Origin of the sequence: Microbacterium dauci (assembly GCF_030065535.1) — a bacterium.
Classification (GTDB): Bacteria; Actinomycetota; Actinomycetes; order Actinomycetales; family Microbacteriaceae; genus Microbacterium; species Microbacterium dauci.
The window spans coordinates 57,672-115,342 of sequence record NZ_JASJND010000004.1 but is presented as its reverse complement, the minus strand read 5'-3'; the positions used below and the strand labels follow the sequence as shown (position 1 = coordinate 115,342).

Genomic DNA, 57,671 nt, shown 5'->3' with positions numbered 1-57,671 from the left:
TGGTGCGGTTCTACACGAGCCCGACCGGCGGCTCGGCGCGGCGGACCACGGTGCTGGTCATCGTCATGGTCAGCGTCTTCTACGCCGTCTCGAGCGTGATCGGACTGCTCGCGCGAGTCATCGCGCCCGACCTCGCACAGCCCGGCATCGCCGACACCGTTGCCCTTGTGCTGCCGACTCGGGTGTTCCCGGGCTTCGCGGGGGAGCTCCTCACCGCCCTCGTCGTGGCGGGCGCGTTCGCCGCGTTCCTCGCGACCTCTGCCGGGCTCACGGTGTCGCTCGCCGGCGTCATCAGCCAGGACGTGTTCTCGGGGTCCGTGCGATCCTTCCGCGTCTCGGCCGTCGTCTGCACGGTCGTGCCGCTCGGGGTGGCGTTGCTGACGGTGCCGGCCGGGCTCGTGGCATCCGTCGGCCTCGTCTTCGTGTTCGCGGCGTCGAGCCTGTCGCCGGTGCTCCTGCTCGCGGTGTGGTGGCGGCGGCTCACCGCCCGCGGCGCGGTCGCCGGCATGGTCACGGGCGCGGTCGCGTGCGGCCTGGCGCTGGTGGTGCACACGGCCGTGGGTGGCATCGGGGCCGCGGCGCCGCTGCTCGCGCAGCCCGCCGCCTGGACGATCCCGCTCGCCACCGCCGTCACCGTCGTCGTCTCCATCGCCGACCGCACCGGCCCGCCGCTGCGCACCGGCCCTTACCTCGCCCGGCTCCACACCCCCGAGCGCTGAGGCTCCCGGCGGCCCTCCGCCGCCGCGTGCACAACGACTCCAAACAGGTCGGATTCCTCCGCGGATCGCCCCATCCAGCCGCGACCCGCACGGGATAGAGACGTTGTGCGCGCGCGCACGCCACCACAGCACCGCCGCGCCCGCCCGATGGGGCAGACTCGGGGGATGACCGCGCCGCTCCGGGAACTCGTGCCCGATGGGGCGACGCCGGATGCCGCCTACGCCGGCTTCGTCGAGTGGGCGACCGGCCGCGGCATCGAGCTCTACCCGGCGCAGGACGAGGCGGTCATCGAGCTCGTCTCGGGCTCGCACGTGATCCTCGCGACCCCGACCGGCACGGGCAAGTCGCTCGTCGCGATCGCGGCGCACGCGGCATCCGTCGCCCGCGGCGGCCGCACGTACTATACGGCCCCGATCAAGGCGCTCGTGAGCGAGAAGTTCTTCGCGCTCGTCGAGATCTTCGGCGCGGATGCCGTGGGGATGATCACCGGCGATTCGTCGGTGAACCCCGACGCGCCGATCATCTGCTGCACCGCCGAGATCCTCGCGAACACGGCGCTCCGCCTCGGACCCGACGCTGAGGTCGACCAGGTGGTGATGGACGAGTTCCACTACTACGGCGACCCCGACCGCGGGTGGGCGTGGCAGGTGCCGCTGCTCATGCTGCCGAAGGCGCAGTTCCTCTTGATGTCGGCCACGCTCGGCGACACGACGGCGATCTCGGCCGACCTCGAGCGCCGCACCGGCCGGCCGGTCGCGCTCGTCGCGGGCGCCGAGCGCCCGGTCCCGCTCGACTTCTCGTACGCGCGCCGCCCTGTCCACGAGGTGCTCGAGGGACTGCTCGAGAACGGTGAGGCGCCGGTCTACATCGTCCACTTCTCACAGGCCGCCGCCCTCGAGCGCGCGCAGGCGCTGTCGAGCGTGAAGGTCACGACGCGTGAGCAGCGCGATGCGATCGCCGAGGCGATCGGCGGGTTCCGCTTCACGACCGGCTTCGGCAAGACGCTGTCACGACTGGTGCGCGCCGGCATCGGGGTGCACCACGCCGGGATGCTGCCCCGCTATCGCCGGCTCGTCGAGACGCTCGCGCAGCGGGGTCTCCTCCGTGTCATCTGCGGCACCGATACGCTCGGCGTCGGCATCAACGTGCCCATCCGCACAGTGCTACTCACCGCGCTTTCGAAGTACGACGGCACGAAGATGCGGCAGGTGTCAGCACGCGAGTTCCACCAGATCGCCGGACGTGCCGGTCGCGCCGGGTTCGACACCCACGGCAGCGTCGTCGTGATGGCGCCGGAATGGGAGATCGAGAACGCCGTCGCCCTCGCCAAGGCCGGCGACGATCCCGCGAAGCGCAAGAAGATCGTCCGAAAGAAGGCGCCGACGGGCGTCGTGAACTGGGGCGAGGGCTCGTTCGAGCGGCTCGTCGAGGCCGACCCCGAGCCGCTCTCGCCGCAGCTCCAGCTCACCGCGGCGATGCTCATCAACGTCATCGGGCGCGGCGGCGACGTGTTCGCGAACGTCCGCTCGCTCGTCTTCGACAACCACGAACCCCGCGCCCGGCAGTACGAGCTCGCGCGGCGTGCGATCGCGCTGTTTCGCACGCTGGTGGTCGCCGAGATCGTGGTGACGGATGCCACCGGCATCCACCTCACCGTCGACTTGCAGCCGAACTTCGCGTTGAACCAGCCGCTGTCGCCGTTCGCGCTCGCCGCAATCGACTTGCTCTCGCCCGACGACGCCGAGACCGGCACGTCGCACTACGCGCTCGACGTCGTGAGCGTCATCGAGTCGACGCTCGACGATCCGCGGGCGATCCTCGCCCAGCAGCAGTACAAGGCGCGCGGCGAGGCCGTCGCGGCGATGAAGCGCGACGGTGTCGAGTACGACGAGCGGATGGCGCTGCTCGAAGAGGTCACGTGGCCGAAGCCGCTCGACGAGCTGCTGGCGCAGGCGTACGAGACGTTCGCGTCGAGTCAGCCGTGGGTGCGCGACTTCGAGCTGTCGCCGAAGTCGGTCGTCCGCGACATGTTCGAGCGGGCGATGACGTTCGGCGAATTCGTGTCGTTCTACGAGCTCGGCCGCAGCGAGGGGCTCGTGCTGCGCTACCTGTCCGACGCGTATCGCGCGATCCGGCAGACGGTTCCCGCCGAGGCCCGCACCGACGACCTGCTCGACCTCATCGAGTGGCTCGGCGAGCTCGTGCGCCAGGTCGACTCGAGCCTCGTCGACGAGTGGCAGGCGCTCATCAACCCCGCGGATGACCCGACCGCGCCGGTCGTTCCGCCGGCACCGCCGTCGATCCTCACGAACCGGCGCGCTTTCGTGGTGCTCGTGCGGAACGAGCTGTTCCGCCGCGTGCAGCTTGCGGCGCTGCAGGACGACGACGCCCTCGTCGCGCTCGACCCCGGCGTCGACTGGCCCGCGGCGCTCGACGCGTACTACGACGACCACGACGAGATCCTCACCGGTGGTCCCGCGCGCTCACCCGCGCTGTGCGTCATCGATGAATCGGATGCCGGTGTCTGGCGGGTCGAGCAGATCATCGACGACCCGGTGGGCGACCACGACTGGCGCATCCGGGCGGAGGTCGACCTCGCGGCCTCCGTCGACGAGGGCATCGCGGTCGTGAGGGTGTCGGAGGTCGTGCGGCTCGGCTAGCCTTCACCGCATGCCCGTCGTCACCCGGACCGCCTGATGGCGGCGCACCTCGCATTCCTCCGGGCGATCAACCTGGGACCCAAGCGCGTGTTCCCGAAGACCGACATCCATCGCGTGGTCGGCGAGGTCGGCTTCGATGAGATCGAGACGCACCTGAACACCGGCAACGTCCGCTTCGGCACGCGCATGCGCTCGCGCGCGAAGATCGAGGAGACCCTCGAGCGCGCGTTTGTTCGCGACCGCGGGTTCGAGGTACCGACCATCGTCTTCTCGGCGGCCGAGTTCGTGCAGGTCGCGGCCGATACCGCACGCCTCGACGAGGAGCATCCGGGGCTCGCGCGGCACTACGTCTACCTCCTCAAGGAGCCGCTCACCGCCGACCGCGTCGCCGAGGTCGAGGCGCGCGCCGACGAGCGTGGCCGCATGGTCGTGCTCGGCCGCACCGCGCACGCCCTGCTGCGCCCGGGGTATCAGGACGGACAGGTCGATCCGCTCGCCGCCGCGAACCTGCTCGGCGTCGCGACGAACCGCAACGCCAACGTGGTCCGCACGGTCGCCGCGAAGTGGTGCTGACCCGCGTCAGTCGCGGATGGTAGAACGGTAGAGCCCGAGGGTAGAATTGCTGCCATGGGGCTCAACATCAAGAATGAGGACGTGCACGCTGCGGTGCGCGAGCTGGCAACCAGGCTCGGTGTCAGCCAGACCTCTGCGGTGGAGCGTGCGGTGCGCGAGAAGCTCGCCGCGATGACCGACGACGCCGATTTGGCTGCGCGCGCACGCCGTCGACGCGACGCGATCACGGCCGCGCAGGAGGCGTATCGCGGGGTCGACCTCTGGGCGGTCGCCGACGAGCTCTACGACCCGGCGACGGGGCTGCCGAAGTGATCGTCGATACGTCGGCGCTGATCGCGCTGCTGCAGAACGAAGCGTGCGCTGAGGCGATCGACGTCGCAACCGAATCGGCGGCCTGGCGCGGGATATCGGCAGCGACACTCTTCGAAGCCGCCATCGTCGCCGACGGCACGTCTGACCCGGTCCGATCCGCCCGATTCGATGCGCTCATCGCAGGCCTCGACATCGAGGTGGTGCCGCTCACGGCAGCGCACGCGGCCATCGCGCGGCAGGCGTATCGCGACTACGGCCGCGGATCAGGGCACCCCGCAAAGCTCAACTTCGGCGACTGCTTCTCGTACGCGCTCGCGAAGGAGCGCGGTGAGCCGCTGCTCTACGTCGGCGACGACTTCGCGCACACCGACATCGCCTCAGCGCTCGGCTGAGTGGTGCCGTGCCGCGTCGACGTGTGAGGCTCGGGGCATGGTCCTGACGATCCGTCCCCCGTCGCCGGCGGATGCCGCGGCGCTCGCCGACCTGCACGTGCAGACGTGGCGCGAGACGTACACCCACCTGCTGCCTGAGGGGTACTTCGACGAGGCGTTCGTCCAGGGCCGCCACGAGATGTGGGGGCGGCTCGCCGGCACCGACCGCGAAGACCTGACGGTGCGGCTCGCGGAGCTCGACGGCGTGCTCGTCGGGCTCGCAATGTCGGGGCCGCCGCAGGGTGACGACCCGCCGCGGGACCGGCAGCTGTACTTCATCTACGTCGCGGCATCCGCCCACGGCACCGGCGCCGGGCAAGCCCTGCTCGACGCAGTGCTCGGCGACGGGCCTGCGCTCCTCTGGGTCGCCGACGGCAACCCTCGCGCGATCGCGTTCTACCGGCGCAACGGCTTCGCCTTCGACGGCGTGGAACAGCTCGACCCCGGCGCGCCCGCCATCACCGACCTGCGCATGGTCCGCTGACCGCGGCATCCGCTCACGGCCTCGTCCGTCCCGCGGAGATTCTTCCTTTCCGCGTACGGACGCCGAGGATTCGCGCGCGTCAACGCGGATTGCCGCGGGAGCGAGAGCCCAGGTGGGGACCACCGCGGCGGGTGTCGGCGCCCGCGGCTATCGTGGATCGGGTGAGTGACGGCGGCTGGAACGGTGACCCCTACGCCGATCTCTCGTGGGATCCCGACGACCTCGTCCCGCCCGACGATTTCGACGCGCCGCCCCCGCCAGACCCGCGGTACGACGACTACGGTGCGGCCGTCGCTCGCGCGACGCGTTCCCAGCCGGATGCCGCGCCGGCGGCGCCCGCCCGCGGCGGCCACCCCCGCGCAAGCGCACCCCGCTCCGCACCACCGCGGCCGCAGGCGGCACCGGCATCCGTCCTGAAGCTCGAGCGACGCGACCACGTCGGTGACGATCCGGTCGCGGTCCTCGCCGACGTGTTCGGCTACCCCGCGTTCCGGGGCGACCAGGCCGAGATCGTCTCGCACGTGATCGCCGGCGGCGACGCCGTCGTCCTCATGCCCACCGGCGGCGGCAAGTCGATCACCTACCAGGTGCCCGCGCTCGTGCGTCCCGGCACCGGCCTCGTCGTCAGCCCGCTCATCGCGCTGATGCACGACCAGGTCGAGGCGCTCATCGCGAACGGCATCCGAGCCGCGTACCTGAACTCGACGCAGAGCCCCGCCGAGCGTGCGGGCGTCGAGCAGGCGCTCCTCGACGGCGAGCTCGACCTCATCTACGTCGCTCCTGAGCGACTCTCGGTGCCCGCGACGACCGCGTTGCTGCAGCGCGCGCGGCTCAGCGTCATCGCGATCGACGAAGCACACTGCGTGTCGCAGTGGGGCCACGACTTCCGACCCGACTACCTCGCGCTCGGCGATCTCGGCGAGCGGTTCCCGGGCGTCCCGCGCATGGCGCTCACCGCCACCGCGACCCGCGCGACGCACACCGAGCTGACCGAGCGGCTGCACCTCGGCGACGCCAGGCACTTCGTCGCGAGCTTCGACCGTCCGAACATCCAGTACCGCATCGAACCCAAGGTCGACGTGCGGCGCCAGCTCGTGCAGTTCGTGCGCAGCCAGCCCGAGGGCTCGGCGGGCATCGTCTACGCGCTGAGCCGAAAGTCGGTCGAGCAGACCGCCGAGTACCTACGCACGCAGGGCCTCGACGCGCTGCCGTACCACGCGGGCCTCGACGCCGGCATGCGCGCACGGCACCAGTCGAGGTTCCTCCGCGAGGAGGGCGTCGTCATGGTCGCCACCATCGCGTTCGGCATGGGCATCGACAAGCCCGACGTCCGCTTCGTCGCGCACATCGACCTGCCGAAGTCCGTCGAGGGCTACTACCAAGAGACCGGTCGCGCCGGCCGCGACGGCGAGCCGGCCGTCGCGTGGATGGCGTACGGCCTCGGCGACGTCGTGCAGCAGCGGCGCCTCATCGAGCAGTCGCCCGGTGACCGCACCTACAAGATGCGCATGGGGCAGCACCTCGACGCCATGCTCGCGCTCTGCGAGACCGTCGCGTGCCGCCGCCAGAACCTGCTGAACTACTTCGGCCAGGCATCCGACGCCTGCGGCAACTGCGACACCTGCCTCACCAAGCCCGACACGTGGGACGGTCTCGTCGCGGCGCAGAAGCTCCTCTCGACGATCGTGCGGCTGCAGCGCGAGCGGAACCAGGCGTTCGGCGCGGGCCACCTCATCGACATCCTGCGCGGCGGCTCGACCGAGCGCATCCGCCAGCAGGGGCACGACAAACTCTCGACCTACGGCCTCGGCAACGACCTCTCCGAGCAGGACTGGCGCTCGGTCGTGCGGCAGCTGCTCGCCCGCGGCATCCTCGTCGCGCAGGGAGAGTACGGCGTGCTCGCGGTCGGCGAGAGCGGGGCCGCCGTGCTGCGCGGCGACGAGCCGGTGCCGTTGCGACGCGATGTGCTCGGTCGCTCGGGCGGCGGTTCTGCGCGCGCGAAGCGGCAGTCGAGTTCGGATGCCGTGCCCAAGGGCGACCGCGACCTGTTCGAGGCACTGCGGGCCTGGCGCGCCGAGCAGGCCCGGGAACAGGGCGTGCCCGCCTACATCGTCTTCGGCGACGCGACCCTGCGCGCCCTCGCCGAGCACCGTCCCGCGTCGGTGGCCGACCTCGACGGCATCACCGGCATCGGCGCCAAGAAGCGCGAGGCCTACGGCGAGGCGGTCGTCGCGGTGATCGCCGGAGCCTGAGCCCGCGCTCGCGTGGCGGCTCGCAGCGAGAGGCCACGCCGCACCGTGGCATCCGTCCGCTCCAGGTGGCACTTCGTGCCGCTTCCCAGCCCTCGAAGCGACGAGAGCTGCCACCTGAACGAGTCAGGCAGCCTGACCCTGCCCGCCCTCCCGCTCCAGGTGGCACTTCGTGCCGCTTCGCAGCCCTCGAAGCGACGAGAACTGCCACCTGAACGAGCACCCGAGAACGCAGAAGGGGCGGATGCCGCAAACCGCGACACCCGCCCCGACCGAAGAACGCCTACTTGATCGACCCGCGCATCACGCCGGAGATGACCCAGCGCTGCGAGAAGATGTAGACGAGCAGCAGCGGTGCCATCGCCATGAGGTACGACGCGAACGCGACCGTGTAGTCGGTGTTGTACTGCCCCTGGAACACGTACTGCGCGAGCGACAGCGTGCGGTCGGACGGCTCGGTGAGCACGACGAGCGGCATGATGAAGTCGTTCCACGCCCACACGCAGGTGAGGATGCCGACCGTCGCGTTCATCGGCATGAGCAGCGGGAACACGACCTGCCGGAACACCCGCCACGTCGATGCGCCGTCGATGCGCGCCGCCTCTTCGAGCTCGATCGGGATGGAGCGGATGAACGCCGTGTAGATGAAGATGTTCAGGCTCAGCCCGTACACCGTGTAGAGCAGGATCATCCCGGCGGGGTTGTCGAACCCGAGGAGCGACGTCTGCTTCACGAGCGGCAGCATGATGATCGGGAACGGGATGAACAGCGCCGCGAGCAGGTAGTAGAACACGCCCTTGAAGAACGGTCGGTGCAGGTTGCGCGCCAGCGCCCACGCGACGAGCGAGCTCGTCAGCAGCGTGAACACGACCGAGCCGACCGTGATCAGCGCGGTGTTCATGAGCGCCTGCGGGAACGACGTGCGCTCCCACGCGACCGCGAAATTCTCCCAGTTGATCGGCCAGGGCAGCTCGAATCCGGTGCCGGATGCCAGCTGCGCGGGCGTCTTCAGGGCGACGGCGACCGCGAGGTACAGCGGCACGACGATCGTCAGCGAGCACACCGCGATGAGCGCGGTGGCCCACCAGTTGGTGCGACGGGTGTCGGACGGGTCGCCGCCGCGGAAGCGGCGCTTGGGGATGACGACCGCCGTGGTCGCGGGGCCCGCCTCGACGGGCGTGGTGACGGAGCTGGACATCAGAAGTCGGCCTCTCTGCGCTGAAGGACCCGGAATTGGAGGAGCGAGACGATGGTGATGACGATGAAGAAGAGCACCGCATTGGCGGTCTGGTAGGCGAACTCGCCGCCCGAGAAGCCGCCGCGGAAGATGAGCATCGTCACCGATTCGGTCGACGTGCCCGGTCCGCCGTTGGTGAGGGCGATGATCGGGTCGAAGACCTGCAGGAAGCCCTTCAGGCTCAGCACGACGTTGATCGTGAAAAAGGCGCTGATGAGCGGGAACGTGATGGAACGGAACTGGCGCGCGGGGCCGGCGCCGTCGATGGATGCCGCCTCGTAGATGTCGCCCGGGATCGTCTGGAGCCCCGCGAGGTAGATGATGATCGAGAACGCGCAGGCCTGCCAGACCGCGAGCACCACGACGGCCGTCCACGCCCAGTCGGGGTTCGTGAGGATGTTGTCCGCGAACAGCGGGATGCCGCTGAGGATCTTGGGCAGCGAGTTCGAGAACAGGAACTGGAACACGTAGCCGACGACGAGCACCGCGAGGATGTACGGCACGAAGTAGACGCCGCGCCAGAAGTTCCTGGCCCGGATCTTCGCGTTGAGGCCGAGCGCGATCGCGAGCGAGAACGCGTTGGTCAGGATCGTCGCGACGATTGCGAACAGGAACGAGAACCCGTACGCCTGCAGGATGCGGTCGTCGCGGAAGATGTTCGCGTAGTTGGCGAACCCGACGAAGTCCCAGTTCCCGTAGCCGGCGTAGTTCGTGAAGCTGTAGAACACGCCGATGAGCACGGGCAGGGTGTGGAACGCGGCGAATGCGAGGACGGCCGGCCAGACGAACCAGTAGTAGGCGCGCGGGGCGAGCTTGGAGCGCTTGCGCGGGGTCGGTGCGGCATCCGCCTGGGTCCGCGTCGTAGAGGTGGTGACGATGGCCATCTCAGTCCTCCTGGTCCGGCGTGATGGTGCGGGCGGCGACCTTGCGCCACTCGTTGTCGAGGGTGCGCAGCGCCCGATCGGTGTCACCGTCGTAGAGGAACTGCTGCACGGTGCCGACGAGCGGGATCGCGCCCGGCACCTGGTGGTCGATGAAGCCGGTGATCTGACCGGCGTCGAAGTACGGCGCGATCGACTGGAGTGCCGGGTCGTCGCTGAGTTCGGCGTCGGTCACCGAGGGCACCATGTTCTGGGATGCCGCGAACTCCTCGATGACGTCGGTCTGGAAGAGGTACTCGATGAAGCGGAGTGCCTCTTCTTTGTGCGGGGTGTTCCGCGCCATCGTGACGGTCACGTCGACACCGGAGACGAGCATGCGGTCGGCCGGGTTCTCGGGCACCGGGTAGGGGAAGATCGCCGCGTCGATGTCGGGGTTGACCGCCTTCACCGGGCTGAGCGCCCAGATGCCCTGCAGCATCATGGCGGCACCGCCGTTCGCGAACAGCGACGTGCTGTCGTCGTACGAGGCGCCGCGGTAGCCCTCCTGCGAGTACTCGAAGAGCTGCGCCTGCATCTCCATCGCCGAGGGGAAGTCCTTCTCGAACGACACGGGCGAGTCGGCGCCGACGGTGTCGCCCTCTTCGCGCATCGCGTCGAAGAAGCCGTCCTGCGAGGTGTACGCGCCGATGCCGTTCCACGACGGCATGGCGGTCCAGTTCTCGGCGAGCGACGTCGAGAACGGGGTGATTCCCCGCTCCGTCAGCGTCTCGCACAGCGCGATGAGCTCATCCCACGTCTCGGGGACCTCGAGCCCTTCGGCTTCGAAGATCTCGCGGTTGTAGATGATGCCGTTGGCGTTGTTGACGTAGCCGAGGCTGTTCACTTCGCCGGGCGCGGTGCCGAGGTCGGCGAGGATTTCCTGCACGCCCGGGTTGATGGTGTCGAGCACCGGCTCGTCGCTGAAGTCGTAGAAGACGCCGGCCTCGGCGAGCTTGCCGAAGTTGCCGTTGGCGTTCAGCGTGATGACGTCGGGGGTGCGGTCCTTGACGAGCAGGGTCCGGATGAGGGTCTCCGAGTCGGCGACCTGGTTCTGCACCACGTCGATGTCGGGGTTCTCGGCTTCGAAGGCGGCGATGATCTCGTTGAAGTCCTCGAGCGCCTCCCCTTTGAATTGGAAGAAGTCGAGCTTCGTCCGGGTGTCGCCGGCGGCGCACGCACCCATGCCGAGCGTGAGCCCGACCAGGAGTGCGCCCGCGACGGCGGTGCGGGTGGTTCTGGATCTCATGGTGCGTGCGCCTCCTTGCGCGGATGCCGCGTGGTTACGCAGCGGTGATCTCGATGACGACCGCCTGCTGCGGCTGCTGGACGGGGGGACGGATGCCGGCGACGGCGAGCTGCCGGCCGGTGAGGACGGTCTCGTGGTGGGCCCACTCGAGCGGCGACTGCGCGGGGTCCTGCACGATGCCGCCCGGCGTGACGAGGCGGACGCGGTACGTGCGGTCGGCGTCGAGCCCCGGGAGTCGCACACGGCCGGCCGGCGACGAGATGAGCGTCTGCGTCTGCGCGATGGTGAAGAACGCGGATGCCGCGTCCGCCGCGACCACGCCGCGGACGTCGAGGCCGGGGTCGGCCACGTTCGCGTTCACGAGGCGGCCGGTCGCGACCAGGGGGCGCACGCGCTTGGCGAGCGCGACCCAGGCGCCGACGGTGGCGGCATCCTCGTCGGACAGGGTCGTGACGTCCCACTCGATACCGAAGTGACCGAAGAGGGCGACTGCGCCGCTCATCGCGAGCGAGACGGTGCGCTTGGTCGAGTGCACGTGCGGGGTGGTGAGGTGCATGCCCATCATCTCGGGCGGCACGACGAGCGCGGTGTTGCGCTGGTTCTCGAGCCGCTCGACGGGGTCGAGGCAGTCGCTCGTCCAGATGCGGTCGGTGCGGTCGAGGATGCCGAGGTCGACGCGGGCGCCGCCCGAGGCGCAGCTCTCGATCTCGAGGCCGGGGTGGGTCGCCTTCAGCTCGTCGAGCAACCGGTAGACGGCGCGGGTCTGCGCATGCACCTGCGCCGCACCGCCGGGGCCGGCGGCAGCGTCGACGAGGTCGCGGTTGTGATCCCACTTGATGTACGAGATCGGGTATTCGGCGAGGATCGCCGAGATGACCCCGAGGATGTAGTCATACGCACCGGGGTGTGCGAGGTTCAGCACCTGCTGCTGGCGGGCGGACGGCGGCAGCTCGTCGCGGCCGCGGAGGATCCACTCCGGGTGCGAGCGGGCGAGGTCGCTGTCGGGGTTGACCATCTCGGGCTCGAACCAGAGGCCGAACTCCATGCCCTTGGCGACGACGTGGTCGGCGATGGGGTGGAGTCCGTCGGGCCAGACGGTGTCGTCGACGTACCAGTCGCCGAGGCCGGCGTGGTCGTCGCGACGGTGGCGGAACCAGCCGTCGTCGAGCACGTAGCGCTCGACGCCGATCTCGGCGGCGGCGTCGGCGAGGGCGACGAGCTTGGGCAGGCGGTGGTCGAAGTAGACCGCCTCCCACGTGTTGAGCGTGATCGGGCGGGGCCGCGAGGGGTGCTGCGGACGCGCGCGCCACTCCTCATGGAAGCGGGATGCCAGCTCGTCGAGGCCGTCGCCCCACGAGCCGAGCAGCTCGGGCGAGGCGACCTCCTCACCGGGAGCGAGGCGGATCTCGCCGGGCAGGTACAGCTCGCCGCCGCCGAGGAACGACTCGCCCGTGGGCACGCGCTCCGCGAAGGTGCGCTGGTTGCCGCTCCACGCGAGGTGCACGCCGTGCACCTGACCGCGCTCGTGGCCGAAGCCCGGCACGCCGGCGGCGAGGAGGAGCGTGGCATCCGCTCCGGGGCGACCGCGGCGGCTCTCGCGCAGGTGCGTGCCGAAGGTCAGGTCGCGGCGCTGGCCGGAGCGCTCACGCAGGTGGCGGCCGGTGGTGTCGAGGATCTCGGTCGCCTCCCAGGGCAGGGGCAGCGAGGGCTGCAGCGTCTGCACCGTGTAGGTCGAGTCGCCCATGTTGCGGACCGTGATCCGACTGCGGACGAGGCCACTCGCGCCGATCGACAGGCGGATGCGGGCGGTGAGCGCCGACTGGTCGTCGACGAGGGCGAGGTCGATTGCCTCATCGGTGACGGAGGCGTTCCGGAGGGTGAAGAGCGGGCTGGCGTACGCGCCGTCGCGGTGGCCTTCGAAGGTCGGGGTGCCGAGCCAACCGGATGCCGCGGTGGTCAGCACGCCCAGGCGGGCGGTGACGTCGAGGCCGCCGGAGACGCGCTGCGGGCGGGCCGCGGTGGCGAGGGACTCGAGCGTCTCGGCGGTCGCATCGCCGAGGTCTGCGCCCCAGTGGACGATGACCGGCGTCGGCTGGGCCTCGAGGTCGACGACGAGGCTCGTGCCGCCGCGGCGCAGGTGCGCGATGCGGGCGGACGCGGTGGACGTGGGGACGACATTGTCGTGGTCGAGCATGGGATTAGTTCTACTAGGGAAATATTCAGACGTCAAGACTCGCGTTAGCGCAGGGATTCGTCGGGATTACAGCATCCATTCGTGCCAATATGGAACCAACGCCGCGCGAGGAGGTGCGAATGAGCCGGAGCGAAACCGCGCTCGCGCGCGCCGTCCTCATCCACGGGCCGCTCTCGCGCCGCGACCTCACGACGCGCCTCGGGCTCTCGCCCGCGAGTCTGACCCGCCTCGCGAAGCCGCTGCTCGAAGCGGGGCTGCTCATCGAACTCGACGAGGTCGCCGACGGCACGGTCGGTCGCCCGTCCCGTCCACTCGACATCGCGCCGGGGCTCGGCGCCTTCGCGGGCGTGAAGATCACCGGCGACGCGGTGATCGCGGTTGGCACCGACATTCGCGCCGAACCGATCACCGGCGGCGAGTGGCCCATCGACGACCGTTCGCCCGAGGCCGTCCTCGCCCTCGTCGCGCGCGCGGTGCGCGAGCTCGCGCTGCCCGATCTCGTGGCGCTCGGGGTGAGCCTCGGCGGTGTCGTCCACGACGGTGTCGCGCTGCATGCGCCCTTCCTCGAGTGGGCCGACGTGGACGTCGCGGGGGTCCTGGCGGCGGAGCTCGGCGTCCCGGTGAGCGTCGAGAACGACGTCGTCGCGCTCGCCGAAGCCGAGCGATGGTTCGGCGCCGGCCGCGGGCTCGACGGGTTCGCGACGATCACGATCGGCGCGGGCGTCGGCTACGGGCTGGTCGTCGACGGAGAGGTCGTCCGGACGTCGGATGCCACGATCGGTACCGGCGGCCACATCCCGCTCGACCCGTTCGGCCCCGTCTGCCAGGACGGGCATCGCGGGTGTGCGCAGGCGATGCTGTCGTCGGGTTCGATCGCCGCACAGGTGTCCGCCGCGCTCGGCCGCCCCGTCGACTACGACGAGACGCTCGAGCTGGCTGCCGCCGGTGATCCCGCCGTGCACGCGATCGTCGGCAGTGCGGGCGACGCGTTGGGCCGGCTGATCGCGCTCGCCACGAACCTCAGCCTGCAGTCGTCGGTGGTGCTCGCAGGTGAGGGGATCAACCTGTTCAGCGTCGTCCAGGACCGGGTTCGGGCCGCGGCATCCGCAGGTCGGGACCCGCGGGCCGAACCGGTCGACATCCACGTCGACGACTCGGGGTTCCGCGCGTGGGCCAGGGGAGCGGCCGCCGTCGCGATCCAGTCCACGATGGACCGCATGCGGGGCGAGTGACCCTCACGCCGTGACGGTGCGCACCCGCTCCACGCGGAAGACGTGCGGCAGTGCGCTGAGGTCGCGGTCGCCGTCCGACCGCGGGAACTCGAACACGTCCAGCATGAGCTGTACGGGGTAGTCGATCGTCTGCGCGACGGTCTTGACCCAGGCGCCGTCGACGAAGAAGCGCAGGCGTTCCGGGGTCCACTCGACCGCGTAGTCGTGCGGCACGGTGAGGTCCCCGTCGATCCAGATCTTCTCGAAGTCGGTTCGCAGTCGCGGGTCATTCTGCGCCTTCACGCCGATCCCGACCCACCCGCCGTTTGCCTCGACCTCCGAGCCGAAGATCTCCGCGATGCAGATCTCCCCGCAGTCGTCGGGTCGATCCTCGAACCCGATCGGCCAGAACGCGACCATCGCATCCGGATGCCGGATCGCCGAGAATCGCGCCTCGATGACGCCGTGCGTCGCAAGCCACAACCGCTGCTCGGGTTGCGACTCGCGGACGACGAGGTCGGGGCGGAACCGGTGCTGTCCATCGCCGGAGCCGAGCGGGCCGGATCGCTGCCCGGTCTGCAGGTGAGAGACCCGGAGGTCACCGTCCCACTCGGGTGCCCATGGCGGGGTGTCGGCGTCGATGCGCAGTCGCAGCCCGTCACCGACCTCGAACCGCGCGGCCGCGGCATCCTTCGACGACCAGTGCGGGGTGTAGAACGGCGACCACCGCTGCAGGTCCAACGAGTCGTCGGTGAACCGCTCCTCGACATCGACGGCCCGCCCGGTCGTGTCGAGCGGCGACATGTCGAGGTGCCAGATGTTGAAGTGGAGCATCCCGCCCCGCCAGGGCTCGGTGCCTTCGCCGCGCAGCTCGAATCCGGCGCGGGCGCAGAGGGCGTTGGATGCCACGTTGTCCACGCCCGGATACGCCGTCAGCAGCGTCCGGTCGCCGCGACGGCGCACCTGGTCGATGATCAGGCGGAGTGCCGCGCCCGCGACACCGAGCCCCTGGAGCTCGGGGACGACACTCCACCCGGCTTCGTACGCGGGCGTGCCCTCTTCGTCGGTCTCCCAGAACCCGATGCCGCCCGCGGCGATGCCGTCGACCTCGATCCGGAACATCGCCCCGCCCCGCGTTGCGACCCGCATGTAGCGCTGCTGCCGGTCCTCGAGCTGCGCCGGCGTCTCGGGGCCCCCGAGGTGCGCCGTCATCTCGGGCGTGTTCATGCGCTCCAGCAGCGGCAGGTTGTCCTCGCCCCATGGTTCGATCGTGGTCGTCATCGCGCCTCTCGCGTCGTCGTCGGCCGTTGCGCCTCAGCATCCTCCTCCCCACCGACACCCGCGCGCGCCGCAGCCCCCGCCCGCCGCGCGGCATCCATCCCTCGACGTGGTACAACACGCCGGTACACCGTTCACCCAGCGACAACTGCTGCCACCCGAACGCGCCCCCGAGCGGATGCCGCGCCCCTGCCGCCGGCGGCCGGTGTAGGCCTGGCACAACACGCCAGGGCGCCGGGCGTCCGCGCACTTGTCCAGGGTACACAACAGGGTTTACGACCCGTTGGAGGACTCCTACCGTTGAGGGTGAACTTCCCTGTCTCGCGCTCTCGGAAAGGCCAGTGATGACCGACACCGTCGTCCGCCCCAGCACTCCTGCCACCAACCGCCGCACGCCCGCCGGTGGCGCCCCGACCGCAGCCCGCACGGCTGCCGAAGCAGGTGAGCCGCGTATCGATATCGACACCGTCGGGTCGATGTTGCTCGGCACGTGGGCCGACACCCGTCGCGAGGTCCGCGAGCTCATCAAAGACCCGGCCTACTGGCGCATCGACGGCCAGACGGTCGCCGAGCACCGCGACCGCGTGATGGGTCAGGTACGCCTCCTCGCGCAGAACAATGGCTCGTCTCGCGCGCTCCCCGAGGAATACGGCGGCCTGAACGACAACGGAGCCAACCTCGCCGGCTTCGAGGAGCTCGTCCTCGCCGACCCGAGCATGCAGATCAAGTCGGGCGTGCAGTGGGGCCTGTTCGGTTCGGCGGTGCTCCAGCTCGGCACCGAGGAACACCACAAGCGGTGGGTCGCCGACATCCGGGATGCCAAGCTCCCCGGCGCCTTCGCGATGACCGAGATCGGCCACGGCTCCGACGTGGCTGCGATCGGCACAACGGCGACGTACGACCCCGCCACCGAGGAGTTCGTCATCAACACGCCGTTCCGCGCGGCGTGGAAGGACTACCTCGGGAACGCCGCCGTCCACGGTCAGGCGGCGACCGTCTTCGCGCAGCTCATCACGAACGGTGTGAACCACGGCGTGCACTGCTTCTTCGTCCCGATCCGCACCGCTGACGGCGAGCTGCTGCCGGGCGTGCAGAGCGAAGACGACGGTGTCAAGGGTGGCCTGAACGGCATCGACAACGGCCGGCTCGCGTTCGACCACGTCCGCGTCCCCCGCACGAACCTGCTCAACCGGTACGGCGACGTCGCCGCGGACGGCACGTACTCCAGCCCGATCGAGAGCACCGGCCGCCGGTTCTTCACGATGCTCGGCGCACTCGTGCAGGGTCGCGTCTCCCTCGACGGTGCGGCGACGATCGCCTCGGCGCTCGGCCTGCACATCGCGATCACGTACGGCAATCAGCGCCGCCAGTTCGATTCCGGTGCCGGCACCGACGAGGTCGTGCTGCTCGACTACGGCAAGCACCAGCGTCGCCTGCTGCCGCTGCTCGCGCAGACCTACGCACAGTTCTTCTCGCACGACGAGCTGCTGCGCACGTTCGACGGCGTCTTCAGCGGTCGTACCGACACCCCCGAGGAGCGCGAGAACCTCGAGACGCTCGCCGCGGCGCTGAAGCCGCTCAGCACCTGGAACGCGCTCGCCACCCTGCAGGAAGCGCGCGAGGCGTGCGGCGGCTCCGGCTTCATGGCGGAGAACCGCCTCGTCGGCCTCCGCAGCGACCTCGACGTCTACGTCACCTTCGAGGGCGACAACAACGTCCTCCTGCAGCTCGTCGGCAAGCGGCTGTTGTCCGACTTCGCCCGCCAGTTCAAGGGGGCGGATGCCGCGACGCTCGCGAAGTACGCGGTGGGGCAGACGGCGGGCAAGGTGTTCCACGGCGCGGGGCTCCGCAGCCTCGGCCAGCGGGTCGCCGACTTCGGTTCGACCGCGCGATCGGTCGAACTCGGGCTGCGCGCCGAACACCAGCACGAGCTGCTGTCGGACCGCGTCGAGCAGATGGTCAGCGACGTCGCGGGGGCGCTCCGCCCGGCATCCAAGCTTCCGAAGGACCAGGCCGCCGCGCTGTTCAACCGGCACCAGGCCGAGCTCATCGAAGCGGCACGCGCGCACGGCGAGCTGCTGCAGTGGGAGGCGTTCTCGGACGCGGTGAAGGCGACCGAGAACGACGACACCCGCCAGGTGCTCACCTGGTTGCGCGACCTCTTCGGACTGCACCTCATCGAGCGCCACCTCGCGTGGCACCTCATCAACGGTCGGCTCTCGACGCAGCGCGCGGCCGCCGTCACGAAGTACATCGACCGGCTGTGCGCGCGGCTGCGCCCCCACGCACAGGATCTCGTCGACGCGTTCGGCTTCGAGCCCGAGCACGTGCGTGCGCCGATCGCGTCGGGGCTCGAACAGCAGCGCCAGGATGAGGCACGCGCGTACTACGCCGACCTCGAGGCCCGCGGCGAAGCGCCCGTGCCCGAGAAGTCGTTGAAGCCGAAGAAGCGCTGACCCGAGGGGTCGTGTCCGAGGCCGTCGGTAGCCTGAGCGGGTGAGTCTCCGCATCGGCCCCGACGGCCTCGCTCGTTGTGCCTGGGTGGGTGATGACGCCGAGTACCGGCGCTACCACGATGAGGAGTGGGGGCGTCCGCTGCACGGCGACCGGGCGCTCTTCGAGAAGATGTCGCTCGAGGGATTCCAGGCGGGGCTCTCGTGGATCACGATCCTCCGCAAGCGCCCGCGGTTCCGCGAGGTCTTCGCCGGGTTCCAGCCCGAGGTCGTGGCCGCCTACGGCGACGACGACATCGAACGCCTGATGGCGGATGCCGGCATCATCCGCAACCGCGCGAAGATCCTCGCGACGATCGGCAACGCCGCGCTCGTGCGCGACATGGCCCCGGGCGAGCTCGACGCCTTCATGTGGTCGTTCGCGCCCGAGCCCCGACCACGGCCGGCCTCGCTCGAAGAGGTTCCGGCGACGACCGCGGCATCCGATGCGATGTCGAAGGCACTCCGCAAGGCCGGCTTCCGATTCGTGGGCTCGACGACGATGTACGCCCTCATGCAGTCGAGCGGCATGGTCGACGATCACGTCGACGGATGCCACCGCGCTCACCCGCCGGCAGAGGCGTGACTCCCGGCGGCCCGGGCGATCGGGCAGACTGAGCCAGCGACGAGCACGGGCGAGAGCGACAGCACCGGCAAGAGCGCCAACGCGGGCGAGAGCGGAGGGTGGCCATGAGCGGCTACGAGGTCACCGAGATCGGTGCGATGGACCAGTGGCGCGATCACTTCGGCGGGTTCGCGCCGGCGCGCTCGCGCGACGGACGGCGCGTCGTGGATCACGAACTCGCGATGCAGTACATCGGCGTCACGGCGAACGCGCTCGAACCCGGAGAGCAGGCCGGATACTGGCACACCCACGCGAAGGTCGAGGAGCTCTACATCTTCCTCGAGGGCCGCGGACAGATGGGGCTCGACGACGACCTCGTCGACGTCGGACCGGGGTCCGCAGTGCGGGTCGGTCAGGGCGTCTGGCGCACCTGGCGCGCGCACCCCGAGAGCCCCGGTCAGCTCCGCTGGCTGTGCATCCGCGCCGGCGGCGAGCAGCTGACCCATGTCCCCGATGACGCCACCCGTGACGAACCCGAGCCGCGGCCGATGCCGTGGGACGAGCGAGAGGCCTGACCGATGGCATCCGAGACCCCGATCGCCGACGCGCACGACGTCATCCGCGTCATCGGCGCCCGCGAGAACAACCTCAAGAACGTCGACGTCGAGATCCCGAAGCGACGACTGACGGTCTTCACCGGGGTGAGCGGCTCGGGTAAGTCGTCGCTGGTGTTCGGCACCATCGCGACCGAGTCGCAGCGCCTCATCAATGAGACGTATCCGACGTTCGTGCAGCAGTTCATGGGCCAGCTGAACCGGCCCGAGGTCGACGGGCTCGAGAACATCAGCCCCGCGATCATCGTCGACCAGGAGCGCATGGGCGCGAACGCCCGGTCGACGGTCGGCACCGTGACCGACGTGCACGCGATGCTGCGGCTGCTGTTCAGCCGTATCGGGCAGCCGCACGTCGGGTCGCCGCAGGCGTTCTCGTTCAACGTGCCCTCGGTATCGGGCTCCGGCGCGGTGACGTTGAAGGTCGGCGACAAGCAGGGCACCCGCGAGCACCGGACGTTCGAGATCACCGGCGGCATGTGCCCGACCTGTGAAGGGCTCGGTGAAGCCAGCGACGTCGACCTCGACGAGCTGTTCGACCGCAGCAAGTCGCTGTCGCAGGGCGCCCTGACGGTGCCCGGGTACAACGTCGACGGCTGGATGGTGCGCATCTTCACCGAGTCGGGCTTCCTGGATGCCGACAAGCCGATCGCCGACTACTCGGAGCAGGAGCTCGCCGACTTCCTCTACAAGGAGCCGACGAAGGTCAAGCTCCAGAACATCAACATGACCTACGAGGGGCTCGTCCCGAAGATCACGAAGTCGTTCCTGCAGAAGGACCGCGACGCCCTCCAGCCGCACATCCGGGCGTTCGTCGACCGCGCCGTGAAGTTCCTGCCGTGCCCCGAGTGCGAGGGCACGCGACTCAACGAGGGCGCGCGGTCGTCGAAGATCGGCGGCGTCAACATCGCCGATGCGGCCGCAATGCAGATCACCGACCTCGCCGCGTGGCTCGACACCGTCGACGACCCGGCCGTCGGGCCGCTCATGACGGGGCTGAAGAAGACGGTGGCATCGTTCATCGAGATCGGTCTCGGCTACCTCTCGATCGACCGCTCCTCGGGAACGTTGTCGGGCGGCGAGGCGCAGCGCACCAAGATGATCCGCCACCTCGGCTCCGCACTCACCGACGTGACCTACGTCTTCGACGAGCCGACTGCGGGGCTCCACCCGCACGACATCCAACGGATGAACGAGCTGCTCTTGCGCCTGCGCGACAAAGGCAACACGGTGCTCGTCGTCGAGCACAAGCCCGAGGTCATCGCGATCGCCGACCACGTCGTCGATCTCGGCCCCCGAGCCGGCAGGCACGGCGGCGAGATCATGTTCGAGGGCGATGTCGCGAGCCTTCGCGCCTCCGACACGCTCACGGGTCGTCACCTCGACCACCGGGCGACCCTCAAGTCGACGACTCGCACGGCCACGGGCGCGCTCGAGATCCGCGGCGCGACGCAGCACAACCTCGAAGGCGTCGACGTCGACATTCCGCTCGGTGTCCTGACCGTCGTGACCGGTGTCGCAGGCTCCGGCAAGTCCTCGCTCATCCACGGCAACGTGCCCGACTTCGACGACGTCGTGGTCGTCGACCAGACCGCGATCAAGGGTTCGCGTCGATCGAGCCCCGCCACCTACACCGGCATCCTCGACACGATCCGCACCGCGTTCGCGAAGGCGAACGGCGTGAAGGCGTCGCTGTTCAGCGCGAACTCCGAGGGCGCGTGCGTCGCGTGCAAGGGGCTCGGTGTCATCATCACGAACCTCGGGTTCACGCAGAGCGTCGAAACCCGCTGCGAGGTGTGCGACGGCTCCGGCTTCAGCGACGCCGTCCTCGAGTACCTGCTCGACGGCAAGAACATCGCCGAGGTGCTCGCGATGTCGGTCGACGAGGCGCACGAGTTCACGACCGGAACCGCCAAGACCACCCTCGGCCGGATGAAGGACGTCGGCCTCGGCTACATCACGCTCGGCCAGGCGCTCAACACCCTCTCGGGTGGCGAACGGCAGCGACTCAAGCTCGCGATCGCGATGGCGAAGAAGGGCGCGATCTACGTCCTCGACGAGCCGTCCACGGGGCTGCACCTCGCCGACGTCGACAACCTGCTCGCGCTGCTGGACCGACTCGTGGATGCCGGCAACTCGGTCATCGTCATCGAGCATCATCAGGCGGTGATGGCCCACGCGGACTGGATCATCGACCTCGGTCCCGGCGCGGGTCGCGACGGTGGGCGCGTCGTCTTCGAGGGGCCGCCGGCCGACCTCGTCGCCTCGGCGGACACCCTGACCGGAGAGCATCTGGCGCGGTACGTCGGCGCCTGAGGCGCGGCATCCGTCGCACTCGGCGCCCCCTGCCACACTGCGCGGCGAAGCATATATGGGGAGTTCTCCCCACGTCACGCGTTCGTCGGAAACAGGACCCTCGCTTACCCTGGTTGCGTCACATCCATCTTGCGAGCGCCTGATTCAGCGATCAGGTCCCGACGCCACGCATACATCGTTCGCCCGGGGGAGGCCGAGCTCCAATGAAGTCCTTCGCGTGGCTTCGTGCGCGCCCGCGCACGCTCGCATCGATCGGCGCGGTCTCCGCCGCAGCCGTCACCATCGGCATCCTCGCCATCACCTACGACGGTGAGCCGACCACGGAGGTCGAGCTCAACGACGGCGGTGTCTGGCTGACCAAGCAGACGAGCCTGCTCGTCGGGCACTTCAACAACGAGTCCCGGCTGCTCGACGGCGGTCTGCGCACACTCTCTGCCGAGTACGACATCCAGCAGGCCGGTAACCGCATCCTCGTGACCGACCAGACCGAGGCGACGGTCACCGCGATCGATCCCGGTCGCGTGGCGCTCACTGACAGCGCCGACCTCGGCCCCGGCGCGGCCGTCGCGCTCGGCGGTCCGACGGTCTCGGTCGTCGACGAGACCGGTGCGCTGCGCGTCGCGCCGTTCACTTCCATCGCGGCGATCGGCCGCGAGGCGGGCGACCCGATCGCGGAGCTCGGCCGCGGCGCCGTCACGACCGTCAGCACGTCGGGCACGGCCTACGCCTTCTCGCCCGAGACCGGCATGCTCACCGCGTACGGTGCGGGTGGCGACGGGGCTATGGTCCAGACCGGCGAGCGGCAGCTCGAAGGCATCGAGCCCGAGCACACCGTCTCGATCTCGGCGGTCGGCGACGTCAGCGTCGTGCTCGACCACGGCACCTGGACGCTGTACTCCAGCGACGGCCTGCGGACCGAGGTCCCGGCCGAGAGCGTGTTGCAGCAGCCCTCGAACGCGACCGACGCCGTGACGCTCGCGACGCCCGACGAGCTCGTCCGCGTGCCGCTCGGCGGCGGCGAGCCTGTGACGGTGGGCGCAGGTGCAGAAGGCGCCCCGAGCCAGCCGGTGTACGTGGCCGGGTGCGCGTACGGCGCCTGGTCGGGGTCGGGTGCGTTCGTGCGCGACTGTGCCGGCGACGCCTCGGACGCGGTCGAGACCATCGACGGTGTCGATGCCGCGAGCGATCTACGCTTCCGCGTGAACCGCGACGTCGTGGTCCTGAACGACGTGTTCGGCGGCGCGGCCTGGATGGCCAGCGATGCGCTGCAGCGGGTCGACAACTGGGAGGACATCACGCCTCCCGAAGGCGAGGGTGAAGAAGAGGAGGAGACGACCGAGGAGACCATCCAGTCGACCCTCCCCGAGCGCACCGAGCAGAACACCGACCCGATCGCGAAGAACGACCGCTACGGCGTGCGTCCGGGCCGCACCACGGTGCTCCCGGTGCTCGAGAACGATCTCGACGCGGACGGTGACGTCCTCGTCGCGACCGTCGAGAACGAACCGTCGTTCGGCGAGATCACGCCGATCTACAACGGCACGGCGCTCCAGATCAAGCTCGATGAGGATGCCTCGGGCACGACGTCCTTCACGTACTCGATCGACGACGGTCGGAAGGGGACCGATGAGGCGCGTGTCGATCTCACCGTCTTCCCGATGGATGTCAACACGCCGCCGGTGCAGAAGCGCACGACGGCGATCACCGTCGAAACCGGCGGTGTGGTCTCGTACAACGTCCTGAGCGACTGGGTCGACCCGGAAGGCGACGACATCTTCCTGCAGGAGGTCGCGCCCGACGGCGGCGACGAAGCGGAGTTCACCTCGGACGGCCAAATCACCTACCGGGCGATCGGCGGCACGCAGGGGCGCAAGGACGTACCGGTCGTCGTCTCAGACGGGAGCGAGCGCGGCTCGGGTGTCGCCCGGTACGACATCCGCCCGCTCGGCACCACCTTGCCGGTCACCAACGCCGATCACGTGGTCACGCGCGCCGATCGCCCGGTGACCGTGTATCCACTCGCCAATGACACGAGCACGGGCAGCGAGCAGCTGCGGTTGACCCGCGTTGACGACGTCGACGGCGCTCGGCTCACGCGAGACTACGCTGACGCATCCTTCACCTTCGAGTCCGGCGAGACCGGCACGTACTACGCGACGTATCTCGCGTCGTCCGGCCCGAACTCGGCCCCGGGCATCGTCCGGATCGACGTGCTCCCGGAGGAAGAGTCCGACCTCCCGCCGATAGCCGTCCGCGATGTCGCCCTGCTGCCGTCGGGCGACGACGTCCTCGTCAACGTCCTCGGCAACGACACCGACCCGGCGGGCGGCATCCTGGTGGTGCAGTCCGTCTCCGTCGAGCCCGGCAGCGGGATCGCGGCAGCGGTGCTCGGCAACGAGACCATCCGCATCAGCGACCAGGGCTCGCTCGAGCAGCAGGTGCGCTTGACCTACACGGTTTCGAACGGCGCGCAGTCGGCGCAGGGCGAGATCATCGTCATCCCGGTCCCGGCGCCCGCGAAGCTGCGGCCACCGATCGCCGTCGACGATGAGGTCGTCGTCCGCGTGAACGACATCGTCACCATCCCCGTGATGGACAACGACTACCACCCGAACGGCGACGACATCCACATCTCGCCCGAGCTCATCCCGCCGCTGGTCGATGAGGCGGACGGTGACCTCTTCGTGTCGGAGGACGCGCTGCGTTTCCGTGCGGGGAGCGAACCGAAAACGGTCACGGCGACCTACGAGGTGGTGGACTCCACCGGTCAGCGCGACGCCGGCTACGTCACGATCCGCATCCTGCCGCTCGACGACGAGTCGAACGCGGCGCCGCGTCCTCGCGACGTGACGTCTCGGACCCTGGCCGGATCGAAGGTCACGATCCCGATCCCGCTCGACGGGATCGACGCCGACGGCGACTCGGTGGAACTCGTCGGCGTGGCATCCGCTCCGACCAAGGGCCGCATCGCCACCGTCGGTGTCGACAGCCTCATCTACGAGGCGTTCGACGACGCGGCGGGCGTCGACCGGTTCGAGTATCGGGTCCGTGACAATCTCGGCCGTGAGGCGACCGCTCGCATCGAGGTGGGCATCGCCCCTGCCGAGACGACGAACCAGGCGCCGTATGCCGTGCGCGACACGATCACGGTGCGGCCGGGCCGCAACGTGGCGGTCGACGTGCTCGCGAACGACTCCGACCCCGACGGCGACGCATTCGGCTTCGCCGAGAACGCGGTCGAGATCCCCGATGTGCCGGGACTGGATGCCGAGGTTTCGGGTGAGCAGCTCGTGATCACGGCGCCCGACGATCCGATGCAGACGAGCGTGGTGTACACGATCGCCGACGCCCGAGGGCTCGAGGCGAAGACGTCGGTGCAGATCACGGTCGACCCCGATGTGCCGCTCATGCGGCCGATCGCCCGTGACGACCGCGTGCTCCCCGAAGACATCGCCGAGGACGGCACCGTCTCGGTGGACGTGCTCGCGAACGACGATGACCCCGACGGCACGCGCTCGGCACTCGAGGTGACGCTCGGCGAGGGCGGCGAGAACGCGTCGGTGACGTCGGACGGCTCGGTGCGACTCGCCGTCACGGACGAGCGGCAGGTCATCACCTACGCGATCCGCGACGAGGACGACCTGGTCGCGGCGGCGTTCATCCACGTGCCCGCGCTGAACGACGTGCCGCCGAGCCTGCTCTCGACGACGCCCGTCGAGGTCGGCAGCGGCGAGACCGTCGAGCTGCCCCTCTCCGAGTACGTGCAGGCCTCGGGTGGCGAGCAGGTCGTCATCACCGAGGCGGCGAAGGTCGTGGCAGCGCACAGCAACGGCGCGAACCTGGTGAAGGACCAGCAGACCCTCGTCTACACGTCGGCCGACCGCTACTTCGGTGCCGACGCGATCACGTTCGAGGTCACTGACGGCACCGGACCCGACGACCCCGACGGTCGCAAGGCTACGCTGACGATCCCGATCACGGTGCTCCCGCCCGAGAACCAGCAGCCGACGATGACCGGCGCCTCGATGCAGGTGGCACCGGGTGAGGATGCCGCCGTCCTCGGCCTCGCCGAACTGGCGAGCGACCCCGACCCCGACGACACGCTGTCGTTCTCGCTCGCGTCCGACGCGCCTTCGGGTGTGCAGGCGTCGGTCAGCGATGGCCGGTTGAGTGTCTCGGCCGACGCGAACGTCGCGAAGGGGACGAGCTTCTCGCTGGCGATCAGCGTCACCGACAACGAGACCGAACCGGTCGAGGCGAACATCGCGGTGACGATCACCGCGTCGACCCGCGAGTTGCCGTCGGTGAACGACGACCTCGTCGAGCAGGCCGACCAGGGTGAGACCATCTCGGTTCCCGTGCTCCGAAACGACGTCAACCCGTTCCCCGAGACACCGTTGACGATCGTGGGCGCCGAACTCGAGACGGGTGTCGCCGACGTGCAGGTCGATGGTGACAGCCTCAGCATCACGCCCGCCGCCGACTTCGTCGGGACCGTCGTCGCCCGGTACACCGTGCAGGACAAGACCGAGGACGTCGACCGTCACGTCGACGGACGTGTCCGGGTGATCGTGCAGGGTCGACCGGATGCGCCGGGAAAGCCCACGGTGACCGCCGTCGAGAGCCGGACCGTCGTCCTGAGCTGGACGCCGCCGATCGACAACGGTCGACCGATCGAGTACTACACGGTGACCTCGACCGCCGGCGGCTACGAGCGGCAGTGCCCCTCGACGACGTGCACGCTCGACGGGCTCACGAACAACGTCGAGTACAACTTCGTGGTGACGGCGACGAACAACGTCGGCGAGTCCGACCCGTCGGTGCCGTCCGAGACCGCACGTCCCGACCAGCGTCCCGACCAGCCGGCGCCGCCGACCCTGCAGTTCGGCGACCGCAGCATCGACGTGGCATGGGCGACGCCCCGGACCGAAGGATCCCCGGTCGAGAGCTTCACGCTGGAGATCTCTCCTGCGCCGCCGTCCGGCGTGACGCAGAAGACCGGCGTGACCGGCAACTCGCTGAAGTGGGACGGCCTGCAGAACGGCACGGCCTACCAGGTGCGGGTTCGGGCGCACAACCGCGCCCCGGAGCCGTCCGACTTCTCGCAGTGGTCACAGCCGATGATCCCGGCGGCGCCGCCCGCGGCATCCGGTGCGCCGACCGTCGCCCGGCTCGAGCCGGTCGGCAACCAGGCTCAGATGCGCGTGAGCTGGAACGAGCCGGCGAACAACGGTGACCCCATCGCGGGATACGAATTGAACGTCATCCGCGGCGGCAGCGTCGTCAACGTGATCGCGGTGCCTGCCGGGCAGACGAGTCAGGCCGTCGTGGTGGACACCTCCGAGTCGAACTACACCTACTCGGTCCGTGCCCGGAACAAGGCGGGCTGGGGCGAGACGAGTCCGCAATCGGCACCGAGACGCGCCTTCACGCCGCCGGGTGCACCGACGGGTGTCGCCGCGACCGAGGGCGACAACCGAGTCACAGTGAACTGGACCCCGGGTGCGTCGAACGGCGCCACTGCGGGCGAGATCCGATACGAGTACAGCGTCAACAACGGTGGCTGGCGGTCGGACTGGGTGTCCGGCGGCGGCAGTAACTCGGGCGTGGTCGGCAACGGCACGGTCAACAACAACGGCACGTACTCGATCCGCGTGCGTGCGGTCGCGACCGCCGACGGCACGACGTACGAGGGCGCCGCGTCTGCGGCATCCAACCAGGTACGCCCGTACGGACAGATCGGCAAACCGTCCGCGAGTGCATCGCGTGGTGGAGACGGGCGCACGCTCGTCATGAGCTGGTCGTCCCCGGCGCCGAACGGGCGGGCGGTCACCACCGAGATCCGGACCGGAGACGGTCGTGGATGGCGCACCGTCGCGGCGTCGGGCACCGAGCGTTACGACCTCGGCTACAGCACGACGCGCACGATCGACGTCCGAACGAGTGCTCAGGGCAGCAACACCACCACCGCGTCGGCGACTGCGACCACGGTCGATGCGCCGCCGCCGCCGCAGCCGAAGGTCTGGGTGACCAAGGGTTCACCGCAAGGCGGATGCGTCAACGGGTGCTACAACTTCCGGGTGAACACGGAGAACTTCCCCGGCGGTTCGTACCGGCTCGATTGCATCAGCAGCGCGTACGGCGCCTTCAACAACTACAAAGGCCCATACCAGATCCCCTCGAACGGCAGCGTCGAGATCCAGTGCTACCAGGGCTCCGACGGCGTCGACGTCTGGGTCGACATCTACGGCTGGGGCGACAAGGTCGACACGGAGAAGCGGTTCTGGGCGCGCCCCTGACCATCGGAACAGCGGAACGAAGAAGGAATGAACGAATGAGCATGACCCCCGAACAGGCGGCCTGGTTCCGCGACACGTTCACGCGCCTCGTCGACAACGTCGACCAGGCCCTGATGGGCAAGCGCGACGTCGTCGGCCTCGTGCTGGCCGCGATGCTCGCCGAAGGCCACGTGCTCCTCGAGGACGCGCCCGGCACCGGCAAGACGAGCCTCGCCAAGGCGCTCGCCGCCAGCGTGCAGGGCACGTCGACGCGCATCCAGTTCACGCCCGACCTGCTGCCCTCCGACGTGACCGGTGTCACGATCTACGACCAGCAGAACCACAAGTTCGAGTTCCACCGCGGCCCGGTGTTCGCCTCGATCGTGCTGGCGGACGAGATCAACCGTGCTTCGCCGAAGACGCAGTCGGCGCTCCTCGAGGTCATGGAGGAGTCTCGGGTCACCGTCGACGGGACGCCGCACGAGGTCGGTCGTCCGTTCCTCGTCATCGCGACGCAGAACCCGATCGAGCAGGCGGGCACGTACAAGCTGCCCGAGGCGCAGCTCGACCGCTTCATGATCAAGACCTCGATCGGCTATCCCTCGCTCGCCGTCGCCGAGCGCATCCTGGCGGGGAACGTCGAGCGCAACCCGTCGGCGAACCTGCAGCCCATCATCACGACGAAGGCCGTCGCCGACATGGCCGACCTCGCGGCATCCGTCCACGTCGACCCCGCCGTCGCGCGCTACGCCGCACAGCTGGTCGAGGCGACGCGCGAGTCGGCGTCGACGAAGCTCGGCGTCTCGGTGCGTGGAGCGATCTCGATGATGCGCATCGCGCGCGTCGTCGCGGCGTCACAGGGCCGTCACTACGTGATCCCCGACGACGTGAAGTCGCTCGCCGCCGCCGTGTGGACCCACCGCCTCGTCCTCGACCCCGAGGCGGAGTTTTCGGGCACGACGGCCGACTCGGTGATCGAGCGCGCGCTCGCCGACGTCGAAGCACCCCTCGCGCGGGCGACCGCCTGATGACGATGACGCCGGAGACCGTGACCGAGACGCAGGATGCGACTCGGATCTCCGGCGCGCCGACCGCGGTCGAGGCCGAGGACGACAGCGCGCCGCAGCTCGCGCCCCGCGAAGCGACCCGATGGGAGCGCGTGCGCGAGACGGCGATCGCGTGGAGCGGTGTCGCGTGGGCGCGGACGTCCGTCGTCCTCGCGGCGATCCGCCCCGTCGGCTGGATCGTCATCGCGATCGCGATCGTGCTGTGGGTCGTCACGTTCACCCTCGGGTGGGAGGAGGCGTTCGTCGCGGCATCCGTGGCGACGGTCGTCGCACTGCTGTGCGTCGTCTTCCTCTTCGGGCGCACCGCCTACGACGTCGAGCTCGACCTCACGCGTACGCGGGTCGTGGTGGGGGAGCGGGCCGTCGGCGCGCTGACCCTCGCCAACCGCACGTCGCGGTCGCTCCTGCCGTCCGAGGTCGTCCTGCCGGTCGGCTCCGGTCGCGGCGTCTTCCAAGTGCCCCGTCTCGGACCGAACACCGAGCACGAGGAGCTCTTCGCGATCCCGACCACCGCGCGCGGCGTGCTCGCCGTCGGCCCGGTGAGCGTCCTGCGCGGCGACCCGCTCGGCCTCTTCGAGCGCACCAACGACCGCCGCCAGGCTGTGGACTTGTTCGTGCACCCGAAGACGAAGTCGCTCGACGGGCTCTCGCTCGGGCAGATGCGCGACCTCGAGGGCCTTCCCGATCAGCACCTCGCCCGCGACGACGTCTCGTTCCACGCGCTCCGCGAGTACCAGCCGGGCGATGACCTGCGCCACGTGCACTGGAAGTCGACGGCACGGGTCGGCGACCTGATGGTGCGCGAGTACGAGCAGACCCGCCGTTCGCATTTCGTCGTCGCGCTGTCGACGCATCCCGGCGAATACCGCGAGCCCGACGAGTTCGAGACGGCCATCTCGGTCGCAGGATCCATCGGTCTCCGCGCGCTCCGCGACTCGCGCACGCTCGACGTCCGCACGTCGGCGGGCAAGATCCGCGCCGAGAGCGGTCGCCGCTACCTCGACTCGCTCGCCGCGCTCGAGCCCAGCAAACCGCGAGACGGCGGCATCGTCGCCTTGGCCGGTGTGCTCGCTGCCCACTCGCCGGATGCCGCGGTCGCCGTCCTCATCTGCGGGTCGACCGTCGACGCCGCTGAGCTGCGTCTCGCCTGCTCCCGCATCCCGTTCGGCGTCCGCACGATCGCGGTGATCACGGACGGGCGCGTCGAGTCTCCGACGCTCCGCCGCGTCGCGGACGCCGATGTCGTCACGCTCGGCGATCTGGAGCAGCTCCCGAGCGCGATCCGGAAGGTGCTGGCATGAGTCGTCCGCTTCTCGACCTCCGTCGCGCCGTCTTCCGCGCGAAGCCGGCAGACCTGCGACGCAGTGTCGCGGACGTCGCCGCGATCATCCTACTCGTGACCGTCGGCATCGTCGGGTTCGCCGCGACCTTCGAGGGCGCGCAGTATCTCGTCGCCGCGATCGGCGCCCTCGCGCTCGGCCTCGCGCTCGCGTTCGTCGGGCTCCGTTGGCGGTGGGGCATCCTGTCGCTCACCGGCGCGACGATCGCCCTCTACTTCCTCTTCGGTGGGGCGTTCGCGCTGCCGCACACCGCGCTGCTCGGCGTGATCCCGACGCTCGACACCTGGCAGCAGCTCGCGATCGGGGTCGTCACGTCGTGGAAGGACCTGCTGACGACGGTGCCACCGGTGGCGGCCGACGGCGGGCACCTCATCGTCCCGTTCCTCATGACGCTCGTCGCGACGGTGATCGCCGGATCACTCGCGCTGCGGGCGAAGCACGCAGCGTGGGCCTTGCTGCCGCTCGCCGTGTACCTCGCGCTCGAGATCCTGCTGAGCACGGCGCAGCCCGCCGCACCCATCGTGCAGGGCATCCTCTTCGCGGTCGTGGCAGTGGTGTGGCTCGCGCTGCGGGCGCTGTGGAGCCCCGACCGTGCTGCGGTCGAGGCGGCCGCGGGCCCCGGCGAGAGCGCTTCTCGTGCTGCGCGCACCCGCCGACTCGTCTCGGGTGGCATCGTGCTCGCGCTCGCGGCCGGCGTCGGGGTCGCGGCATCCGCCACGGCATCGCCCCCCGTGCAGCGGTACATCCTGCGCGACTTCGTCATCCCGCCGTTCGACATCCACGACTACGCGAGCCCGCTGCAGGCCTGGCGCAAATACATCCGCGACTTCGAGACGGACGAGCTGTTCACGGTGTCGGGGTTCCCCGAGGACGGACGAGTGCGCCTCGCGACCATGGACGCGTACGACGGCATCGTCTTCAACGTCGCCGACGACGGCGCCGGTTCGTCGAGCGCGTTCACCTCGGTGCGCTCGAACATGTCGCCGGAGGCCGAGGGCGACCGCACCACCGTGCGGTTCGAGATCGCGGATCTCGAGGGCGTGTGGCTCCCCTCGGTCGGCGCCGCGAAGGAGTTCATCTTCGACGGCGATCGGGCCAGCGACCTGCGTCGTGGCGCGCACTTCAACGACGCGACCGGGACCGCCGTATCGACTGCGGAACTGCAGCCCGGCGACGCGTACACGATCGACACCGTCATCCCGTCGATTCCCGAGGACGAGGTCATCGGGGACGCGCCCTTCGCCCCACTCAAGATGCCCAAGCAGGAGGGCATCCCGCAGTCGTTGAGTGAGCTTGCCTCGGATGCCACGGAGGATGCCGAGACGCCCCTCGAGCGCGCACGCGCGCTCGAGGGTTGGCTGCAGACCGACGGCTACTTCAGCCACGGACTCGCCGACGACGTCTACTCGCCCTCCGGGCACGGCGCCGCGCGCATCACGCAGCTGCTCGGCGGCGAGCAAATGGTCGGCGACGACGAGCAGTACGCGGTCGCGATGGCGCTCATGGCCACCCAACTCGGCATGCCCGCCCGCGTCGTCATGGGGTGGTACCCCGACGAAGAGGAGCGCTCCGGCAGCGTCTTCACGGCGAGCGGCGCCGACCTGCACGCGTGGGTCGAGATCGCGTTCACCGGGTACGGCTGGGTGCCGTTCGACCCGACGCCCGACGAGGACAACGAGCCGAGCGAGCAGAACACGCAGCCGCGAGCCAACCCGAAGCCGCAGGTGCTGCAGCCGCCGCCGCCCGCACAGGAGCCGGCCGAGTTGCCGCCGGCGCTCGCCGAGGACCGCGGACAGGACGACGACGAGGAGCCCGGTGAGAACTGGCTCCTGCCGATCCTGCTGTGGAGCGGCCTGGGTCTGGGCACGCTCGCGCTGCTGCTGTCGCCGCTCATCGTGATCGGCGCGATCAAAGCGGCGCGACGGACGAAGCGTCGCACCGCTGACCGCACCGCCGACCGCATCTCGGGCGGCTGGGACGAGCTCGTCGACCGCGCCACCGACTATCGCGTCGCGGTGCCCGCCGGTGCGACCAGAGCCGAGAGTGCCGTCGTGGTCGGCGCTGCCTTCGAGGGGGAGCGTGTCGGCACGCTCGCCCGCCGCGCGGACGCAGACGTGTACGGACCGGGGGACCCCTCGCCCGAGGACGTCGAAGCGTTCTGGCGCGAGGTCGACGAGATCGTCGGCGGCATCGCCGGGGGCGCGTCGTTCTGGAAGCGGCTGGGTGCACGATTGAGCCTGCGCTCCCTGCGTCGGGCCCGGTCGCGGAAGGCGGCGTCCTGATGGCCGCGCCGGCCGCACTGCGCCACCGTGTGCTGGCAGCGGCGATCGACGCGGGCATCGCGGCCGCCGTGGTCGCCGTGGCATCCGGTCTCGTCGTGGCAGTGTCGGTGATCTTCTCGGGAGCCGTCGCGTTCGCCGCGGCGGTCGCGGTCGCCGGCCTCGCCGGTCTCGCCTGGTTCCTCGTGCAGACGTGGATGCAGGGGAATCAGGGTTCCATCGGCATGCGACTGATGGGGATCCGTCTCGCGCATGCCGGCGACGGCTGGGACCTCGGCTTCGGTCGCGCCCTCGGGCGGAATGTGGTGTGGTCCCTGGGTTGCAGCATCATCGTCGGCTGGTTCTCGCCACTGTTCGATCGCTCGCCCCAGCGTCGCGGATGGCACGACCTCGCCAGCGGTGCCGTGATGACGGATGCCGTGCCCACTCGGCCCGCGCGCGATGAGGTTTCCGCGCGGTCGGCGGGCCCGGCCCGGCCGTCCTCGCCCACGATCCCGGTCGCCGATGCGGCGTCGATCGCCTCGATCCGCGACGCCCTGCAGGGCGCGCGAGTCGTTCCGGATCACGGAGCAGCGAAGCCCCCTGCGCCCGTCGCATCCCCGGCCACCGACCTGCCGGTGCCGGTCGTCGTCGCGGCATCCGTCGCTCCGGTTGCGCAGGCCGCGGCGCCGGCCGTCCCGGCTGAGTCCGCGGCCGCAGCGCAGCCCGCGGCCGCAGCGCCCCTGGCCCCTGCTGCAGCGCCCCTCGCCCCTGCTGCAGCGCCCCTGGCCCCTGCGGCAGCGCCCGTTGCGCCGCCGGCCTCCTGGGCGCCTCCCGCCCGCACGCCGAATCGCGCCCCTCGGACGCTGCCCGTCGACGTCATCGAGACGGTCCCGGGCGCGCCCGGGCGGAGCGGCATCCGCCCGACCGATCCTGCGACGCCACTGCCGACCACACTCGCGATGCTGGTGTGGGACGACGGCACGCGCCACACGGTGTACGACGCGACCCTGTTCGGGCGCAGCCCCGCAGGCGAGGCGGGCAAGCGGCTGACGCCGGTGCGCGACGACACTCTCTCGATCTCCAAAACGCACTTCGAGATCGGTGCCGACGAGCAGAGCGCCTGGATCGTCGACCGCCATTCGCTCAACGGCGTCGTCATCACCCGCGCCGGGGTGCCGCAGCGCATCGTGCCCGGTGAACCCGCCCGACTGTGGCCCGGTGACGTCCTCGATATCGGCGACCGCAGGGTGACCGTGGAGGGTGCCCGATGACGGATCGCGTGATCGAAGTTGCAGTTGGCGCCGCCACCCACCCGGGTCTGCGGCGCCGTGTGAATGAGGACTCCCACCTCGCCGAGTACCCGCTGTTCCTCGTCGCCGACGGGATGGGTGGGCACGATGCCGGAGCGGCTGCGAGCGGTGCCGTGGTGGCGGAGTTCGCGCTGCTCGCCGGCGCACCGACCGCGGGGATCGAGACGATGCGTGCTGCCCTCGACCGTGCCCGTGTCGCCGTCGACCGCATCAGCCACAACGGGCGAGCAGCGGGCACGACGCTCACCGGCGTCGCGGTGACCGAGGTCGCCGGCTCCGGCTACTGGCTCACCGTGAACGTCGGCGACTCGCGGACCTACCGCTACGCCGAGGGGTTGCTCGAGCAGATCAGCGTCGACCACTCCGTCGTGCAGGAGCTCATCGACGCGGGAGTGCTCGACGACGAGTCCGCGGGCACGGATAGTCGCCGGAACGAGATCACGCGCGCGATCGGCGGTGGCAGCGGCGGCGAGGCGGACTTCTGGCTGGTTCCCGCTGAGCCGGGCGACCGCATTCTCGTCTGCTCGGACGGGCTCTCGGGAGAAGTGCCCGCCGAGCGGATCGCGCAGGTGCTCGCCGATGAGCCATCCCCGCAGGATGCCGCGACACGACTCGTCCACGAGGCGATGCTCCACGGCGGCCGCGACAACATCACGGCCGTCGTGGTCGACGCGGTGCGCGTGGCAGGGCACGATGATGATGCGTACGAGACCACCCCGGCCGGCGGCGTCTCGGACGCCGATGGCGACACACGGCCGCGCGCAGCGGCAGGAGGGGACGCGTGATGCGTGCAGTGCGATACCGACCGGACGGAGGCAGCGACGCCTGGCGCGCCGCGGTGACCGGCACCGCGTTGGCGGTGTTGCCTCCCGAGGTCACCCCGCACGCGGTCGAAGCAGTGTGGCGTCGCCTCGACGGCGGCGGCATCGGCGCGGTCCTGGAGTCCCTGACCGGTGCGTTCGGCACCTCGCTCACCGCGATCCCGCCGTTCGGGCTCGCGGTCGCCGAGGGTGACGGCATCCGGGTCGCCGTCCGCGGCCCGGTGGAACTCCTCGCCCACACCCCCGCCGGGCCAGAGTCGATCTCGGGCGCCGGGGTGTCGACGTGGACGGAGCGGTTCCTGCCCGGTGCGACCCGTGTGACGGTGGAGCTGCGCGAGGGTGGCGAGGCCGACACCCTGCCGATCGACTCGGGCGTCGTCCCCGCGGCGAGCGTCGTGCTCGACCTCGAGGGTGGCAGCGGTCCAGCATCGGGTCCCGTGCCGGTCCCGGCGAAGGCCGCGCCGAAGGCGGCACCGACACCCGTGCCGGAGCCGCCCGCCGTCGACGACGCCTCGGTGGACGAGACGCCCGCGGCATCCGCCGTCGACGACGCACCCGCGAACCACGCCGACGAAGCGGTGAACGGCGAGACCGTCGTCTCGGCGTCGGCGCGCGGCGCACAGGCCGAGGAACCCGCACCGGTCGACGACCCGGCACCCATCGAGGAGACCGTCTCGGGCATGGTGACCGAGGTGCCCGGTGCGACGATCGCCCCGAGCGTGGCAGCGGATGATGATCCCGTGCTCGGTGAGACGATCGCGAGCCCGCGCACCGCCAAGGCCGAGCTCCCGGCGATCCCGCCGGTGCCGGCGATGCCGCCGTTCGTCCCGCCCGCACCGCCGGTCCCGGGAACGCTCGGCGACCACGATGGCGCGACGATCTCGGTCGCTGAGGCTCGCGCGCTGCGCGGCGAGTCGGCGCCGACCTACGACTCGACCGACAACGTTCCGGATCGCAGTCCGTCGCAGGGGCGCATCCGCCTCGCCGACGGCCGCACCTTCGAGCTGGAGCGGACCGTCATCATCGGGCGTCGACCGCGCTCGACCCGACCCGCCGAGGCCGAGCTGCCGACCCTGATCGCCGTCGACGGGCCGCAGCACGACATCTCGCGGAACCACGTCGAGCTGCGGGCCGAGGGTGAGCACGTGCTCGCCGTCGACCTCGCGAGCACGAACGGCACCGTGCTGCTGCGCGGCGGTCACGATCCCGTGCGTCTGCACCCGAACGAGCCGACGATGGTGGTCAACGCCGACGTGCTCGATCTCGGCGACGGCGTCACCCTGACCTTCGAGGACCTTCCGTGAGCTCGAAGCGCGCCCCCGCGCCCCCGCCGCAGCTGCCCGGCTTCACCTACCAGCAGGTGCTCGGCTCCGGCGGCTTCGCCGACGTCTACCTCTACGAGCAGGCGCTCCCTCGTCGTCGGGTCGCGGTCAAGGTGCTGCTGTCAGACAAGATGAGCGGCGGCGCGGTCGAGCAGTTCCAGGCCGAGGCGAACGTCATGGCCATGTTGTCGACCCACCCGGCGATCGTCACGATCTACCAGGCCGGCGTCTCAGAGGACGGTCGCTCGTACCTCGTGATGGAGTACTGCTCCAAGCCGAACCTGCAGGTGCGCGCACGGACGGCGCAGATCTCCGTGGCTGAAGCGCTCCGTGTCGGCATCCAGGTGGCCGCTGCGGTCGAGACCGCCCACCGGGCCGGCATCCTGCATCGCGATATCAAACCCGCCAACATTCTCGTGACGGAATACAACCGTCCCGCCCTCACCGACTTCGGCATCGCGACGACCGCCGAGGCGTCCGACCCGTCCACCGGGATGTCGATTCCGTGGTCGCCGCCCGAGTCGTTCGCGGATGTCCCCGAGTTCACCGTGCAGTCCGACGTGTGGGCGCTCGGCGCGACAGTCTTCAACCTGCTCACCGGGCGGTCGCCGTTCGAGGTGCCCGGCGGACGCAACGGCGGTGCTGAGCTCATCCGCCGCATCGAGACCGAGCGCCTCGCGCCGCTCGACCGCGCCGACGCACCGGCATCGCTCCACGCCGTCCTCGAGCGCGCGATGGCCAAGCGCGCGGGCGACCGCTACGACTCGGCGGTCGCGTTCGCGCGTGCGCTGCAGAAGGTCCAGATCGAGCTCGCGCACTCGGTCACCCCCATCGACATCCTCGACGACGCTCCTCCCATCGAGGAGGAGGAAGAGGATGGCGAGCTCACCCGCGTCCGCGGCATCGTCAGCATCGATCCGCAGACGTCACCCGCCGCCGGCCCGACGTGGGAGCGGAACAGCATCTCGGCTGGGTTCGCGCCGCAGACCGAGGTCTTCGCCCCCGGGGCGACCGGATCCGCGCCCGAGGCGACGGGCGGGACGGATGCCACGATGCTCCGGCCGCCCACCTCGATCCCCCCGGTGTCGGCCGTCGAGGACGGCACGATCGTCCGGGAGAGGAGCACCCCTCCGCCGACGTCGTTCCCGACCGGTACCACAGGGGGCACCGCCCAGCCGACGGTGTCCACAGCGCCGACGGTGCAGCCGGTCGCCGCGCCACCGGCGCCGCCGGCAGGACCGAAGTCCCGCCGGGGACTCTGGATCGGTCTGGCTGCCGCCGCCGTCGCGATCGCTGTCGTCGGTGTCGTGGTGCTCGCGAGCCTGCTTGCCCCGCCTGAGCCCGAGACCGCACCCTCGCCGCCCGCGACACAGGACGTGAAGCCGCAGGATCCCGCCACCGGCTTCGTCCCCGCTCCGGCGGACGGGACCTGGCGTATCAGCGGCGACGACGCCGTGTTCGCGTGGAACAACCCCGACCCGCAGACCGGCGACAGCTACGTCTGGTCGCGCATCCGGCTCGACGGGACCGGCGGTGACGCGCGGAACATCCCCGACCCGACCGTCACCGTTCCTCTGGACGGCGACACGCAGGCGTGCATCGATGTCTCGGTGCGGCGCGCCGACGGCGCCGTCAGTCGGGCGACGCGCATCTGCGCGACGAGCTGACGCTCACCCGCGATCGAGCACCTTCACGATCACCGAGCGGCGGCGGAGCTCTGCGACCGTGCGGGTCTCCTCGTGCGCATCGCGACCGAGGGCCTTCACGTCGGTGACCACGACGACGTCACCGGCGCCGAGGCGACCGAACAGGCGGGCGAGGCGTTCCTCCCAGGTCTCTCCGGTTTCAGGCGCCGGATGCCGGAACCCCTCGATCGGCACGCCGAAGCGGGCGAGTGCTTCGCGCTGCGACACGATGCTCGGCATGTCGGCGCGCGAGACGACCAGTCCGACGAGGCGCGCACCTTTCGGCAGGGCGAGCCACCACTCCGGGGTCGGCTGGAGTGCGGCGACCGCATCGGGCACAGCAGCGGGGTCGTCCGGGATCGCGATCGTCCGCGACTCCGCGTAATCGCCCGGGGCGTGCTCGGCCGGTGCTGCGTCCACGTCTGGTCTCCTTCGCGCTTCCTCCCATTGTGGCCGACGCGGCCGCACCACATCGACCGGTCACCGAGGGCGTGGCATCCGCTCACCACGACGGCGCGACCCCGCGCAAGGACCTGCCGACACGGGGCGCGCGGGAGTACCTTCACGACATGACCTTCAATCCAGACGCCGATGTCACCGGATCGAGTGCGCGCCGCAGCGGTCGCGGTCGCGGCCCTGTCATCGCGGGCGGGGCAGGGGTGCTCGGCATCGCCGTCGTGCTCATCAGTGTGTTCACCGGTGTCGACCTCACCGGCCTGCTCGGCGGCGCCGGTGGTGCGCCGCAGGACGAGGGGACGGTCGTCGAGGGATGCCTCACCGGGAAGGATGCGAACGAGGACGACGCCTGCCGGCTCGATGCCGGCGAAGAGGTCGTCAACTCGTTCTGGGAGTCCACCCTCGAGGGCTATCGACCGCCGAAGCTCGTCGTCGTGGACGGGTCGACCCAGACCGCGTGCGGCACGGCGTCGAACGCGACCGGGCCGTTCTACTGCCCGCCCGAGGAGACGGTCTACATCGACCCGGCGTTCTGGTCGATCATCCGGCAGCAGTTGGGCGCCGATGCCGGCGACCTCGCCCAGCTGTACGTCCTCGCGCACGAGTACGGGCATCACGTGCAGCAGCTCCTCGACGTCTTCGACGAGTACCCGCGCGACGGCACCGGCGAGGACAGTAACGCGGTGCGCACCGAACTGCAGGCCGACTGCTTCGCCGGGGCGTGGGTCGCGGACCTTCCCGATCAGAAGGATGCGAACGGCGTGCCGTACATGCTCGAGCCGACGCAGGCGCAGATCGATGACGCGCTCGAGGCCGCGGCTGCGGTCGGAGACGATCACATCCAGGAGCAGTCCGGCCAGGTGAACCCCGAGAGCTGGACCCACGGGTCGAGTGAACAGCGGCAACGGTGGTTCATGGCCGGCTACGAGGGCGGCGTCGAGGCCTGCGATACGTTTGCCGTGTCCGGAAGGGATCTATGAAACCGCAGAGCCGACTCGACGGCATCGTCTACCCCAAGATCAAGCCGTACGAGACCGGGAAGCTGCTCGTCGGCGACGGCAACCGCGTGTACTGGGAGCAGTCCGGCAACCCCGAGGGCAAGCCGGTCGTCTTCCTCCACGGTGGCCCGGGCGCCGGCACGTCGCCCTGGCATCGGCGGTTCTTCGACCCGGAGCGCTACCGGATCATCCTCATGGACCAGCGCGGCTGCGGCCGCAGTACCCCGCACGCCGGCGACGCCGACGCGGACCTGCGGCACAACACCACGTGGCACCTCGTCGCCGACCTCGAACTGCTGCGGCGGAATCTCGGCATCGAGCAGTGGCAGGTCTTCGGTGGGTCGTGGGGGAGCGCGCTCGCGCTCGCATACGCCGAGTCGCACCCGGACGCGGTGTCGGAGCTCGTGCTCCGCGGTGTCTTCACCCTGCGGCGCCACGAACTCGAGTGGTTCTACGAGGGCGGCGCCGCGGCGCTGTTCCCCGATCAGTGGGAGGACTTCATCGCGCCGGTGCCGGTGCTCGAACGCTCGCGCATGATCGAGGCGTACCACCGGCTGCTGACCGATCCCGATCCCGCTGTGCACGTGCCCGCCGCGGTGGCATGGACCACGTGGGAGGCCTCGACGCTCACGCTGCATCCCGATCCCAAGCTCGTCGCGTCGATGACCGACGACGCGAAGGCCACCGCGTTCGCCCGCATCGAGAACCACTACTTCATGCACAAGGGCTGGTTCACCGAGGGGCAGCTGATCGAGCGAGTGGATGCCATCCGGCACATCCCCACGGTGATCGTGCAGGGCCGCTACGACGTGTGCACGCCGATGATGACCGCGTGGGACCTGCACCGGGCGTGGCCCGAGGCCGAGTTCGTCGTCGTCGACGACGCCGGGCACTCCGCGAGCGAGCCGGGCATCGCCGAGGCGCTGCGCGCCGCGACCGACCGCTTCGCCGGCTGACCCCGCGGCATCCGCCCGGCCGCCTCACAGCCCCCACTGCTACGCTGGTGACGTTGCGGCATCCTCCCCGTTGTCCCTCGCGTCGTAGAACGCATCTTCCGCTGCCGATCTCAGATCGTCGCCGGCGACTCCTTCTCACGGCGAACCCGTCTGCGCATCCGCACTCGGGCCACCGATCCGGGCCATTCTGCCCGAGTTAGTTCCTCATGACTGAACCCACGTTCGGCACGCTCGGCGTGCCCGCTCCGCTCGTCGCCGCACTCGCCGCCGACGGCAAGACCACCCCGTTCCCGATCCAGGTCGACACCCTGCCCGACACGCTCGCCGGGCGCGACGTGCTCGGCCGCGGCCGCACCGGCTCGGGCAAGACCCTCGCCTTCTCGATCCCGATGGTCGCGCGCCTCGGCCAGGGGCTCGCCGGTGGCGTCCGTCGCCGCGGCCGCATCCTCGGTCTCGTCCTCGCGCCGACGCGCGAGCTCGCGACCCAGATCGACCGCACGCTCGCGCCGCTCGCCGCGGCGTACGGCATGACGACCACCACGATCTTCGGCGGCGTCAACCAGAAGCGTCAGGTCGAGGCGCTGCGCGCCGGCGTCGACATCGTCGTGGCGTGCCCCGGCCGCCTCGAGGACCTCATGCAGCAGAAGCTCGTGAACCTCGACGCCGTCGAGATCACCGTCATCGACGAGGCCGACCACATGGCCGACCTCGGCTTCCTGCCCGGCGTCACCCGCATCCTGAGCGCGACGCCCCAGGACACGCAGCGACTCCTCTTCAGCGCGACGCTGGACAACGGCGTCGACAAGCTGGTGAAGCGCTTCCTGCAGAACGAGGTGCTCCACTCGGTCGACGAGGCGCACTCGCCCGTCGCTGCGATGACGCACCGCGTGTTCCACGTCGAGGGGTCCGATGCCAAGAAGGTGCTCGTCCGCACCCTCGCGTCGGGCATGGGCCGTCGCATCCTCTTCACCCGTACCAAGCACGCGGCGAAGAAGCTCGCCCGTCAGCTCACGTCGGACGGCATCCCCTCGGTCGACCTGCACGGCAACCTGTCGCAGCCGCAGCGTGACCGCAACCTCGCCGCGTTCTCGTCGGGTGATGCGAAGGTGCTCGTCGCGACGGACGTCGCCGCCCGTGGTGTGCACGTCGACAATGTCGAGCTCGTCGTCCACGTCGACCCGCCGCTCGAGCACAAGGCGTACCTCCACCGCTCCGGCCGCACCGCGCGCGCCGGGGCCGAGGGCACCGTCGTCACCATCGTCATGCCCGAGCAGCGTCGCGATGTCGACAGCCTGCTCCGCAAGGCCGCCATCTCGGTCACGCCCGAGTCGGTGAGCGCGAGCTCCGACACCGTCACCGAGCTCGTCGGCCCGGTCGCCCCGAAGGTCGCGCCGCAGCCCGTCACGCAGCAGCAGCGCGGTGGCGGTGGCCAGAGCCAGGGCGCGAACGCGCAGCGCAAGCGCGCAGCGCGCGAGGCCCGCGAGGGCGCGGCATCCGCCGGTCAGGGCCGCGGCGGACGCGGTCAGGGCTCCGGCCGCGGAGAGGGCCAGGGCTCCGGTCGTGGCCAGGGTGTCGGTCGTGGCCAGGGTGACGGCGGTCGTGGTCAGGCGCAGGGTGCCGGTCGTGGTCAGGCGCAGGGTGGCCGCGGCCAGCGCCAGCGTGCGCACGGTGCGTCGCACGGCCAGGGCGCCGCGCACGGACACGGCGCCGCTGCAGGTCACTCGGGCACGAAGTCGGGCGCCCCGGCATCCGGCGGCGCTCGCCGCACCGGCCGCCGCGCGTCGACCGGCCTCACCGTCGGCTCGGTCGTCCGTCAGAACGGCGGCAACCGCCGCGGCGGTCGCTGACCTTCCGCTTCTTCGAGAGCCGCGTCATTCACTGGGCGCGGCTCTCGTCGTTCGCGGCGGTGGTGCGATCGCGCCGACCATAACTCCGGCAATTCCACACCCGAGTGCCGATGACACCGGTTACATTGCCGCCGAGGGTCGAATCTTCCGGAGTTATGGCCCGGCGGATGCCGCCGGCCGGGCGGATGCCGCTGGCCGGACGGATGCCACTGGCCGGGCGGATGCCACTGGCCGGGCGGATGCCGCTGGCCGGCCCGCTCCCGGCTACGCACCGAAGGCGCGGACCAGCGTCACGGCGAGGCGACCCCAATGCCGGTCGATGCGGAAGCGGGTGAAGCCCTCCGACACGGCAGCGCCGGTGCGCGAGGTGACGAACCACGGCGGTTTCGGCAGCACCGAGAACCGTCCACGGCCCGGCACCGCGGCGCCGAGAGACCGCGGGAAGGGGCGGAACGGCCCGCGCACGACGGTGCGCTCGACGTTGTCGAGCAGCAGTGCGTTGTGCACGACCCCCACGCCCGACGACCCGTCGCCCGACGAGCCGTCGCCGGACGAGCCGTCACCATCGGGGAACGCGCCCCAGGTCGCGGTCGGGGTGAGGAACCCGAACGCGGTCCACGCGTTGACGGCGATCGTCCCGTACTCGAGTCGCGCGAGTGCCTCCTCGAACCCGGCGCCGAGCGCGCGCTGCGTCGCGGGGTCGATGAGTACGTTCGCGCCGAGCGTGCCGCTCAGGTGTTCGTTCGCGTGGGTGACGGCGGCGTCGACGAAGTCCTGCCCCGTACCGGGAAGGTCGACCACGCCGAGCACCGGCGCGAAGTACTCCGTCGACTCGACGGGGCCGCCACCGCGGACGATCGCGCGGGTGCCGTCGGTCGACCAGGCGGCATCCGGGTAGGCGTCGCGCGCCGCGGCGAGGCGGTCGGCGCTGCCGGGGTACCAGACCGGGCGCGCCGGGGTGCGGCCGATCGCGGCGCGCAGCTCGCGCTCGAACGCCTCGCGCTGCGGCCAGTCGCGGCTGAGCAGCACGACCTGTCCGGCGATGCAGTTGTGGCCGCTGTTGTGCAGCCGCATCGTCGCGACGTGCTCGGCCTGGTACCGCAGGTCGGCGGCCGACCACCGCCCCGGCACCACGATGATCGGCGAGACGCCGCCGAGCTCTGCGGTGATGGGCACGTCGAGCCCGGCGCCGACGATCGCGCGGAACGTTGCGATCGACCCGGTGACGTGAACGTGGTCGATCGATGGATGCCGCGTCAGATACGCCCCGACCTCCCCGTCGCCGCGCACGATCCGGACGGCGCCCGCGGTGACGAGCGGGGCGAGTGCCCGCTCGTACACCGGCACGAGGGCGTCCTGCGTCGGGTTGACCTTGAGCAGCGCGACGCGCCCGCAGGCGACGACTTCGTACAGCACGTCGAGGAACGGGATCGCGGTCACGTTGCCTGCGCCGAGGACGAGCCCGATCCCCGCGGGTGCACCGTGGCGCGAGGCGAGGCCCGCGGCATCCGTCGCCTGATCGGGGGTGACGCCCGGCTGCAGCCAGACCTCGGTCGTGTACCCCGACAGCAAGAGCGCGTCGATCGCGCTGAGCGGTGAAGTGTGGGCGACCGCACGCCCGCCGGGAGCCGTGCCGAAGCGGATGTCGCGCAGCGGGCTCTCGCCGCGCGCGATGGTGTCGAGGCTGTGGGCGTACGCGTCGAGGGCGACGAGCGCCGCGTACGGCCCCGCGAGCCATTCCTCCCCGCGGAGCGGATGCCGCGGCCCGAGGCCTTTGCGCGCGGCAGCGACCGTCGCCCATTCGTCCGCCACGACGGCGACCGCGGCGCGCACGGTCCGCAGCAGTGACGCGCGGGACGCCGCGTCGCGGGCTGCCCATGCATCGGGGCGGAGCTTCGCGAGCTCGTCGTCGAGTGTCGCGGCGTCCAGGGTCATGGACGGTGTCGGGTCAGATCAGCGAGAGTTCGCGGAGCTTCGCGGCGACGTCGTCGTTGCTGGGCTCGACGTGGTGCGTGGCATCCGGGTACACGACGACCGGGATGTTCGTGCGACCCGAGATCTCACGGGCGACGTCGGCTGCGGCCGGGTCGGCTTCGAGGTCGACGTAGCGGTACTCGATGCCGAGTCCGTCGAGCTGCGCCTTGGTGCGGCGGCAGTCGCGGCACCAGTCGGCGCCGAACATCGTGATCTGGTCGGTCGGGGTCGTCATGGCTCCAGCGTACGCCCGGGTGAGGCGGCTGCGGCCGGTTCGGTGTGGGTCGCGCCCGCGCGCACGCGCTTGGGTGCGTAGACGACGAGCGCGTGGAACATGAAGCGCAGGATGAACGCCGCGATGAGCGTCAGCGCCGCCGCGAGGACGGCGGGGATGTGCGCGCCCTCGACGAGGATCGACAGCACCGGGATGCGGACGATCGCCTCGAGTCCGTTGAAGGTGAACGACTTCGCGAACCTGGCCCACATCCGCCCCGACTCGGAGCGCATGTCGGCGAAGACGAGGTACTCGAGCAGGAAGAAGTTCGTGATGATCGTGATGACGCTCGCGGCGACCGCGGCCGGCACGTAGTCGACGCCGAGGCGGATGAGCCCCCACATGATGACGAGGTTCGCGATCGCGCCGAACCCGCCGACGAGGGCGAACGCCGACATGCGCCCGAACCGCAGCATTGCGAGCTGCGTGAGGAATCGGACGCCCTGCGTGAACGTCGCCTTCGACTCGCCCGCGTAGCGCTGCGCGAAGTCGAAGGGGATCTCCGCGGTGCGCAGCTGCCGGCGGGCGAGGATCTCGAGCAGGATCTTGAAGCCGCGGGGTCGCAGTTCGTCGAGGTCGACTTCGTCGGTGTCGATGAGGAAGAACCCCGTCATGGGGTCGGAGCAGCCGCTGAGTTTGCGAGGGAACATCGCCTTGGTGAGGCCGGTCGACGCGCGCGAGACTGCGGTGCGGGTCGCGTCGGCGAGGCCTTTCGAGGTGCCTCCCGACGCGTAGCGCGACGCGATGACGACGTCGACGTCGCCATGCTCGGCGCGCTCGATGAGTCGGGGGATGTCTTCGGGCGGGTGCTGCAGATCGCCGTCCATCACGAGGCACCACCGCGACGTCGCGGCGCGGAAGCCTTCCACGACGGCGCCGCCGAGCCCTGCGGTCGCGGTCTCGCGGTGGATGAGGCGGACGGGGAACGCCGCGGATGCCGCGGCGGCGGCGATCACGGCGGGGGTGTCGTCGGTCGAGTCGTCGACGAAGACCACTTCGAAGACGCGGCCGTCGAGGGCTGCGCCGACCCGCCGGAGGAGCTCGTCGACGTTCGGACCTTCGTTGAAGGTCGGGACGATGATCGACAGATCCATGGGTGGGCTCGCGGGGTCGACGGGCACGGGTCGCCTCAGCCTACCTGCGCACCCTTTCCGTGGCCTGGGCTGTGCACGACGCGGCACCGAGGGTTCACCCGCCGCTCACGCGGGGGCACCGGCGGACGCCGTCTGGTAGACATCTGGCATGGGGTTCCGGACAGCGGGGGCGGTGTTGCTCGCTGCGACCATCGGCGTGACGCTGCTCGTCGGGTGCGCATCGCCGGCCGCCGAGCCCGCTGCCGCCGAGACCCCCGTCGCGAGCGCCACCCGCACACCGACGCCGTCCCCGACGCCCACGCCGACCCAGGACCCTTCGCCGGTGTTGAGCGAGCAGACCGTGGCCGGCATCGGCTCCGATGACCGGGTCGACCTCGACGAGGCGCCGACGGGGACGCAGTCCGTCATGGTCGACTTCACCTGCGCGGAGGGCGACGCGTTCTCGGTCGAGTACGGCGATTCGATGATGCTCGGGCAGGCGCCGCTGCAGGGTGAGTGCGGTGCGCCGCAGCAGCTCTGGGTGCCGCTGCTGCCGCAGTCGCAGCCGTTCCTCTGGGTGACGGTCGCGGACGGTGTCGAGTGGGAGGCATCCGTCGTCGCGTCCTCCAACCCGTTCGCGCAGGATGCCGCACTCGTGGACGAGTGCGCGGGCTTCGCGGACGTGTTCAGCCAGCTGCAGAACGCCGACGACGGCTACGGGTTCTACGCCGCGTTCGGCTCGTCGGAGTGGTACGAGCGAGTGGATGCCGCCACCGGCGACCTCGCCGCGCTCGTGGCATCCGCTGCATCGGAACTCGAACCCTCGCTGCGCGCCGTGCTCGCCACGCTCGAGGAACGCGACCGGGTGCCCGGCGCCGCGCTCGAGGACGTGTGGGACGAGTTCCGCACGATCACGACGGCGTGCGATCGGAACCAGAGCCCGGTCGAGATCACGGCCGAGTTCGGCGGCTGACGCGGGGTCTCGCCACCGCTACGCTGGCCGCACACACGAGGGGGATGCCATAGCCGTGCAACAGTCCACGATCGTCACCGGAGTCCGCACCGCGCTCGGCATCGCCGGCGTGCTGGCGCTCATCATCGGCATCATGATCCTCGTCTGGCCCGAGAAGACCGCGATGGTCGTGGCGGGGATCATCGCGATCTACGCGATCGTCGCAGGCGCCGTGAACGTGTTGATGGCGACGCTGTCGAAGACGGCGGGCGGCTGGTGGCGGATCGGGCACCTCGTGCTCGGCGCCCTGTTTATCCTGGTCGGCATCGTCGCGCTGTCGAACCTGAGCCTCGCAGCGCAGACTCTCGCGACGTTCCTGGGTGCGCTCGTCGGCATCATGTGGATCATCGAGGGCGTCGTCGCGCTGACCGCGATCGGCGGTGGCCGGTCGCGTTGGTGGACGATCGCCTACGCGGCGCTCAGCATCGTCGCCGGCGTGCTCATCCTCTTCGCCCCGGTGTGGGGTGCGCTCGTGCTGTGGTGGGTGATGGGCATTTCGCTCGTCGTGCTCGGCGTCCTGCAGATCGTGCGGGCGTGGCGCCTGCGCAGCGCCCGCTGAGCGCGTTCACCAGCCGTGGGTGTTGAGCCACTCACGACGTCGGGCCCGCTCGGCGGGTGACTCCGCGGCATCCGAGGTGTCGTGCGCGTCGAGACGGCCGTCGGTGAGCGGGATGAAACGCTGACAGACGGGGCACAGTGCCCGGCCGTGCGGGTACCCGTCGGCGTCGGTCGCCGCGGGGACCGCGGGATCACCGGATGCCGCGCATCGAGGGTGGTCCGCCGCGAGATCGCTCCACATGATCGTGCGGTGCCGATGCAGCCCCGGGTGCCCGAGCGGACGCGTGCAGCGCCGTCCGCCGTTGCGGCTGCGGCAGAACTGCACGGGCTGGTCGGGCATGCGACGAGGCTACGGGGGAAAAGCAAAACCCCCGCCATGTAGAAGCTAGGCGAGGGTTTCTGGAACCGTTGTAACGACGGTTCTTGTGGCTCCGACGGGCGTCGATCCCGTGACCTCACGATTTTCAGTCGTGCGCTCTACCAACTGAGCTACAGAGCCGCATGGCTATCGAAGAGCCATGCCCTAAACGAAAGCCCCTCCGAGAAGGGGCTGTCGCTCGGAGCGACCCTGACGGGACTTGAACCCGCGACCTCCGCCGTGACAGGGCGGCACGCTAACCAACTGCGCTACAGGGCCATGCGTATTGAGTTGTGTGGAGTGACCCCAACGGGATTCGAACCCGTGCTACCGCCGTGAAAGGGCGGCGTCCTAGGCCGCTAAACGATGGGGCCGAGCGACCCCGAGGGGATCACGCTTACCGAGGGTCAAGCATATGCGATCCCTGGCGAATGTGCGAATCGAGGGCGCGTCCGCCGCGGCATCCGATCTCTGATGGGAAAAGATGGCGGCGCGTCGGCGCTCGCGTCCGTGCCGTTGACGCAGTGACCCTGTGACGAATGTGACCAGTGTTGCTACTGTGATCAGCGGATCTCACGAGGGGAATCGCGCCGTGGCCGGAGACGAATCGACCGACGTCGATTGCGGCTGCGCGCCCACGGCCGGCGAACTCCGGACGATGCGCCGCGGGATCTCCCGCCGGAACGCCATCGGACTCGGCGTCCTCGGGGTCGCTGTCGCCGGTGCCGGCTTCGGCATCGCGATCCCCGCGTTCGCTGCGACGTATCCATCGTGGGACGACGTCGAGAAGGCCCGCGCGAACCAGTCCGCGAAGGGCGTTGAGATCGCCCGCATCGAAGGGCTGATCAACTCCCTCGAGGCCGACGTGCAGGCGAAGCAGGCTGAAGCCGAACGGCTCGGCGCCGAGTACCAGCTCGCCCTCATCGCCTACGAAGACGCCGTCGCCCGCGCGGAGGCGCTCCAGGCGCAGGCCGACGCCGAGAAGGCGCGCGCCGATGAGACCGCCGCGAAGCTCGGCGTCCTCGCCGCGCAGCAGTATCGCACCGGCAAGAGCGACGCGACCCTCGAGCTGTTCTTCTCGGACTCCGCCGCCGGCGCTGACGACCTGCTCGGTCGCCTCGGCACGATGGACCGCCTCGTGGCCGCGAACCGCGACGTCTACGCTGACGCTGTCGGCGCGCGCGACAACGCGAAGAGCCTCAGCGACCAGGCCGCAGTCGCCCGCGACGAGCGCGACAAGCGCAAGACCGAAGCCGAGCAGAAGCTCATCGCCGCGCAGGCCGCCGCGCAGGCCGCCGAGGCCGCCCTCGCCGCGCAGAACGAGCACCGGGACGTGCTGCAGGCGCAGCTCGCCGCGCTCCGTGACACGACGGCCACGACGATCGCGGGATACAAAGCCGGCGTCGAGGCTCGGCGGAAGGCGCGTGAAGAGGCTCGCCGGAAGGCGCGCGAAGAGGCTGCTCGGAAAGCCCGCGAAGAAGAGGCACGGCGGATCGCCGAAGAGAAGAAGCGTCGAGAAGAAGAAGCCGCCAACAACGGTGGTTCCTCCGGTGGATCTTCGGGCGGCTCCTCTGGAGGCAGCGGCGGTGAAGTCCAGCCGTCCGGCTGGGTCCGTCCTGCGCACGGCTGGATCAGCTCGTGGTTCGGCGTCCGCGGCAGCGTCTGCGGCAACGGCATCTGCACCACCTCCGGCCACCGCGGCATCGACTTCGCGAGCTCGTGCGGCTCGCCGATCTACGCCGCGGCATCCGGCACCGTCATCTTCGCCGGGTACAGCGGCGACTGGGGCAACTACATCCAGGTCCGGCACAGCGACGGCACCGTCACCGGGTACGCGCACATCATGCCCGGCGGATACAACGTGGGCTACGGCGCCCGCGTCCGCGCCGGCCAGGTCATCGCCTACATCGGCTCCACCGGCGCATCGACCGGCTGCCACCTGCACTTCGAGGTCTACCGCGGCGGCGTGCGCATCGACCCGGCGCCCTTCCTCCGGGCTCGCGGCGTCAGCGTCTGAGTTCCTGAAACGTCGAAGGTCGGATGCCGCGTGGCATCCGACCTTCGTCGTTGATTCGCGTCAGAGCGTGCTGGGCGCTTCGCCCTCACCCTGCGTACGGGTCTCGCCCTCGTGTTCCTCGAAGCGGGTGAACGCCTCGGAGACGAGACGCTCGGCCTCGGCGGCATCCGCCCACTCGTCGACCTTGACCCACTTGCCGGGCTCGAGGTCCTTGTAGTGCTCGAAGAAGTGGTTGATCTCGTTCTTGGTCCAGTCGCTGATGTCGGCGACGTCCTGGATGTGGCCCCAACGGGGGTCCTTCGCGAGCACCGCGACGACTTTGTCGTCGCCGCCGGCCTCGTCGGTCATCTTCAGCACGCCGACGGGGCGGACCTTCGCGATGATGCCGGGGGCGAGGTCCTGGTCGAGCAGCACGAGCACGTCGAGCGGGTCGCCGTCTTCGCCGAGGGTGTTCTCGAAGAAGCCGTAGTTCGCCGGGTAGCCCATCGGCGTGTAGAGGATGCGGTCGAGGAAGACGCGTCCGGTGCCGTGGTCGACCTCGTACTTGATCTTGCTGCCGCGCGGGATCTCGATGACGGCGTCGTACGCGCCCATGCTGTTGCTCCTTATTGAAGGGTCGGATGCCGCGGACCAGCCTACTGTGGCCGCGCGACGCCCACCGGTGCAGGTCGATACGGTGGGCGGGTGCCCTCGTTGAACCCTGCCGTCGCCGAGCTCCGCCGCGCCGTCCGCGCCGCGGTGGCCGACTTCCCGGCCGGCAGCACCGTCGTGGTCGCCCTGTCGGGCGGTGCTGACTCGCTCGCCCTCGCCGCAGCGGTCGCGTTCGAGGCGCCGAAGGCGGGGCTCTGCGCCGCATCGGTGACGGTCGACCACGGACTCCAGCCAGCATCGGACACCGTTGCAGCGGATGCCGCGCGCGCCGCCGCCGGCCTCGGCCTCGACGCCCTCATCGTCCGCGCCGAGGTGCGCCCGGGCGCCGACGGTCCCGAAGCCGCGGCCCGCGAGGCGCGCTACCGCGTGCTCCGCGATGCCGCGCAGGACGCCGGTGCCGCGGCGATCCTGACGGCGCACACGCTCGACGACCAGGCCGAGACCGTGCTCCTGGGTCTCGCCCGCGGCTCGGGCGCGACGAGCCTGCAGGGGATGGCGCCCGTGTCCGACCTCGACGGCGTGCCCCTGCTGCGCCCCTTCCTCGCGGTGCGGCGCACGACGACCGAGGCCGCCTGCGACGCGCAGGGCCTCACGCCGTGGCGCGACCCCCACAACGTCGACCCGGCGTACGCCCGCGTCCGGGTTCGCAGCAGCGTGCTCCCCGTCCTCGAGGCGGAGCTCGGCCCCGGCATCGCCGAGGCCCTCGCCCGCACCGCGGAGCAGCTGCGCGAGGACGCGGACGCCTTCGCCGAGATGATCGACGAGACGATCGAGGACATCGTGGAACCCGCCGAGGCGGGCATCGCGGTCTCGGTGGCCGCCCTCGCCGCGAACCCGCCCGCGCTCCGGCACCGCCTCATCCGCCACGTCGTGGCGAGTGAATTCCACGTTTCGCTCACCCGAACTCAGACGCTCGAGGTCGCGCGGCTGGTCACCGACTGGTCGGGCCAGGGGCCGATCGACCTGCCCGCGTGCCGCGCGCGCCGAGTCGGGCGGATGATCGAGTTCACGGCATCCGAGTCGGGTCTTTAGACTTCTGCAATGCGCGCAGCCGAGATCGCCGACCAGCTGACCGAAGTCCTCGTCACCGAGGAGGAGATCCGCGCGAAGCTCGACGAGCTGGCGCGCCGCGTCGAAGCCGACTACGAGGGCAAGGAACTGCTGCTCGTCGGTGTGCTGAAGGGCGCCGTCATGGTGATGGCCGACTTCGCCCGCGCGCTCAAGCGCGACGTCGAGATGGACTGGATGGCCGTCTCGTCCTACGGCGCCGGCACGAAGTCCAGCGGCGTGGTGCAGATCCGGAAGGACCTCGACACCGACATCTCGGGCAAGCACGTGCTCATCGTCGAAGACATCATCGACTCGGGCCTGACCCTCAGTTGGCTGCTCGAGAACTTCGCGTTGCGCGGCGCTGCGTCGATCGAGGTGCTCGCCCTGCTGCGCAAGCCCGAAGCCGCGAAGGTCGAGATCGACTCGCGCTACGTGGGCTTCGACATCCCGGTCGAGTTCGTCGTCGGCTACGGCCTCGACTTCGCCGAGAAGTACCGGAACCTCCGCGACGTCGCCGTGCTCGCGCCGCACGTCTACTCCTGACCGGCGCTTCGGCCCGCCGCATCCCAGGCCACGAGCGGGTTCGCGGCCCGTACGCCGAGGGCGAATACCCAGACGCGCCATAGCGTCACCGGGGTAGCCTGATCGGACCATGAACGTCAAGAAGCTCTCGCGCAACCCGCTCATCTACGTGTTGCTGGTCGCCGTGCTGCTCATCGTCGGTATGTCGCTCATCTCGAGCCTCACCGGAGCGAAGCAGATCACGACGCAACAGGGCCTTGAGCTCCTCGACGGTGACACCGTGTCGAAGGTCACCGTGACCGACGACAACCAGCGGGTCGACCTCGAGTTGAGCACGGCGTTCGAAGGCGCGAACACCGTGCAGTTCTACTACCTGACGCAGCGTGCCGACGAGATCGTCGCCGCGGTGGATGCCGCAGCCCCGAAAGACGGCTTCAACGACGTCGTGCCGCAGCCCAGCATCTGGGGCGGCGTGCTCTCGCTGATCATCCCGCTGCTGCTGCTCGGCCTCCTGTTCTGGTGGCTCATGTCGAGCGCGCAGGGCGGCGGCAGCAAGGTCATGCAGTTCGGCAAGTCGCGGGCGAAGCTCGTGACGAAGGAGACCCCGACGGTCACCTTCGTCGACGTGGCCGGCTCGGACGAGGCCATCGAAGAGATGCAGGAGATCAAGGACTTCCTGAAGGACCCGGCGAAGTTCCAGGCCGTCGGCGCCCGCATCCCGAAGGGCGTGCTGCTGTACGGCCCTCCCGGAACCGGAAAGACCCTGCTCGCCCGTGCCGTCGCCGGCGAGGCGGGCGTGCCCTTCTACTCGATCTCGGGTTCGGACTTCGTGGAGATGTTCGTCGGCGTCGGCGCGAGCCGCGTGCGCGACCTCTTCAAGGAGGCGAAGGAGAACTCGCCCGCGATCATCTTCATCGACGAGATCGACGCCGTCGGTCGCCACCGCGGCGCCGGCATGGGCGGCGGGCACGACGAGCGCGAGCAGACGCTCAACCAGATGCTCGTCGAGATGGACGGCTTCGACCCGAAGGTCTCGGTCCTCGTCATCGCAGCGACCAACCGCCCCGACATCCTCGACCCGGCGCTGCTGCGCCCGGGCCGTTTCGACCGGCAGATCGGCGTCGACGCTCCCGACCTGAAGGGTCGCCAGAAGATCCTCGAGGTCCACGGCCGCGGCAAGCCGCTGTCCCCCTCGGTCGACCTCGCGGTCATCGCCCGCAAGACCCCCGGCTTCACCGGTGCCGACCTCGCCAACGTCCTGAACGAGGCAGCGCTCCTCACGGCACGCTCGAACGCGCAGCTCATCGACATGCGCGCCCTCGACGAGGCGATCGACCGCGTCATCGCCGGTCCGCAGCGTCGCACCCGCGTGATGAAGGACAAGGAGAAGCTCATCACCGCGTACCACGAGGGCGGTCACGCCCTCGCCGCCGCGGCGATGAACCACACCGACCCGGTCACGAAGGTCACGATCCTGCCCCGCGGCAAGGCGCTCGGCTACACGATGGTGCTGCCGCTCGACGACAAGTATTCGGTCACCCGCAACGAGCTGCAGGACCAGCTCGCCTACGCGATGGGCGGCCGCGTCGCCGAGGAGATCGTCTTCCACGACCCGACCACCGGTGCGTCGAACGACATCGAGAAGGCCACCGGCATCGCCCGCAAGATGGTCACCGAGTACGGCATGACCACCGACGTGGGTCCCGTGAAGCTCGGCTCGTCGTCGGGTGAGGTCTTCATGGGCCGCGACATGGGCCATGGCCGCGACTTCAGCGAGCGCATCGCCGAGCGCGTCGACTCCCAGGTGCGCGGGCTCATCGAGCAGGCGCACAACGAGGCCTACGAGGTCATCAACGCGAACCGCGACATCCTCGACGCGCTGGCGCTCGCGCTGCTCGAGAAGGAGACGCTCGACCACCTCGAGCTCGCCGAGATCTTCAAGGACGTGCAGAAGCTGCCGCCGCGCCCGCAGTGGCTCTCGAGCAGCGAGCGCCCCGTGTCGACGCTGCCGCCCGTCGAGGTGCCGCGCCGCGAAGAGGCGCCGGTCGCCGCGAACGCGGCCGCCGAGCAGCCCGCGGCCGAGACGGCGCCCGCGCGACAGCCCGGTCAGGCCGGGCAGACGCGTCCCGCAACCGCGTAAGGACTGAGTCATGGCGGTCGATCACGAGCGCGTATCGGTGCTGGTGCGCGAATTGCTCGTGGCCATCGGGGAAGACCCCGATCGGCCGGGGCTCCGGGCAACCCCCGAACGCGTCGCAGAGGCGTACGCCGAGTTCTTCGCCGGTGTCGGTGAGGATGCCGCGGCCCCGCTCGCGCACACCATCTCGGTGTCGCGCGGACCGGCGCCCGACACCCTCCCTTCGGGTGCGGTGATGCTCCGCGACATCCGGTTCCGCTCGGTGTGCGAGCACCACCTCCTGCCGTTCGCCGGTCGTGCGCACATCGCGTACCTCCCGGGCGAGCAGGTTGTCGGGCTCGGCGCGCTCCCTCGCGTCATCGACATCCTCGCCGCCCGCCCTCAGGTGCAGGAGCGCCTCGGCGAGCAGATCGCCGACACGCTCGCGGGCTCGCTCGACACCCGCGGCGTGCTCGTCGTGCTCGACGCAGTGCACGAGTGCGTGACGATGCGCGGTGGTCGGCAGAGCGCGGCATCCACCGTCACGATCGCCGCGCGCGGCGAGTTCACCGAACCGGCCGCGCGCGCCGAGGTGATCGCCCTCCTCACCGGCGGTGCCGCGTGACCCTCGTGATGGGGATCGTCAACGTCACGCCCGACTCGTTCAGCGACGGCGGGCGCTACGCCGACCACGACGCGGCGGTGGCGCACGGACTGCGACTGCTGGCGGACGGCGCCGACCTGCTCGACGTGGGCGGCGAGTCGACCCGCCCCGGCGCGGAGCGCGTCGACGCCGCTGAGGAGCAGCGCCGCGTGCTCCCCGTCATCGAACGCCTCGCCGGCGCGGGGGCGACCGTCAGCATCGACACGATGCACGCGTCGACGGCGGTCGCGGCCGTCGCCGCCGGTGCGCGGATCGTCAACGACGTGTCGGGCGGCCTCGCCGACCCCGACATGCTCGCCGCGGTCGCAGGCCTCGACGCCGACGTGGTCCTGCAGCACTGGCGTGGACACTCCGCGGACATGTACGTCACCGCGCAGTACGACGACATCGTCGCCGAGGTCACCGGTGAGCTCGGCCACCGTGTCGAGGCGGCCCGGCAGGCCGGCATCCCGAGCGAACGGATCGTCGTCGACCCCGGCTTCGGCTTCGGCAAGACGCCCGAGCAGAACTGGGAAGTGGTGCGGGGTCTCGCTGCGCTCACGAACGGCCGCCGTGTGCTTGTCGGTACCAGTCGCAAGCGGATGTTGGCGGTCGCGGCATCCCGTGCCGGTATCGAGCTCGACGACGAGGCGGACAACGACCTCGCGACCGCGGTGACGAGCGTGCTCGCCGCGCAGACGGGAGTCTGGGCCGTCCGCGTACACGACGTCGCGGCGACACGACTCGCGCTCGCGGTGCAGGGCGCATGGGAGGGCCCACGATGAGCGACGAGATCACGCTGACCGGCATCCGGGCGTTCGGCTACCACGGGGTCTACGCGCACGAGCGGCGCGAGGGACAGGAATTCATTGCCGACGTCGTTCTCTCGCTGTCGACCCGTGCGGCGGCGGTGAGCGACGACGTGCTCGACACCGTCCACTACGGCGAGCTCGCCGAACAGGTGGCCGCGATCCTCGCCGGCGAACCGGCCAACCTGCTCGAGACGGTCGCCGAGCGCATCGCGCACGCGGCGCTCGCCTGGCCGATCGTGGATGCCGTCGCGGTGACCCTCCACAAGCCGAGCGCACCGATCGAGGTGCCGTTCGGCGACGTCTCGGTGACGATCCGGCGGACGCGGGAGCCGGCGTGAGCCGCCGCCTCACCGAAACGCTGGACGCCGAGCACCGGGCGCCCGGACCGTCGACGCGCGCCGTGATCGCGCTCGGCGCCAACCTCGGCGACCGTGCCGCGACGATGACCGCGGCGCTCGCCGACCTGGAGCGGATGCCGCTCACCGACCTCGTCGCCGCCGCCGAGCCCATCGAGTCGGTCGCGCTCACGCTCGACGGCCCCGACGACGAGGCGCCGCGCTACCTCAACACCGTCGCGATCGTCGACACGCGCCTCGCCCCGAGCGTGCTGCTCGGCTTCCTCCACGCGATCGAGGCGCGGCACGGACGGGAACGACGTGAGCGCTGGGGGAGTCGCACCCTCGACCTCGACCTCATCGCCTACGGCGACGTGCGCAGCGACGACTCCGCGCTGACGCTGCCGCACCCGCGCGCCGCCGAGCGCGACTTCGTGCTCGACCCGTGGTTCACGATCGACCCCGATGCCGTGCTGCCGGGTGTCGGCGCCGTCGCCGAGCTGCGCGCCCGTCTCCACGAGGGGGATGCGGACGAGGAAGGGACGCAGTGAAGCGCACCAGCCCGCTCACCCTCATCGTGTCTGCCGTGATCGCCGGTGGCGTCGGATTCCTCGTCGACCAGCTGCTCACGAGCGCCGGCGCACCGACGTTCACCCCCTCGGTGCTGCTCCCCGTCTTCCTCGTTCTCCTGGGTGTCGCTGTCGTCGCCGTCGCCATCCCGATTCGCCGCGCGATCACCGGTGCGTCCGGCCGCGTCGACCCGTTCCGCGCGCTCCGCATCGCGATGCTCGCGAAGGCGTCGAGCATCGTCGGTGCGCTCGTCACCGGCTTCGCGGGCGGCCTGCTCGTCTTCGCACTGACCCGACCGGTCACTCCGTCGTTAGGCTCGACGGGTGCGGTGATCGCCGCACTCGTGAGCGGCGTCGTCCTCGTGGCGGCCGCCCTGGTCGCGGAACACCTCTGCACGATCCGGAAGGACGACGATGACGAGCAACCCGGACCCGATGAGCCCGGACTCGGCCTCTCCCACCTCGACTGACGCCTCGCAGGCCGTCGCCGACGAGCCCCGGGCCGTCGCCGACAAGCCGCAGAGCGACACGTTCCCGCAGCTCGTGGAGCCGCGGCATCCGAATCGCCTGTCGATCGGCGACAGCGCCTGGCACCAGATCTCGCCGAAGTACGTGTTGAGCCAGGTGCTCGGCTACCTCTTCTGGCTCGCGGTCGTCGCAGCGGCGACGCTCGTGCTCGTCCTCGTGATGGAGCAGGACTGGGCGTGGATTCCCGGCGGCATCGCCTTCGTGGTCTTCCTCCTGCCGATGCTGTTCGTGCCGCGGCAGGCCCGATCTATCGGTTACCAGCTCCGCGAGGACGACCTCGTCTTCCGCCGCGGCATCCTGTGGCAGCGGATGGTCGCGGTTCCGTACGGTCGCCTGCAGCTCGTCGACATCACCCACGGCCCGCTCGACCGCGGTCTCGGCATCGCGCAGCTCAAGCTCGTCACCGCCGCGGCGGCGACCGGGGTCACCATCCCGGGGCTGCCCCAAGCGGACGCCGAGTGGTTGCGCGACGCGCTCATCGAGGTGGCGGAGACCCGGCGGACCGGCCTGTGAGCGATCCGCAGGGCATCGAGCCGAGCACCGCAGCCCCGCCGCAGGATGTCGTCAAGTCCGGCCTCGTCGACGGCGAGTGGCACCGGATGCACCCGCTGTCACCGCTGCTGCGCGGTGGACTGACGCTGCTCGTCATCCTCGGCATCCTCGTCGCGAACCTGCGCGACCGGCTGATCGGAATCTTCCTGCCGCAGGGCTCGGGGTATGACGATGGCAACCCGGTCGACTTCGTCATCGAGAACAACGTCGCCCTCCCGGCGATCGGGATCACGCTGGGTCTGCTCATCGTCATCATCGCGCTGTTCTGGGTGTCGTGGCGGTTCCACACCTTCCGGATCACCGACGACGACGTCGAGGTGCGCAGCGGCGTCCTGTTCCGCACGCACCGCCGCGCGCCGCTCGACCGCGTGCAGGGCGTGAACCTGACCCGTCCCGCGCTCGCGCGGCTCGTCGGGCTCGCGAAGCTCGAGGTCGTCGGCGCCGGCCTCGATTCGAACGTGAAGCTCGAGTACCTCTCCACGTCGAACGCCGAGACCATCCGCGGCGACATCCTCCGCCTCGCCTCGGGGCGTCGCACGGGTGAGCGTCAGCAGGCCGCGGCATCCGCTCCGCAGGGCACCGTCGGGCGCATCTCGGCAGGGCTCGGCGAGATCGTCGACGGCGTGGACGACACCGATTCGGCGCCCGAGTCGATCGTGCGCGTGCCGCTGTCGCGACTGATCCTCGCGAACCTGCTTTCGGGTTCCACGCTCGTCTTCCTCGCGCTGATCGCTGCGGTGATCGTCGGGCTGGTCCTGCAGCCGCAGTGGCTCTTCGCCGCGCTCGG

47 protein-coding genes and 3 tRNA genes (2 of these 50 cut by a window edge) are annotated in these 57,671 nt (G+C 70.4%); 36 read left to right on the top strand and 14 right to left on the bottom strand.

Translation table 11 applies throughout. The features are described 5' to 3' along the window. The 7 genes from QNI14_RS05500 to recQ form a co-directional block, all read left to right on the top strand. Positions 1–719, top strand: the 3' end of a protein-coding gene (locus QNI14_RS05500; protein ID WP_283715404.1) for a sodium/solute symporter. It extends 736 nt beyond the left edge of the window; 719 of the gene's 1,455 nt are visible here — the last part of the coding sequence; the start codon falls outside the window, past its left edge; it ends in the stop codon at positions 717–719. 165 nt (positions 720–884) lie between these two features. After that, the gene (locus tag QNI14_RS05495) at positions 885–3,380 is read left to right on the top strand and encodes a DEAD/DEAH box helicase (protein WP_283715403.1); all 2,496 of its coding nucleotides are present in this window, start codon (positions 885–887) and stop codon (positions 3,378–3,380) included. A 36-nt stretch (positions 3,381–3,416) separates the two neighbouring features. Beyond that, positions 3,417–3,953, top strand: coding sequence for a DUF1697 domain-containing protein (locus QNI14_RS05490; RefSeq protein WP_283715401.1), 537 nt, complete (start codon positions 3,417–3,419; stop codon positions 3,951–3,953). 54 nt (positions 3,954–4,007) lie between these two features. Then, complete coding sequence (locus QNI14_RS05485) at positions 4,008–4,265, top strand: type II toxin-antitoxin system VapB family antitoxin (RefSeq protein ID WP_283715399.1); 258 nt, start codon at positions 4,008–4,010, stop codon at positions 4,263–4,265. Beyond that, positions 4,262–4,657 (top strand): type II toxin-antitoxin system VapC family toxin, encoded by a 396-nt coding sequence (locus QNI14_RS05480; protein WP_283715397.1) that lies wholly within the window; start codon positions 4,262–4,264, stop codon positions 4,655–4,657. Before QNI14_RS05485 ends, QNI14_RS05480 begins: the two co-directional genes overlap by 4 nt. A gap of 37 nt (positions 4,658–4,694) precedes the next feature. Beyond that, positions 4,695–5,180 carry a GNAT family N-acetyltransferase gene (locus QNI14_RS05475; RefSeq protein ID WP_283715396.1) on the top strand — a complete coding sequence of 162 codons (486 nt, stop codon included), beginning with the start codon at positions 4,695–4,697 and terminating at the stop codon, positions 5,178–5,180. 161 nt (positions 5,181–5,341) lie between these two features. After that, positions 5,342–7,432 (top strand): DNA helicase RecQ, encoded by a 2,091-nt coding sequence (gene recQ, locus QNI14_RS05470; protein WP_283715395.1) that lies wholly within the window; start codon positions 5,342–5,344, stop codon positions 7,430–7,432. 280 nt (positions 7,433–7,712) lie between these two features. On the opposite strand, the gene QNI14_RS05465 is transcribed toward recQ, so the two are convergent. Genes QNI14_RS05465 through QNI14_RS05450 form a run of 4 tightly spaced genes read right to left on the bottom strand, consistent with a single transcriptional unit; the run spans position 7,713 to position 13,026 of the window. Then, a complete protein-coding gene (locus QNI14_RS05465; protein WP_283715393.1) occupies positions 7,713–8,627 on the bottom strand; it encodes a carbohydrate ABC transporter permease in 915 nt (304 codons plus the stop codon). Further along, a complete protein-coding gene (locus QNI14_RS05460) occupies positions 8,627–9,550 on the bottom strand; it encodes a carbohydrate ABC transporter permease (RefSeq protein WP_283715392.1) in 924 nt (307 codons plus the stop codon). Before QNI14_RS05460 ends, QNI14_RS05465 begins: the two co-directional genes overlap by 1 nt. A 1-nt stretch (position 9,551) precedes the next feature. Next, on the bottom strand, positions 9,552–10,832 hold the full coding sequence (locus QNI14_RS05455; RefSeq protein ID WP_283715391.1) for an ABC transporter substrate-binding protein: 1,281 nt from the start codon (positions 10,830–10,832) through the stop codon (positions 9,552–9,554). A gap of 34 nt (positions 10,833–10,866) precedes the next feature. After that, on the bottom strand, positions 10,867–13,026 hold the full coding sequence (locus tag QNI14_RS05450) for an alpha-galactosidase (RefSeq protein ID WP_283715390.1): 2,160 nt from the start codon (positions 13,024–13,026) through the stop codon (positions 10,867–10,869). Between the two features lie 119 nt (positions 13,027–13,145). Between QNI14_RS05450 and QNI14_RS05445 the strand changes: the two genes are divergently transcribed. Continuing rightward, on the top strand, positions 13,146–14,258 hold the full coding sequence (locus tag QNI14_RS05445; protein WP_283715389.1) for an ROK family transcriptional regulator: 1,113 nt from the start codon (positions 13,146–13,148) through the stop codon (positions 14,256–14,258). A gap of 3 nt (positions 14,259–14,261) precedes the next feature. On the opposite strand, the gene QNI14_RS05440 is transcribed toward QNI14_RS05445, so the two are convergent. After that, the gene (locus tag QNI14_RS05440) at positions 14,262–15,518 is read right to left on the bottom strand and encodes a GNAT family N-acetyltransferase (protein ID WP_283715388.1); all 1,257 of its coding nucleotides are present in this window, start codon (positions 15,516–15,518) and stop codon (positions 14,262–14,264) included. Positions 15,519–15,859: 341 nt separating this feature from the next. Between QNI14_RS05440 and QNI14_RS05435 the strand changes: the two genes are divergently transcribed. From QNI14_RS05435 to QNI14_RS05380, 12 genes are all read left to right on the top strand, one after another. Beyond that, entirely contained in the window at positions 15,860–17,971 is a 2,112-nt protein-coding gene (locus QNI14_RS05435; protein ID WP_283715387.1) for an acyl-CoA dehydrogenase family protein, read from the top strand. Between the two features lie 40 nt (positions 17,972–18,011). Beyond that, positions 18,012–18,593, top strand: a complete 582-nt coding sequence (locus QNI14_RS05430; RefSeq protein WP_283715386.1) for a DNA-3-methyladenine glycosylase I — start codon at positions 18,012–18,014, stop codon at positions 18,591–18,593. Between the two features lie 104 nt (positions 18,594–18,697). Further along, entirely contained in the window at positions 18,698–19,147 is a 450-nt protein-coding gene (locus QNI14_RS05425) for a cupin domain-containing protein (RefSeq protein ID WP_283715385.1), read from the top strand. Between the two features lie 3 nt (positions 19,148–19,150). Beyond that, positions 19,151–21,499, top strand: coding sequence for an excinuclease ABC subunit UvrA (locus QNI14_RS05420; RefSeq protein ID WP_283715384.1), 2,349 nt, complete (start codon positions 19,151–19,153; stop codon positions 21,497–21,499). Between the two features lie 203 nt (positions 21,500–21,702). Continuing rightward, positions 21,703–27,798, top strand: a complete 6,096-nt coding sequence (locus QNI14_RS05415) for an Ig-like domain-containing protein (protein ID WP_283715383.1) — start codon at positions 21,703–21,705, stop codon at positions 27,796–27,798. Between the two features lie 35 nt (positions 27,799–27,833). Next, positions 27,834–28,805 (top strand): AAA family ATPase, encoded by a 972-nt coding sequence (locus tag QNI14_RS05410; protein ID WP_283715382.1) that lies wholly within the window; start codon positions 27,834–27,836, stop codon positions 28,803–28,805. Continuing rightward, on the top strand, positions 28,805–30,145 hold the full coding sequence (locus QNI14_RS05405; RefSeq protein WP_283715381.1) for a DUF58 domain-containing protein: 1,341 nt from the start codon (positions 28,805–28,807) through the stop codon (positions 30,143–30,145). The genes QNI14_RS05410 and QNI14_RS05405 overlap by 1 nt, the downstream gene beginning before the upstream one ends. Then, positions 30,142–32,466, top strand: a complete 2,325-nt coding sequence (locus QNI14_RS05400; RefSeq protein WP_283715380.1) for a transglutaminase TgpA family protein — start codon at positions 30,142–30,144, stop codon at positions 32,464–32,466. The genes QNI14_RS05405 and QNI14_RS05400 overlap by 4 nt, the downstream gene beginning before the upstream one ends. Beyond that, the gene (locus QNI14_RS05395) at positions 32,466–33,716 is read left to right on the top strand and encodes an RDD family protein (protein ID WP_283715379.1); all 1,251 of its coding nucleotides are present in this window, start codon (positions 32,466–32,468) and stop codon (positions 33,714–33,716) included. The genes QNI14_RS05400 and QNI14_RS05395 overlap by 1 nt, the downstream gene beginning before the upstream one ends. Continuing rightward, complete coding sequence (locus tag QNI14_RS05390) at positions 33,713–34,540, top strand: PP2C family protein-serine/threonine phosphatase (protein WP_283715378.1); 828 nt, start codon at positions 33,713–33,715, stop codon at positions 34,538–34,540. Before QNI14_RS05395 ends, QNI14_RS05390 begins: the two co-directional genes overlap by 4 nt. Beyond that, positions 34,540–35,880 carry an FHA domain-containing protein gene (locus QNI14_RS05385; RefSeq protein WP_283715377.1) on the top strand — a complete coding sequence of 447 codons (1,341 nt, stop codon included), beginning with the start codon at positions 34,540–34,542 and terminating at the stop codon, positions 35,878–35,880. Before QNI14_RS05390 ends, QNI14_RS05385 begins: the two co-directional genes overlap by 1 nt. Then, the gene (locus QNI14_RS05380) at positions 35,877–37,565 is read left to right on the top strand and encodes a serine/threonine-protein kinase (RefSeq protein ID WP_283715376.1); all 1,689 of its coding nucleotides are present in this window, start codon (positions 35,877–35,879) and stop codon (positions 37,563–37,565) included. Before QNI14_RS05385 ends, QNI14_RS05380 begins: the two co-directional genes overlap by 4 nt. A gap of 3 nt (positions 37,566–37,568) precedes the next feature. On the opposite strand, the gene QNI14_RS05375 is transcribed toward QNI14_RS05380, so the two are convergent. Further along, on the bottom strand, positions 37,569–38,003 hold the full coding sequence (locus QNI14_RS05375; RefSeq protein WP_283715375.1) for a recombinase family protein: 435 nt from the start codon (positions 38,001–38,003) through the stop codon (positions 37,569–37,571). A gap of 149 nt (positions 38,004–38,152) precedes the next feature. On the opposite strand from QNI14_RS05375, the gene ypfJ reads away from it, so the two are divergent. From ypfJ to QNI14_RS05360, 3 genes are all read left to right on the top strand, one after another. Beyond that, complete coding sequence (gene ypfJ / locus QNI14_RS05370) at positions 38,153–39,019, top strand: KPN_02809 family neutral zinc metallopeptidase (RefSeq protein ID WP_283715374.1); 867 nt, start codon at positions 38,153–38,155, stop codon at positions 39,017–39,019. Then, the gene (gene pip / locus QNI14_RS05365) at positions 39,016–39,993 is read left to right on the top strand and encodes a prolyl aminopeptidase (protein ID WP_283715373.1); all 978 of its coding nucleotides are present in this window, start codon (positions 39,016–39,018) and stop codon (positions 39,991–39,993) included. The genes ypfJ and pip overlap by 4 nt, the downstream gene beginning before the upstream one ends. A gap of 206 nt (positions 39,994–40,199) precedes the next feature. Beyond that, complete coding sequence (locus QNI14_RS05360) at positions 40,200–41,840, top strand: DEAD/DEAH box helicase (protein WP_283715372.1); 1,641 nt, start codon at positions 40,200–40,202, stop codon at positions 41,838–41,840. A 264-nt stretch (positions 41,841–42,104) separates the two neighbouring features. Here the strand turns inward: QNI14_RS05360 and QNI14_RS05355 are convergent, their stop codons facing one another. From QNI14_RS05355 to QNI14_RS05345, 3 genes are read right to left on the bottom strand one after another with little or no spacing between them, the layout of a single operon-like run. Beyond that, positions 42,105–43,775 (bottom strand): aldehyde dehydrogenase family protein, encoded by a 1,671-nt coding sequence (locus QNI14_RS05355; RefSeq protein ID WP_283715371.1) that lies wholly within the window; start codon positions 43,773–43,775, stop codon positions 42,105–42,107. Between the two features lie 13 nt (positions 43,776–43,788). Further along, positions 43,789–44,049, bottom strand: a complete 261-nt coding sequence (locus QNI14_RS05350) for a glutaredoxin family protein (protein ID WP_283715370.1) — start codon at positions 44,047–44,049, stop codon at positions 43,789–43,791. After that, entirely contained in the window at positions 44,046–45,182 is a 1,137-nt protein-coding gene (locus QNI14_RS05345) for a glycosyltransferase (protein ID WP_283715824.1), read from the bottom strand. The genes QNI14_RS05350 and QNI14_RS05345 overlap by 4 nt, the downstream gene beginning before the upstream one ends. Before the next feature lie 148 nt (positions 45,183–45,330). Here QNI14_RS05345 and QNI14_RS05340 point away from each other — a divergent pair, with 148 nt between their 5' ends. After that, a complete protein-coding gene (locus tag QNI14_RS05340; protein ID WP_283715369.1) occupies positions 45,331–46,134 on the top strand; it encodes a hypothetical protein in 804 nt (267 codons plus the stop codon). A 55-nt stretch (positions 46,135–46,189) separates the two neighbouring features. After that, on the top strand, positions 46,190–46,732 hold the full coding sequence (locus QNI14_RS05335) for an HdeD family acid-resistance protein (RefSeq protein ID WP_283715368.1): 543 nt from the start codon (positions 46,190–46,192) through the stop codon (positions 46,730–46,732). Positions 46,733–46,738: 6 nt separating this feature from the next. On the opposite strand, the gene QNI14_RS05330 is transcribed toward QNI14_RS05335, so the two are convergent. The 4 genes from QNI14_RS05330 to QNI14_RS05315 all read right to left on the bottom strand — a co-directional run bounded on the left by QNI14_RS05330 (position 46,739) and on the right by QNI14_RS05315 (position 47,463). Next, positions 46,739–47,071, bottom strand: coding sequence for a hypothetical protein (locus QNI14_RS05330; RefSeq protein WP_283715367.1), 333 nt, complete (start codon positions 47,069–47,071; stop codon positions 46,739–46,741). Positions 47,072–47,157: 86 nt separating this feature from the next. Beyond that, positions 47,158–47,230 (bottom strand) — tRNA-Phe (locus QNI14_RS05325). Positions 47,231–47,294: 64 nt separating this feature from the next. After that, positions 47,295–47,368 (bottom strand) — tRNA-Asp (locus tag QNI14_RS05320). A 22-nt stretch (positions 47,369–47,390) separates the two neighbouring features. Continuing rightward, a tRNA-Glu gene (locus QNI14_RS05315) sits at positions 47,391–47,463 on the bottom strand. A 218-nt stretch (positions 47,464–47,681) separates the two neighbouring features. Here QNI14_RS05315 and QNI14_RS05310 point away from each other — a divergent pair. Then, a complete protein-coding gene (locus QNI14_RS05310; RefSeq protein WP_430539241.1) occupies positions 47,682–49,106 on the top strand; it encodes a peptidoglycan DD-metalloendopeptidase family protein in 1,425 nt (474 codons plus the stop codon). A gap of 60 nt (positions 49,107–49,166) precedes the next feature. On the opposite strand, the gene ppa is transcribed toward QNI14_RS05310, so the two are convergent. Further along, positions 49,167–49,700, bottom strand: coding sequence for an inorganic diphosphatase (gene ppa, locus QNI14_RS05305; protein WP_283715366.1), 534 nt, complete (start codon positions 49,698–49,700; stop codon positions 49,167–49,169). 90 nt (positions 49,701–49,790) lie between these two features. On the opposite strand from ppa, the gene tilS reads away from it, so the two are divergent. From tilS to QNI14_RS05255, 10 genes are all read left to right on the top strand, one after another. Continuing rightward, complete coding sequence (gene tilS, locus QNI14_RS05300) at positions 49,791–50,789, top strand: tRNA lysidine(34) synthetase TilS (RefSeq protein ID WP_283715365.1); 999 nt, start codon at positions 49,791–49,793, stop codon at positions 50,787–50,789. A 9-nt stretch (positions 50,790–50,798) separates the two neighbouring features. Further along, positions 50,799–51,350 (top strand): hypoxanthine phosphoribosyltransferase, encoded by a 552-nt coding sequence (hpt, locus tag QNI14_RS05295; RefSeq protein ID WP_283715363.1) that lies wholly within the window; start codon positions 50,799–50,801, stop codon positions 51,348–51,350. A gap of 109 nt (positions 51,351–51,459) precedes the next feature. Then, entirely contained in the window at positions 51,460–53,469 is a 2,010-nt protein-coding gene (gene ftsH / locus QNI14_RS05290) for an ATP-dependent zinc metalloprotease FtsH (RefSeq protein WP_283715362.1), read from the top strand. 10 nt (positions 53,470–53,479) lie between these two features. Continuing rightward, positions 53,480–54,070, top strand: a complete 591-nt coding sequence (gene folE, locus QNI14_RS05285) for a GTP cyclohydrolase I (RefSeq protein ID WP_283715361.1) — start codon at positions 53,480–53,482, stop codon at positions 54,068–54,070. Beyond that, entirely contained in the window at positions 54,067–54,873 is an 807-nt protein-coding gene (gene folP / locus QNI14_RS05280) for a dihydropteroate synthase (RefSeq protein ID WP_283715359.1), read from the top strand. The genes folE and folP overlap by 4 nt, the downstream gene beginning before the upstream one ends. Next, positions 54,870–55,238, top strand: a complete 369-nt coding sequence (gene folB / locus QNI14_RS05275) for a dihydroneopterin aldolase (RefSeq protein WP_283715357.1) — start codon at positions 54,870–54,872, stop codon at positions 55,236–55,238. The genes folP and folB overlap by 4 nt, the downstream gene beginning before the upstream one ends. Beyond that, entirely contained in the window at positions 55,235–55,786 is a 552-nt protein-coding gene (gene folK / locus QNI14_RS05270; RefSeq protein ID WP_283715356.1) for a 2-amino-4-hydroxy-6-hydroxymethyldihydropteridine diphosphokinase, read from the top strand. Before folB ends, folK begins: the two co-directional genes overlap by 4 nt. Next, positions 55,783–56,274, top strand: coding sequence for a DUF3180 domain-containing protein (locus QNI14_RS05265; RefSeq protein WP_283715355.1), 492 nt, complete (start codon positions 55,783–55,785; stop codon positions 56,272–56,274). Before folK ends, QNI14_RS05265 begins: the two co-directional genes overlap by 4 nt. After that, positions 56,219–56,845 carry a PH domain-containing protein gene (locus QNI14_RS05260; protein WP_283715354.1) on the top strand — a complete coding sequence of 209 codons (627 nt, stop codon included), beginning with the start codon at positions 56,219–56,221 and terminating at the stop codon, positions 56,843–56,845. Before QNI14_RS05265 ends, QNI14_RS05260 begins: the two co-directional genes overlap by 56 nt. Continuing rightward, positions 56,842–57,671, top strand: partial view of a PH domain-containing protein gene (locus QNI14_RS05255; protein ID WP_283715353.1) — the beginning only. It continues 946 nt past the right edge of the window; 830 of the gene's 1,776 nt are visible here — the first part of the coding sequence; its start codon is at positions 56,842–56,844; its stop codon lies beyond the right edge, outside the window. Before QNI14_RS05260 ends, QNI14_RS05255 begins: the two co-directional genes overlap by 4 nt.

Coding starts and splice junctions, on each gene's coding strand:
- QNI14_RS05345 (WP_283715824.1), bottom strand. CDS start 45,182: ATGGATCTGTCGATCATCGTCCCGACCTTCAACGAAGGTCCGAACGTC.
- QNI14_RS05340 (WP_283715369.1), top strand. CDS start 45,331: ATGGGGTTCCGGACAGCGGGGGCGGTGTTGCTCGCTGCGACCATCGGC.
- QNI14_RS05455 (WP_283715391.1), bottom strand. CDS start 10,832: ATGAGATCCAGAACCACCCGCACCGCCGTCGCGGGCGCACTCCTGGTC.
- QNI14_RS05475 (WP_283715396.1), top strand. CDS start 4,695: ATGGTCCTGACGATCCGTCCCCCGTCGCCGGCGGATGCCGCGGCGCTC.
- ftsH (WP_283715362.1), top strand. CDS start 51,460: ATGAACGTCAAGAAGCTCTCGCGCAACCCGCTCATCTACGTGTTGCTG.
- QNI14_RS05360 (WP_283715372.1), top strand. CDS start 40,200: ATGACTGAACCCACGTTCGGCACGCTCGGCGTGCCCGCTCCGCTCGTC.
- QNI14_RS05410 (WP_283715382.1), top strand. CDS start 27,834: ATGAGCATGACCCCCGAACAGGCGGCCTGGTTCCGCGACACGTTCACG.
- QNI14_RS05425 (WP_283715385.1), top strand. CDS start 18,698: ATGAGCGGCTACGAGGTCACCGAGATCGGTGCGATGGACCAGTGGCGC.
- QNI14_RS05415 (WP_283715383.1), top strand. CDS start 21,703: ATGAAGTCCTTCGCGTGGCTTCGTGCGCGCCCGCGCACGCTCGCATCG.
- QNI14_RS05440 (WP_283715388.1), bottom strand. CDS start 15,518: ATGACGACCACGATCGAACCATGGGGCGAGGACAACCTGCCGCTGCTG.
- folE (WP_283715361.1), top strand. CDS start 53,480: ATGGCGGTCGATCACGAGCGCGTATCGGTGCTGGTGCGCGAATTGCTC.
- QNI14_RS05435 (WP_283715387.1), top strand. CDS start 15,860: ATGACCGACACCGTCGTCCGCCCCAGCACTCCTGCCACCAACCGCCGC.
- QNI14_RS05390 (WP_283715378.1), top strand. CDS start 33,713: ATGACGGATCGCGTGATCGAAGTTGCAGTTGGCGCCGCCACCCACCCG.
- QNI14_RS05420 (WP_283715384.1), top strand. CDS start 19,151: ATGGCATCCGAGACCCCGATCGCCGACGCGCACGACGTCATCCGCGTC.
- QNI14_RS05405 (WP_283715381.1), top strand. CDS start 28,805: ATGACGATGACGCCGGAGACCGTGACCGAGACGCAGGATGCGACTCGG.
- QNI14_RS05400 (WP_283715380.1), top strand. CDS start 30,142: ATGAGTCGTCCGCTTCTCGACCTCCGTCGCGCCGTCTTCCGCGCGAAG.
- QNI14_RS05495 (WP_283715403.1), top strand. CDS start 885: ATGACCGCGCCGCTCCGGGAACTCGTGCCCGATGGGGCGACGCCGGAT.
- QNI14_RS05490 (WP_283715401.1), top strand. CDS start 3,417: ATGGCGGCGCACCTCGCATTCCTCCGGGCGATCAACCTGGGACCCAAG.
- QNI14_RS05485 (WP_283715399.1), top strand. CDS start 4,008: ATGGGGCTCAACATCAAGAATGAGGACGTGCACGCTGCGGTGCGCGAG.
- QNI14_RS05465 (WP_283715393.1), bottom strand. CDS start 8,627: ATGTCCAGCTCCGTCACCACGCCCGTCGAGGCGGGCCCCGCGACCACG.
- hpt (WP_283715363.1), top strand. CDS start 50,799: ATGCGCGCAGCCGAGATCGCCGACCAGCTGACCGAAGTCCTCGTCACC.
- QNI14_RS05260 (WP_283715354.1), top strand. CDS start 56,219: ATGACGAGCAACCCGGACCCGATGAGCCCGGACTCGGCCTCTCCCACC.
- ppa (WP_283715366.1), bottom strand. CDS start 49,700: ATGGGCGCGTACGACGCCGTCATCGAGATCCCGCGCGGCAGCAAGATC.
- QNI14_RS05445 (WP_283715389.1), top strand. CDS start 13,146: ATGAGCCGGAGCGAAACCGCGCTCGCGCGCGCCGTCCTCATCCACGGG.
- ypfJ (WP_283715374.1), top strand. CDS start 38,153: ATGACCTTCAATCCAGACGCCGATGTCACCGGATCGAGTGCGCGCCGC.
- QNI14_RS05385 (WP_283715377.1), top strand. CDS start 34,540: ATGCGTGCAGTGCGATACCGACCGGACGGAGGCAGCGACGCCTGGCGC.
- QNI14_RS05450 (WP_283715390.1), bottom strand. CDS start 13,026: ATGCTCGACCACGACAATGTCGTCCCCACGTCCACCGCGTCCGCCCGC.
- QNI14_RS05330 (WP_283715367.1), bottom strand. CDS start 47,071: ATGCCCGACCAGCCCGTGCAGTTCTGCCGCAGCCGCAACGGCGGACGG.
- QNI14_RS05350 (WP_283715370.1), bottom strand. CDS start 44,049: ATGACGACCCCGACCGACCAGATCACGATGTTCGGCGCCGACTGGTGC.
- QNI14_RS05355 (WP_283715371.1), bottom strand. CDS start 43,775: ATGACCCTGGACGCCGCGACACTCGACGACGAGCTCGCGAAGCTCCGC.
- pip (WP_283715373.1), top strand. CDS start 39,016: ATGAAACCGCAGAGCCGACTCGACGGCATCGTCTACCCCAAGATCAAG.
- folB (WP_283715357.1), top strand. CDS start 54,870: ATGAGCGACGAGATCACGCTGACCGGCATCCGGGCGTTCGGCTACCAC.
- QNI14_RS05460 (WP_283715392.1), bottom strand. CDS start 9,550: ATGGCCATCGTCACCACCTCTACGACGCGGACCCAGGCGGATGCCGCA.
- QNI14_RS05395 (WP_283715379.1), top strand. CDS start 32,466: ATGGCCGCGCCGGCCGCACTGCGCCACCGTGTGCTGGCAGCGGCGATC.